Genomic DNA, 54389 nt, shown 5'->3' with positions numbered 1-54389 from the left:
CGGCCGAGGTCGAGGCGCGGGTGCGGGCGGCGCGCTGCGAGCTCGTGCTCAAGCCCCTCAAGCCGGCTCAGCTGCGGGCGCTTCTCGCCCACCTGCTCACCCGGAGCTGAGCGCCGGCGCGGCCGCGCCGCGCATGGTTCCCGAGAGTTTTTTCCAAGGGTTTCCGGCCTCGGCCGCCGCCGTTCCTCGCGACGAGGAAGCGGTGGCGCTCACCTGCGCCTAGGCCAACCGGATTACGTCCCTCTGTTTCCATTGTATTTCTCGGCCGAATTTTACACGGATGGACTAATCATAACGAGAAATAGACGGTTGCGTGCGAGCAACATACTGCATGAATACGAGTTTGGTGCCGCTGGAGTGGATTTTCCGCCCGCTCATTTGTGGCATCTCTCCTGAGTGCGGGGAGGTCCAGCGTGGCACGGATATTACTGACGGGCGCAACCGGCTTTCTGGGCGGCGCCGTCCTTCATCAAGCGTTGAGCCGGCGCGACGGCGACGAGTGGGTCTGCCTCGTGCGCTGCGCCGACGTCGAGCAGGGACATCAGAGGCTCGCGGCGCGGCTGTCCCGCTTCACGGATCTCTTCACCGCCCACCGGCTCGCCCGGACGGTGACGATCGTGCCGGGGGATTTCACCCGGGCCGACCAGGATGCCGACCCGCGGCTCGACGGCGTGACGCACATCCTCCACCTCGCGGCCGACACGTCCTATCGCGGGGAGGAGCGGGTTTTCCGCACCAATCACCTCGGCACCCTGGCGCTCGCCCGGCGCACCCGCTCCATGCCGAAGCTCCAGCGCTTCCTGCACGTGGGCACTGCCATGAGCTGCGGCGCGGACGCGCCCTCCCTGGTGCGGGAGGCGCTGCCGCACCCGGAGGATCGCCATCTGGTCGCCTACACGGCCTCGAAGGCCGCGGCCGAGACGTCGCTCGCGGCCGAGTTCGCCGACCTGCCGCTCGTCGTGGCGCGGCCCTCGATCGTCGTCGGCCACTCGACCCTCGGCGCCGCCCCGAGCTCGAGCATCCTCTGGCTGGTGCGCGCCGCCGACCGGCTCCGCCTCCTGCCGACGGAGACCCGCACGGGCATCGACATCGTGCCGGTGGACTGGGCCGCCGCCGCGCTGCTCGCGCTCCTGCGCAAGCCCGGTCTCGCGCACAGCCTCTACCACGTCTCTGCCGGGGAGGAGTCGCTGACGCGCTGGCCGGACCTGTTCCGGGCCTTCGAGGCGGCCGATCCGGAGGGTGGCCCCCGCCACGTCGACCGCTTCGACTTCGCCGACCGGGCCGCCCTGCGCGAGCGCTTCGCCGCGACCTTCGGGCTCGACACAGCCCTGAAGCACGCGATGCTGCGCGCCACCCGGGCCTACTACATGTTCTGCGCCCTGGACTTCACCTTCGCGAACGACCGCCTGCGCGCCGAGGGCATCGCGGCACCGCCCGCCCTGCCGGACTATCTCGGCACCTGCCTCGCGAGCTCCAGCGAGATCGTCGAGCAGTTCGTCGACGATCTCGAGATGTTCACGGGTTCCGCGACGGCCGAGCCGCTGCCGCTCACGGCGACCGCATGAACCCGTTCCTGACCCTCGCGGTGGCGATCGGCGCCGAGATCACCGCGACCCTCGCCCTCAAGGCCGCGGACGGGCTCACCCGCCCGGGCCCGACCCTGCTCGTCGCCCTCGGCTACGGCACCGCCCTGTGGCTGATGTCGACCAGCATGGACATGCTGCCGATCGGGGTCGTCTACGCGATCTGGGCCGGGGTGGGCATGGTCGGTGCGGCGCTCGGCGGCGCACTCCTGTTCGGCGAGCCGGTGACCCCGCTGATGATCTTCGGCATCGGCGTCATCGCGGTCGGTGTCGGCATCCTGGCGGCGCAGGCTCACGCCTGAGAGCGGGTGACGGCGGCCAGCAGCTGCACGGCGCCGTCGATCGCCTCGCGCATCGCGCCCGGGTCCCAGTGCACTCGGGCGAGCACGTAGCCGCCCTCGACGACCGCGATCAGCACGGCCGCGAGCGCGGCGGGCTCGATTCCGGGCAGCAGGCTCCCGGCGGCCCTCGCCTCCTCCAGGCTCGCGCGCAAGGACGCCTGGATGCGACCGAGATAGGCCGCGACCGGCTCGCGCAGGACCGGCTCCTCCATGGCCGCCTCGTTGGCGAGGCGCGCGAGGCGGCAGCCGCGCAGGGCCTGCCGCTCCCGGGTCAGGTAGGCCCGGACGCGGTCGAGGGGAGGGGTGTGGGATGCAAACAGCGCGTCGACCGCCGCGATCTCCTCCTCGGCCATCTCGGCCAGCGCCGCGGCCGCGACCTCCCGCTTGCCGGGGAAGTGATGGTAGAGGCTGCCCTGGCCGGCCCCGCTGCGGTCGAGCACGTCCCGCGGGCTCGTCGCCTCGTAGCCGCGCTCCCAGAGCAGCGCCTTCGTCGCCGCGACGATCGCCTCGCGCTTCGATGATCCCTGCCGCGCCACGCCCGCCTCCTGTCGTCGAAGGGCGGTATGCCGCGGCCGGGCCCGTCAGGCCAGACCGTCAGGCCGTGGCCGCGAGATGGGGCGGGGCCGCGTCGGCGTAGTGCGCGATGCCGTTGCCGAAGGACCAGTTCTCCCGGGCGATCTCGACCAGGGTGACAAACACGTCCTCGGGCCGCACCCCGGCCGCGCCGAGGTTGTCGGCGACCGCCCGGAACAGCGCCTTCTTCTGCGCGACGCTGCGCCCGGTCGAGAGCTGGATCTGCACGATCACCAGCCCGTCGCTGCGGGCGACGCCGAGGTAGCCGGGATCGTAGATCAGGTCGTCGAACCGGCTCGACACGACCTGGAAGCGGTCGTCGGCCGGCACGCCGATGCTCTGGGTGAGGGCGGCGTGGACGGCATCCGCGATGGCGCGCCGCTCCTCGGGCGGGCGCTCGCGCTTCAGGGAGATATGGACCAGTGGCATGGAGAACCTCCGCGGCCGCGATGGCAGCGTGTCCGGTGTAGTGTACCTACTAGTATGTATCAAGCGCGGACGTGCACGTTTCGGGCCTTTTGGCGGTTCACCGCTCCAACAGCGCCGCTCCCCATTCCTCGCGCGCCTGCCACCCGTGGCGCACCAGCTCCGGGTCGGCGTGCTCCTCGGCCGGGTAGCCGACGCACAGGTAGGCGATCAGGCGCCAGGCCTCCGGCACGTCGAGGGCCGCCGTCACCTCCCCGGGGCACAGGATCGAGACCCAGCCGACGCCGAGGCCGTGGGCCCGGGCGGCGAGCCAGAAGGTGTGGATGGCGGTGACGGCGGAGTAGCGCAGCATCTCCGGCATGGTGGCGCGGCCGAGGCCGTGGCCGGCGCTCGTCCCCTCGTCGCAGAACACGGCGAGGTGGACCGGGGCCTCGCGCAGGCCGGCGAGCTTAAGGCGCCGGTAGGCGGCGGCCCGGTCGTCGTCGTAGCCGGCGGCGGCCTCGGCGTTGCAGCGCTCGAAGCTCGCGATCACGCCCTGCCGCCGGGCCGGGCCCGCCACCCGCACGAAGCGCCAAGGCTGGCTGTTGCCGACCGAGGGGCTGAGGCAGGCCAGCGCCAGGCACGTCCGGAAGGCATCCTCCGGCACCGGATCGGGGCGGAAGCGCCGCACGTCGCGGCGCCAGGCGACCAGGTCCGCGAAGCGGGCCCTGAAAACCTCCCCGAATTCCGGCGCGGTCATCGCCGGGCTAGGTCCCCGAGCAGGCTCGCCGCCACCGACACCTTCGAGACCGTCAGGCCCGAGGCGGCGATGGCCGCGACCGCCGTGCGGATGCGGGCGAGCGACGCGCCGCGGGCCGCGCTCCAGGCCTCGACCGCGGCCGCGCCCTCGGCCTCGAAGGAGGCGGCCTCGGCGGTCAGCGCCCGGTGGGCGCTGGCGATGCCGGCCACCGCCCGCTCGAGGGCGATGCGGTCGAAGGTGTCGGCCACCGGAACCGCCCGGGCGGCGGTGGACAGGGCGTTGAGGCGGAAGAGGTCGGCGAGCGCGAAGTGGGTCGCGGCGATCGTCTCCGGCGGGCGCCCGGTCGCCTCGGCGACCTGGACGATGTCCGGCGCCGCGCCGAGCTCGCCCAAGGAGGCGAGGCGGCCGGCCAGGGCCTCCGGCACGCCATGGTCGACGAGGGCGCGGATGCGCCGGGCGAGCGCCTCGGCGGCGGCCGGGGGCAGGGCGCCCGGAAGGGCGGCCGACACCGCCGCGATGCCGTCGCGGTAGCGCTGGACCGCGGCCTCGATGCCGCCGGGAGCGGCCTCGCCGTTGCGGATGAACCAGACCATGCGCTGGCGCAGCAGGTCCTGCAGCTCGGCGTAGAGGCCGAGCTGCTGCTCGCCCGCGATCGCGCCGTCGAGCCCGTCGACGGCCTTGTTGAGGTCGATCAGCCCGAAGGCGTCGCGGGTCACCGCGTAGGCGGCGGCGATCGCCGGGGCCTCGGCGCCGGTCTCGTCGGCGAGCCGGCTGACGATGGTCGGCCCGCCGCGGTTGACGATGGCGTTGGCGAGGCTCGTCGCGATGATCTCCCGCCGCAGGCGATGGCCCTGCACCGCGTCGGGGTAGCGGGCGACGAGGACCGGCGGGAACGAGCGCTCGAGCTCCCGGGCGAGGTAGGGGTCGTCCGGCACCGCACTGTCGAGGAGCGCATCCTTGAGCGAGAGCTTGGCGTAGGCGAGCAGCACCGCCAGTTCCGGCCGGGTCAGGCCCTCGCCGCCCTGCGCCCGCTCGGCGAGGGCGGCGTCGGCGGGCAGGAACTCGACGCCGCGGTCGAGGCGCCCCTCGGCCTCCAGCATCTGCATCAGCCGGGCGGCAAAGCCGGTCTCGGCCGCGGCGGAGCGCTGGGCCAGCGACAGGGCGAGGGTCTGGAGCTGGTTGTTGCGCAGCACCAGGTCGGCCACCGCCTCGGTCATGCCGGAGAGAAGCGCGTTGCGGCTCTCCGGGCTCAGGCGGCCGTCGCGCTCGGGGGTCGCCAGCGCGATCTTGATGTTGACCTCGACGTCCGAGGTGTTGACCCCGGCCGAGTTGTCGATCGCGTCGGTATTGAGGCGCACGCCCCGGCGGGCGGCCTCGATCCGGCCGCTCTGGGTCAGGCCCAGATTCGCGCCCTCGCCGACGACCCGGGCGCGCAGCTCCGCGCCGGTGATGCGGATCGCGTCGTTCGCCCGGTCGCCGGCCTCGTCGTCGCTCTCGGAGGTGGCGCGCACGTAGGTGCCGATGCCGCCGAACCACAGGAGGTCGACCGGAGCGCGCAGGATCGCCTGCATCACCTCGGCCGGGGTCGCCTCGGTCCGGTCGAGTCCCAGGCGCGCGCGAACCTGCGGCGACAGCGGCACCGTCTTGGCCTGGCGGGAGAAGACCCCGCCGCCGGCCGAGATCTTCGTGCGGTCGTAATCGGCCCAGGACGAGCGGGGGAGCCCGAACAGGCGCTTGCGCTCGGCGTGCGAGGCGGCCGGGTCGGGATCGGGGTCGAGGAAGATGTCGCGGTGGTCGAAGGCGGCGACGAGCTTGAGGCAGCGCGACAGCAGCATGCCGTTGCCGAACACGTCGCCCGACATGTCGCCGACGCCCGCGACCGTGACCGGCTCGCTCTGGATGTCGACGTCGACCTCGCGGAAGTGGCGCTTGACCGCCTCCCAGGCGCCCCGGGCGGTGATGCCCATCTGCTTGTGGTCGTAGCCCTGGCTGCCGCCAGACGCGAAGGCGTCGCCGAGCCAGTGATGCGCCTCGATCGAGAGGGCGTTGGCGACGTCCGAGAAGGTGGCGGTGCCCTTGTCGGCGGCGACCACCAGGTAGGCGTCGTCCTCGTCGTGCCGCACGGTAGCGGGCGGCGGGACGATAGCGCCGTCGACGATGTTGTCGGTGAGCGCGAGCAGCGTGCGGATGAAGACCCGGTAGCTCTCGGTGCCCTCCTGCATCCAGGCGTGGCGGTCGGAGGGCGGGGGCAGGCGCTTGGGGAAGAAGCCGCCCTTGGCGCCGACCGGCACGATCACGGCGTTCTTGACCTGCTGCGCCTTGACGAGGCCGAGGATCTCGGTGCGGAAATCCTCCGGCCGGTCCGACCAGCGCAGGCCCCCGCGGGCGATGTAGCCGAAGCGTAGGTGCACGCCCTCGACGCGGGGGCTGTAGACGAAGATCTCGAACAGCGGCCGCGGCAGCGGCATGCCGTCGACCTTGGCGCAGCGGAACTTGAACGCGATGGTGTCCGGCGGCAGGCCGTTGCGGCCGATCTGGAAGAAGTTCGTGCGCTGGGCCGCCTCCACCAGGTTGACGAAGCGGCGCAGGATGCGGTCCTCGTCGAGGCTCGTCACCCCCGCGAGGTCGGCCTCGATCTCGGCCCGCACCGCCTCCTGGGCCGCGCCCCGGTCGCCCTCGCGGCGCGGGTCGAAGCGGGCGTAGAACAGCGCGACGAGGCGCCGGGCGAGGTTCGGGTGGCGCGCCAGCGTCGCCGCCAGGTAGTCCTGGCCGTAGCGGATGCGCAATTGGCGCAGGTAGCGGCCGAGCGCCCGCACCAGGGCGACGTCGCGCCAGCCGAGCCCGGCCTCGAGCACCAGGCGGTTGTAGGCGTCGGACTCGGCGAGGTCGCGGGCGAGCGCCAGGAGGGCGGCCTCGACCAGGCCCTCGGCCGCCGCCACGTCGACGGGGCCGCCGGTGGCGCGCTCCAGCACCATGTCGTGCAGCCAGACCCGGGCGCCGGTCCCCTCGGGCTTCAGCCGGTAGGAGCGCTCGTCGATCACCCGGAAGCCGAGATTCTCGAGCACCGGCACCCGCTCGGACAGCGGCAGGGCCTGACCGCGAGAGAAGAGCTTGAGGCCGACCCGCGTCTCGGGATCGCCGGGCCGGCGGAAGAGGTCGACCGCCCGGGGCTGTCCCTCCGAGATCCGCTCCAGGATGGCGATATCCGGCAGGGCCTGGGCGCCCGTGTACATCTCGCGGTAGCCCGCCGGGAAGGCGTCGGCGTAGACGGCGGCGAGCCCGCGGGCGTCGCCGCCGCGGGCCTCGGCGAGGGCCTCGCGCAACGAGTCGGCCCAGGTGCGGGCGAGGTCGACGATGCCGGCCTCGAGCCTCCCCGCGTCGATCTCCTCGGGCGGGGCGCCGGGCGTCGCCACGATGACGTGGAGGCGCGCGAGGGGCCCCTCGGGATAGTCGGGATAGACCGCCGAGAGGCGGCCCCCGAGGGCGTCCGCCAGGTAGGCGCCGATCCGGGCCTGGAGCTGCGCGTCGGTGCGATCCTTCGGCAGGTAGGCGATGAGGGAGATGAAACGGCCGAACTTGTCGGGCCGCGCCAGCACCCGCACCCGCGGCCGGTCGGCGAGGGAGACGATGGCGAGCGCGAAGCGCAGCAGCAGGCCGGGGTCGATCTGAAACAGGTCGTCGCGCGGGTAGGTCTCGAGCACGTGGACGAGGGAGCGCCCGGCATGGCTCGTCGGGTCGAGGCCGGCCCGGTTGAGCACCGCGACGATCTTGCGGCGCAGGTACGGCACCTCCTCGGCCCGGCTCGCATAGGCGCTGCCGGTGAACAGGCCGACGAGGCGCAGCTCGCCCGAGGGCCGGCCCGGATGACCGCCCTCCCGCGTGAACAGCTTGACGCTGATCAGGTCGAGATGCGCCCGCCGGCGCACCCGCGAGCGCAGGCTCGCCTTGGTGACGAGCAGCGCCTCGGGCCCCTCCAGGAAGGCGCGGATCTCCGGCGTCACCGCCACCATGGCGTCGCCGCGCCGCAGCACCTCGACGGCGGGGTCGCGCAGGAGGCCGAGCCCGCTCTCCGGCACGCCGGCGTGATCGGCGCTCCCCTCGTCCCGGTACTCGCGCAGGCCCAGGAGCACGAAGTGCCCGTCCCGCAGCCAGTCGAGGAAGGAAGCGGCCTCGGCCGTCTCCTCCCGCGAGAGCGGCGTCGGCGCGTCGTAGGCCGCGGCCGCGGCAGCGAGGCGGTCGAGCATCGCCTCGTGATCCTCAGCCGCCACGGCGACGTCGGCGTAGACCCGGGTCAGGCTCGCCACGAGCGCCGCGCGGGCCGTCTCGTCGTCGATGCGGTCGAGGTGGACGTGGATGAAGCTCTCGCGGGCCAGGCCCCCGGCCTCGCCGCCGGCTTCCTGCGCCGTGGTCTCGCCGACGACCCGCACCAGGGCGCCGTCGGCGTCGCGCTCGACGCCGAGGATCGGATGGGCGACGAGGCGGGGCTGGTAGCCGCGCTCGACCAGCTCCGCCAGGGTCGAATCGAGCAGGAAGGGCCGATTGGCGTTGACCGCCTCCAGCACCGTGAGGTCGCGCCGGCGCCCGCCCTGCATCACCTCGACGTCGCTCAGGCGCACGGCGCTCACCGTCCGGCCCGGCCGGGCGGCGGCGAGGTGTTTGCGGGCGGCGAGGGCGAGGTCGGCCAGGGCCTCGGGCGGGTAGGCGGTCAGGTCCTCCGGCGCGACCCGGCCGTAGAGGTCGCGGACGAAGCCGCCGGGTCCGCCCCGGTCTTCCGCCCTCGCCGCCGCGGCGGCGATCAGGTCGGTGCGGCTGGCCTTCGCTTCGGGGGTCGCGGTCGCGGTCGAGGGTTCCACGTCTGCTCGTCCTCTGCCGAGGTTGACGGTCGGAGCGGTGGCACAGCGGGTCGGCCCCCGCAACCCCAGCTTCGCGGAAGCCAAGTGCCCGGCCTCGCGTGGCCGGGGTAAACTGCTATAGCTGCCCCGGAAGAACTGGGAGAGCACGGGCATGGCCGGGAGCAGGAAGCGGGCGGCGGCTCAGCCGGAGGTCGGCGAGCGGCCGGCGCCCCAGGAGGCTGAGGGCGCCGTGATGGCCCTCGATCTCGCGCCGTCCCCGGACCTGTCGCCGGAGATGCGGGCCTACTTCGACAAGTGCCGCGAGAAGATCGGCTTCGTGCCGAACGTGCTGCTGGCCTACGCCCACGACAGCGCCAAGCTCGAGGCCTTCGCGGCGCTCTACAACGACCTGATGCTGGCGCCGTCCGGCCTGTCGAAGCTCGAGCGCGAGATGATCGCCGTGGCGGTCTCGAGCGTGAACCGCTGCTACTACTGCCTGACCGCGCACGGGGCGGCGGTGCGCAGCCTGTCGGGCGATCCGGTCCTCGGCGAGATCATGGCGATGAACTACCGCGCCGCCGACCTCTCACCCCGCCACCGCGCCATGCTCGACTTCGCCGTGGCCCTGACCGAGGCGCCCTGGACCATCGAGGAGGAGGACCGGGAGGCCCTGCGCGACGCCGGATTCGGCGAGCGCGACCTCTGGGACATCGCCGCGGTGGCGAGCTTCTTCAACATGTCGAACCGCATGGCCTCCGCCGTCGACATGCGCCCGAACCGGTCCTACCACGGCGACGCTCGGACCCTGCCCGACCTGTCGGAGACCTGAGGCGCCGGTCACCCGGTTGCCGCATTGTCGACCTAGAGCGTCCGCCGACGAAGCGGGGTCCGGTTCGTCGCAGCGGAAATCGGCGTGATCCGGAGAGCCGAGCGTTTGGGCCTCACGCCTGAGCGTGGCCGGAGGCGGGACGGGAGCAATCGATGGCGAACCAGGCGAAATCAGTGCTCGATGTCCAGCTGGACGTGCTCGGCGCGATGATCCTGCGCGACATCCGCACCCGGTTCGGCGGTACGATGTGGGGCTACAGCATTGCCGTCGGATGGCCCTGCGCTCACATCCTGGTCATCACCGGGTTCTACGTGATCCGGCGCATGCCTGTGCCGATCGGTGACAACATCGTGCTGTTCGCCGTCTCTGGGTTGGCTCCCTATATCATTTTCAACTACATGTCCCGAAAGATGATGGAGGGGCCGGCACAGAACAGGCAGTTGATCTATTTTCCTCAGGTCAAGTTCTTCGACGTTGTCATGTCGCGCGCGCTCGTCGAAATTTGTACGAGTGCGCTGAGCATTTCGTTGGTCTTTTTTGTTGCCGTCTGCTTCGGGGCGCAAATTGTCCCCCGAGACTCGTTCGCGTTCTGCGAGAGCATGTTGCTCGCACTCTTCTTCGCATTGTCGATGGGATTCATGAACGTGTTCATCTCTCAGATGTTCCCGCCCTGGAACCTGGGTGTCATCGTTCCTTCGCTCCTTATGTATTTTACCAGCGGAGCGTTCTTCGTCACCGAGTCGATGCCGCAAGCCCTCTACGAGTACGTGCAGTGGAATCCTCTCATGCACATCGTCAAGGTCTGCCGATCGGCCTTCTATCCGAACTACGGTGCGGACGCCTCGGTTCTGTACGTCCTCCTTGTCAGCGGAACGTTGTCGCTGATCGGGCTTCTGGGCATCCGCTTCGTGGTGCCGCGCTTCTTCTGAAAACTGACGACCATGCCAGCGCGGAGTGCCGGGCGAACGTGAGCGGTTTTCCCCGCGCCATGACACTTGCCGTTGCCTCTCGCCGTCGGCCGACCACCCGAGCGGGGGCGGCCTCGGCCGCAGGAATGCAATCGCTCGACGCGAGTTCCATGGCCTCCGCTTCCGCCGGGGCGTGCGGCCCCAAGCTGCGGCTTGTCAGCTTTCCGTGACGATCGGAGAGTGAAGGATGTCGTCCCGGTTGTCATCGACGCATCAGCGCGGTCACCGAGGCGCTGGGTGCGCGGAGGGAAGGGATGTCCTGGCCGGGTCGAGGTTCTGGTCACGCGCGGAAAACCGTAGCCGTCCGTCGCCGCGACTTCCGCTTGCTCAGGAGTGGACCGTCATGCGTGAGGAGCCGGGCGATCGGGGCAAGGCGGCGTCAGCGCCGCCAACCATCCCACGATGATCCATCGCAATAGCAGGAGTTTCGGCGGATTTCCTGCCTCAGGGAGCCTCTGGCTGCTGTACCGCGTGCCAGGGTTATTGCCGCAGTTCTTGCAGGACCATCCGGCTTTCTTCAACGGAAGTAGGATGGTGCGGCCGAGAGGACTCGAACCTCCACTGGTTGCCCAACTAGCACCTCAAGCTAGCGCGTCTACCAATTCCGCCACGGCCGCGGAGAGCGCCGGACATCGAAAACTAGTCCGGACAGATCTGAAACAAAATCAAGAACAACCACAAAGACCATCAAAGGTCCAACGCTTCGGCAACCTCGACCGGTTCGTCGTCTCGATCACCATCGAGCCGCCTTCGCCGGGTTCGGTCTCCATTCTACCCTTCGCGGAGAGAATGGTGCGGCCGAGAGGACTCGAACCTCCACTGGTTGCCCAACTAGCACCTCAAGCTAGCGCGTCTACCAATTCCGCCACGGCCGCGGAGCGCTTCGTCTCGCCGGAAACGGCGGGGCGGGGGTGAGACCCGTCCGAAGCGAGGCTGCGAATACCAGCCCCCTTCCGGGGACGCAAGCGCCCCGATGCGGATCTGGCAAACATTCTCGTCAGAGGGCATCCGACAGGGTGGTGAGCAGGGAGGCGGCGCCGTCGCCGATGCGGATGCCGGGCTCGCGCACGACCTCGGCCTTGCGGATCAGCTCGGTCACCTCCACGGAGATGCGGTTGCCCGTGACCACGATCTGGCCGCGGGCGATCGGGTGGTTGTTGGCGAGGATCTCGACCATATCGGTGTCGGTGGATTCGAGCTCGATCACCGCGCCGCGGCCCATGCGCAGCAGCATGTGGATCGGCATCCGGGTCCGCCCGAGCACGACCGCGAGGTCAACCTTGAGAATGTCGAGGACCGCCAACGGACGCACCCACCCTGACCAAGAACCGATGCGCGAAGTTTCCGATCTTATGGTGAAGCCTTGGTAAACGTCCGGCTCGAGACCGCCCCGGGTTCCCTCCTGCCCCGGCTCGGGAGCCCTCCCGTCGAGTGGGTGGTGCGCGACGCGCTCCTCGACTATCACGAGGCCGAGGCGGCGATGGAGGCGCGGGCCGCGTCCATCGCGGAGGGCCGCGCCCTCGAGCGGGTCTGGCTCGTCGAGCATCCGCCGCTCTACACCGCCGGCACCTCGGCGAAGGCGGCCGACCTCGTGGCGCCGGAGCGCTTCCCGGTCCACCGCACCGGCCGGGGCGGGCAGTACACCTATCACGGCCCCGGGCAGCGCGTGGCCTACGTGATGCTCGACCTCAACCGGCGGCGGCCGGACCTGCGCGCCTACGTGGCGGCGCTCGAGGCCTGGCTGATCGCGACCCTCGAGGCGTACACGGTGCGGGGCGAGCGCCGGGAGGATCGGGTCGGCGTCTGGGTGCGCCGGCCGGAGAAGGGGCCGGGCGTCGAGGACAAGATCGCGGCGATCGGCATCCGGGTGCGGCGCTGGGTGACGTTCCACGGCGTCAGCCTGAACGTCGAGCCGGACCTGTCGCACTTCTCCGGCATCGTGCCCTGCGGCGTGCGCGAGCACGGCGTCACCAGCCTGGTCGATCTCGGCCGCCCGGTGACCCTGCCCGAGGTCGACGCGGTTCTGCGGGCCCGCTTCGAGGCGATCTTCGGGCCGACGGTCCTCGTCGACGACGATGGCCGCGGCGTGGTTTCCACGCCGCCCGGACTTGCTCTAGAGTGACGGACCAGACCGCGGAGACAGCCCGGCCGCCGCGGGGCGAGCGGTCCTGGCCCGCCCCACCACGGAGGCCCGCCCGTGCCGGATGTCCTCGCGCCGGCGCCCGCTGCTGAGACGCCGGAGGATGCCGGAGCCCTGTGCGCCGCGCTGGCGGCCGCGCCGCTGCCGTCCCTGCTGGTCGCGTCCGGCCCCGAGGGCGACGTGCGCTTCGCCAACCCGGCCGCCGGAGCCCTCCTCGGGGACGGCCTGCCTGCCGTCGCGGCTCTCGCCGCCGATGGCGAGGCGGAGGCGACCCTGCGCGCCCTCCTGGCCTCGGGCGGGCCGGCGAGCGCCGAGGCGCTGCTGCGCCGGCCCGACGGCGCGACGCTCTGGGCGGTGCTTCACCTCTCGCCGGTGCGGGAGCCCGGGGCCGACCGCCTGGTCCAGATCGTCGAGACCTCCCGTTGCCGCGACCTCGAGGCGGCGCTCGGCCTGGCGCAGCGGCGGGAGGCCCTGGGCCAGCTCACCAACGGCGTCGCGCACGAGTTCAACAACCTGCTCCAGATCCTGGTCGGCTACGTCGACGGCCTGCGGCGGCGGCTCGGCGAGCATCCGGACGCGTTCGTCCAGCGGGCGCTGAGCCGCTCGACCGACGCGGCCGAGCGCGCCTCCTCCCTCACCCGCCACCTCCTGGCCTTCTCCCGCAAGCACCGGCCGGAGCCCCGGGCGGTCGACCTCAACGGGCTGCTGGGTGCCTTCCGGGACCGGGCGACGGGCCTGCTCGGCCCCGCGATCGCCCTCGACCTCGATCTCGCCGAGGACCTGTGGATCGCCTGCATCGATCCGGTCCAGACCGAGTTGATCCTCCAGATCCTGCTGCGCAACGCTGGCGAGGCGATGCCGGCGGGCGGGCGCGTCGCGATCGCGACCCGCAACCACGGCGGCGAGGGCGTGGCGGTCGACGGGGCCGCGGGCCGTACCGTCGAGCTCAGCGTCTCGGATACCGGCAGCGGGATGACGCCAGAGGTGCTGGCCCGGGCGCTCGAGCCGTTCTTCACCACGCGCGAGCCTGGCCGCGGCACCGGCCTCGCCATCCTCAATGCCCTGGTCAAGCGCCAGGGGGGCGCCGTCGCCCTGCGCAGCAGCCCCGGCGAGGGCACCCGCGTGCGCCTCACCTTCCCGGCGGCCGAGGCGCCGCGGGTGCGCCCGTCACGAAGTGCCGCCCTCCGATAATCCCTGTCATCTCAAAAATTTCCCGCTTGGCAGACCCTTCTCCGATCGGTGAATCTTCGCCGCGTATAGTTACGACCCGGAAGGCATCCGACGCGATGCCTCTCTTCTACTGCGCCACCCGTGCCCCCATATGTGCGTAAGGGGGGAACGGACGCCCCTCACTGGTGATTGCACGAGGCGATACGAACCGATGATGACCACCTTCACCCGCGGCCGCCGGACGGCGGTGGCCTTCGGCCTGGCGGCCTTGATGGCCGTGGCGGCGACGGCCGGCGAGGCGCGTCCCGGCAGCGGCTCCTCGATGGGATCGCGCGGCTCCCGCACCTACTCGTCGCCGGCCCCGACCACGACCGCTCCCGGTGCCCCGGCGCCGATGCAGCGCTCGATGACGCAGCCCGGCTCGCAGATGGGGGCGCCCGCGGCGCCGCAGCGCCGCTTCGGCGGCGGCTTCTTCGCTGGCCTGCTCGGTGCCGGCCTGCTCGGCGCGCTGATCGGCGGCGGCTTCTTCGGCGGCCTCGGCGGCATCGCGTCGTTCCTCGGCCTGCTGCTTCAGGTCGGCCTGTTGATCGGCGTGGTCCTGCTGGTCGTGCGCTTCTTCCGCCGCCGCCAGGCCCAGCCGGCGATGGCGGGGGCCTACAACCGCAGCGGCCCGGCCGCCGGTCCCGGCGGTCCCCTCGGTGGCCTGGGCGGCGGCCTGGGTGGTCTCGGTGCCGGCCTCGGCGGCGGCGCGGCCGCGCCCGCCCGTCCGGCCCAGCGCGACGAGGTCGGCATCGGCCCGCAGGACTTCGACGCCTTCGAGCGTACCCTGACCCAGGTCCAGCTCGCCTACGGCGCCGAGGACGTCGCCACCCTGCGCCGCCTCACTACGCCGGAGATGGCCGGCTACTTCACCGAGGAGCTGAAGGCCAACGCGTCCCGCGGCCTGGTCAACCGGATCGCCGACGTGAAGCTGCAGCAGGGCGACCTCGCCGAGTCCTGGCGCGAGGGCCCGGTCGACTACGCCACCGTGGCGATGCGCTACACCCTGCGCGACGCGCTGATCGAGCGCGCCAGCGGCCGGGTCGTCGAGACCAACCCGCCCGAGGCGACGGAGGTCTGGACCTTCCTGCGCCAGCGCGGCGGCCAGTGGGTGGTCTCGGCCATCCAGCAGAGCCGCTGACGCCCGCATCGCGGAAGAGAGACGCTCTCTCCGCACCCTTCGCGAAGCCCCCGATCCCGCCCGGATCGGGGGCTTCGTCGTTCTCATACCAACGGTCATTGGGGATGACCGTCGGTTCCGGTCTCGAATTTTCACCAAGCCCCTGGCTTGGTGTCGGAAATTACAAATGGATCAACGGCCCCGTCGATCTCGGGCACGCCCGAGATCGAAATCGATGCGTCAGCATCCTGGGCCTTGGAGTATCAGAGGGCCTGCGCCATCGCCACGAACCCCGCGACCGGCACCTCCTCGGCCCGGGCCGTCTCGGCAACGCCGGCGGCGGCGAGCAGGCGGCCCGGGTCCGGCGTCGCGGCCTTGAGGCTCTGGCGCAGCATCTTGCGCCGCTGGCCGAACGCCGCACCGGTCACCGCCTCGAGTGCGCGGACCCGGCAGGGCAGGGGCTCGGGCCGCGGCACCAGCCGCACGACGCTCGAGGTGACTTTCGGGGGCGGCACGAAGGCCGAGGGCGGAACGTCGAACAGGATCTGGCTCGTCGTGCGCCAGCCGCACAGCACGCCGAGGCGACCGTAATTCGCCCGGTCGCCCTCGTCGGCGACGATGCGCTCCGCCACCTCGCGCTGGAACATCAGGGTGAGCGAGTCCCACCAGGGCGGCCAGGCCTCCGGCGTGAGCCAGCCGGTGAGGAGCTGCGTGCCGACGTTGTAGGGGAGGTTGGCGACGATGCGGGCCGGCCCCTCGCCCACCAGCGGACGCGGGTCGAAGGAGAGGGCGTCGGCCTCCACCACCTCCAGGCGGCCGGGATAATGCGCGGCGATCTCGGCGAGCGCCGGCAGGGCGCGGGGGTCGCGCTCGATGGCGATCACCCGCGCGGCGCCGTGCATGAGGAGCGCCCGGGTCAGGCCGCCGGGGCCGGGGCCGACCTCCACCACCGTCACGCCCTCGAGCGGCCCGGCCGACCGCGCGATCCGCCCGGTGAGGTTCAGGTCGAACAGGAAGTTCTGGCCCAGCGAGCGGCGGGGCATGAGGTCGTGCGCCCGCACCACCTCCCGCAAGGGCGGCAATCCGTCCGGCGCGCTCATGCGCCCGCCCCGGCCGACGCCCGGGTCAGCCGGCCGGCGAGCTTCAGGGCGGCGATCAGGCTGTCGGGCTTGGCCAGACCCCGGCCGGCGATGTCGAAGGCGGTGCCGTGGTCCGGCGAGGTGCGCAGGAACGGCAGCCCGAGGGTCACGTTCACGCCCTCGTCGAAGGCCAGCGTCTTGATCGGGATCAGGGCCTGGTCATGGGTCGGGGCGAGCGCGACGTCGTAGGCGGCCCGGGCCCGGGCATGGAACAGCGTGTCGGCCGGGTGCGGGCCGGTGATGGCGATGCCCTCGGCCCGCAGCCGCGCCACGGCCGGGGCCAGCACGTCGCGGTCCTCGGTGCCCATGGTGCCGGCCTCGCCCGCATGCGGGTTGAGCCCGGCGAGCACGAGGCGCGGGGCGGGGAGGCCGAAGCGGGACCGCATGTCGCGGTCGACGATGCGGGCGGTCTCGATCACGAGCTCGGCGGTGAGCAGCTCCGGCACCCGGCGCAACGCCACGTGGATCGTCACCGGCACCACGGCCAGGGCCTCGGACCAGAGCAGCATCACGGGCGTCGGGGCGGGTCCGCCGGGCTCCGCCGCGAGGGCCGCCAGGTACTCGGTGTGGCCGGGATGCCGGAAGCCCGCCGCGTAGAGGACGTGCTTGGCGATCGGGTTGGTGACGAGGGCGGGCGCGCGGCCCGCCCGCACCAGCCGCACCGCCTCGTCGATCGAGGCCAGGGTGCCGGCGGCGCTCGCCGGATCGGGCCGGCCGGGCTCCGCCGCCACGGTGAGCCCGCCCGGCAGCCGCACCACCGGGAGGGCGCGTCCGAAAGCCTCCGCGGCGGCCTCCGGCGTCACCTCGGCCAGCGGCACCGCGAGGCCGAGCCGGGCCGCGATCCGCCCGAGGAAGTCCGGGTCGCCGATGACGAAGAACGGCGCCAGGCCGTGCTCTTCCCGGGCCAGCCAGGCCCGCAGGGTGATCTCCGGGCCGATCCCGGCCGGATCGCCCTGGGTCAGCGCGAGGGCTGTGGTCATCGCGGATCCCGTCCGTGGTTGCGCGTCGCCGCGCCATGGCATCCCGGCTCCCGCCGGGCAAGCGCCCGGGATCTGGAGCCCTGGTCGCCCGCGGCCCGTCACCGGGCCGTGGCGATGCCGTCCGCGGTCGTGGTGGTGCTCACGTTCTGGCGGATGTTCGCCTCGCCGAGGGTGCGCAGCTCCAGCCGGAGCAGGAAGGTCTGGTTGCGCTCGCGCAGGCCCGTCGCCGTCTCGATCGGCGAGGAGAGATAGTTCAGCGAGATCGTCGTGCACTCGTCCCGGTAGCCGAAGCCGAAGCCCGAGGCCGAGACGTAGAACTTGTCCGGCCTGTCGTAGACCGGCGCGGTGCCGACCGGGTTGAGGAAGTAGGACTGCGCCGCCGAGGCGTAGAACTCGCGCACCTGCAGGTAGTGCGAGAGGTCGAACAGCACCGAGCCGGTGACGAACCAGTTCGGCGTGATGTTGTAGAGGGCGGTGGCCTGCAGGCCCTCGCGGCGGCGCTCATAGCCGAGTTCGGGTTGCGCCTCGTAGCGGGCGTAGAGCAGCGAGGTCTCGAGCGGCAGGAACGGCGCGAACTTCGCCGTCACGCCGGTCTCCAGGCGCTTGAGCGCGAAGGTGGCGTTGTCGAAGCGGGCCCGGGTGATGAAGCTGATGTTCTGGTTCGGCGAGACCTGGAAGCGCGAGACGAAGTCCGAGCGGGTGGTCTCGAGACCCGAATCGCGGCCGACATTGGCGATGTCGCCGCGGCGGAACGAGTTGACCCCGGCGAGCGCGATCGACTCGCCGAACATCGCGTTCATGTAGAACCCGTTGCGGCCGGTGATCGAGTACTCGGCCCCGAGATTGGCGCGCACGCCGCCCTCGACCCGGTCGTAGCCGGAGAACTTGTCCCACTGGAACAGCGAGGTGTCGTCGAAGACGAGGCTCTGGGCGTCCTCGTTCGGCAGCCGGCCGATATGGGTCTCGCTCGGCCGGGCGATCACCTGGGCGACCGGCGAGATGGTGTGGACGCCGAGCGGCCCGAAATCCGCGACGAACGGGTAGCGGTACTCGAGCCCGACCGCCGGCATGATCCGGCCCGAGAAGTCGGTGTCGGGCGAGAACAGGTTGGTGATCTCGGAATTCTGGAAGCCGGTGCGGCTCGGGTCGACGTAGAAGGCGTCCCCCCGCAGGTAGGCGAAGGGCTGCCAGCGCTGGCCGAACTCGTCCGTGAAGGTGCGCCGCCACGACAGCTGCGCGGTCGCCCGGGTGTTGTAGCCAGCGAGCCCGTTGACGACGCACTGCCCGCGCTCGAACACCGTGCAGGTGCTGTAGAGCGGGAAGGTGATGCCGTTGACGCTCGGGCTCAGCAGGTAGGTGCGGGTGCGCGGGATCTCCTGATACTGGGTCGCGTCCCGGGTCAGGTTCTGGAAGTTGAACTGGAACCGCACCTCGCCGCCGAGCGGCTCCGGCCCGTCCCGGCGCTTGTCGTAGTCGATCACCGGCGCGACGATCGGCTGCTGCTTCTGCCAGTCGAAGGTCGACAGGCCCTTGAAGTAGTAGCCCCGCGCCTCGAACCACGAGCGGTCGCCCTGGCCGATCAGGTAGGCGGTGGAGATCGCCTCGCGGAAGTAGTCCGTGCTGATCGTCTGGTTGCGGATGCGGTAGTTGTCGAGGAACCACTTGTCGGTGACGCCGACGACGTCCCACCCCGCGCGCCACTGCTGGCCGAGATAGAAGTGGCCGCTGGACTCGATCGAGCCGCGGAAGTCGCGGTCGCCGGAGCCGAGGGGGCCGGGCAGGAAGACGCTCGGCGTCGACTGGAAGATGCCGCTGACCCGGACGTTGTAGAAGCCGTTGGCCAGGCGCTGGCGCCACTCGGCCTGGCCGAGCACGCCCTGCTTCGACAGGAAGGTCGGCTCCACCGTCAGGTCGTAGTCCGGCGCGATGTTCCAGAAGAACGGCGTGCCGATGCCGTAGCCGAGCACGTTCGAGGACACGAAGTGCGGCGCCAGGAAGCCGGTGTCGCGCCGCACCGTCGGGTCCGGCGAGTAGAAGTAGGGCAGGTACGCCACCGGCACGCCAGCGATCTCGAGGGTCGAATCCTCGTAGTAGATCCGGCGCTCCTCGTTGTTGTGGATGATCCGTGCCGACCTCACCTGCCAGAGCGGCGGCCGCTCCGGGTTGTCCTTGCACGGCTCGCAGGCCGTGTAGGTGCCGTACTCGAAGGTCGTGGTCTGGCCCTCGATGCGCTCCGCCCGCGGGGCGGAGAAGCGCACCCGGGCCGGGCGGCCGCGCTGCTCGATGGTCTGCTGGATCCGCAGCGAGTCGATGAAGCCGGACTTGAAGTCGTCGGTCAGCTCCATCCGGTCGCCGGTCACCACCGCGCCGGTCTCGTCGGTCAGGCGGACGTTGCCCTCGGCGAAGACCCGGCCGGTGTTGCGGTCGTAGCGCACGCGGTCGGCCAACAGGGTGCGCGGGCCGTAATGCAGCTCGGCGTTGCCCACGGCCGAGACCGTGTTGCGGTCGTTGTCGTAGACGAGCTCCTTGGCCTCGACGAGCAGCCGCTCGTTGCCGCCGCCCTTCGACGAGCCGGCCGCCAGGCGGTCGTTGAGGGTGCCCTGCGCGTGCGCCGGCAGGCTCGCGCCTGCCGTGACGGCAGCGGCCAGCAGGACCGTCAGGGACCCGGTGACCGCGACGCCCGCGGCCCTACGCACGACTCGACCCATCCCCGCACCCACTGTGCCCGCGTCGTTCCGCCGGAGGTCGGGCATCAGCCGTCCTCCAGGTGCAGAAGCGCGAGCGTTCCGAGGAGACTCCCTACCACGGCCGGGAACCAGGCCGCCACCGGAGCCGCAACTAATCCAGAGGCGCCGAGGCCCTCCATCACCTGCCGCGCCACATAGAGGACGAAGCCCGCCGCGACGCCGCCGAGCACCATCTTGCCGATCCCACCAAAGCGGAAGAACCTTAATGAAACCGATGCGGCCACCAGCACCATCGCCAGGAACAGCACCGGCCGCGCCATCAGCACGTCGTACTGCAGCCGGTAGCGCGTGGCGTCGAGTCCCGCCCGCTCGGTCCGGGCGATCGTCTCGGTGAGTTGCCAGAATGGCACGGATTCCGGCGGGGTGAAGCGCTGACGCACCTGCGAGGGGTCGAGGGTCGAGGCAATCAGGTAGGTGTCGTAGCTCTGCGGCTCGGAATCCATCGCCTGGACCCGCACGTCCTGCAGCTCCCAGTAGCCGTCGTGCAGGGTGGCCCGGGCGGCCTGCATCTCCTGGGTGAAGGCACCGGACTCGTCGAAGGTGAAGACCGCGACGCCCGCGAGGGTGGTGGTGCCCTCCACCGCGGTCTCGGCCCGGATGATCGCCTGGCCGTCGATGCTGCGCTGGCGGATCCACAGGTCCTTGCCGGAGGCGGCCTTGGTCGAGCGGGCGAAGATCTTGGCTTCGATCTCGGTGGAGCGCTGCTTCAGCTCGGCCGAGACCGGGTTGTAGACCCCGACCGTGAAGGCGCCGATGCCCAGCGCCACCAGGGCGCCGGGCTGCAGGAACTGCCAGGCCGAGATGCCGGCGGCCCGCGCCACCACCAGCTCAAGCTTGCGGCTGAGCTGGAGCAGCGCCGCCATGGCGCCGAACAGGATCGCGAAGGGCAGCACCTGCTCGGCCACCGCCGGGGTGCGGAAGAGGGCGAGGCGCGCCATCACGGCGGCCGAGGCGCCCTCGGCGTCGCCGGCCCGGCGCATCAGCTCGACGAAGTCGAGGGTGTAGACGAGGGCGAAGACCGTGAGGAAGACCCCCAGGATCATGCGCAGGAAGCGGGCCGCCAGGTAGCGGCCGAGGGTGGCGCCGATCAGCATCAGGCTCAACCCGCCCGCATCCGGAACGACCGGAGCGGGAGCGCGGCCGAGAGGCGGCGCAGCCGCAAGCCCACGCCGGCGTTGAAGGCCCGCACCCGGTTGCCCTGATAGGCGACGAGGAGCGACAGCCCGATGGCGATGAGCGGGGCGGCGTAGACCGCCGTCACGGCGGCCTGGCTGCGCACGGTCGCGCTCGCGGCGGCGAAGCCCGCGATGCGCAAGCCCACCACGGCGGCGATCGCGCCCGCGACGGCGAGGCCCCGGCCCTGGCGGGTGGTGCGGGGGTCGCCGAGGGCCGCGAAGGCGATGAGGCCCAAGGCCAGCGGGTAGAGCCAGGAGGACAGCCGGTCGTGCAGCTCGGCCCGGAAGCGGCCCTTGGTGAGCTTGTAGTAGGTCTCGTCCGGGTTCGGGAACATCAGCTGCACGGTCGAGCGCTCCCGCGGCTTGTAGACCGTGTCGGCGTCCGGCGGCGTGAAGGCCGCGAGGTCGACGGCGTAGCGCTGGAAGGTGATGATCGAGGCGTCGCGGCTGTTCGGCTGCTGGCGGTGGATGCTGCCCTTCTCGAGCACCAGGTAGGTCTGGCCGTCGAGGTCGACCGCCTGGCCGCGCTCGGCGAGGTAGACCACCGTGCGCCCGGCCTCGCGCCGGTCCTGCATGAAGATGCCGAGCAGCGCCCCGTTCGGCGCCCGCTCGCGGAAGTGGAAGGTGATGCCGCTGTCGAGGCTGGTGAACTGCCCCTCCTTGACCACGTTGGCGATGAAGTCGCCGCGCACGCGGGTGAGCACGTCGCGCAGCTCCTGGAAGCTCGACGGCATCACCTGGATGGTCAGGAAGGCGATGGCGGCGCTGACGACGAGGGCGAGCGTCAGGAAAGGCCGCATCAGGTGGCGCGGCGACATCCCGGCGGCGCTCATCACGATCAGCTCGGAATCGCCGTTGAGCTTGTTGAGGGCGTAGACCACCGCGATGAACAGGGCGACCGGCGCGATCACCGTGATCAGCGTCGGCAGCGACAGGCCGGTGATCAGGAAGAAGATCAGCAGCGTCTGGCCCTTGGCGGTGATCAGGTCGAGCTCGCGCAGGGCCTGCGTCACCCAGATCACGCCCGTCAGCCCGATCAGGCACGACAGGAAGGCCCCGAGGGCGATGCGGAAGATGTATCGTTCGATCTGCTTCATCGGACGGATGCGGTCGGGCCCCCTTCCGCTCGATGCTGGTTAGGCGCCCCCCGCCGGCCGCACAAGCACCGCACGTCCTCAAGCGCCCGAAGTGCGGCCTTTTGCGGGCGGCCGCGCCTCTGCGGCAACAGCGGCCCGGCCGCGGCGGCGCGAGCCCCCCGCCGCCGCAGCGCGCAGCCGTGGCGGCGCGGTCCTGCGGCCACACCCGGTCGCGTTGCGTTCTGCGGTCCGGCCGCTACACAGGAACGACGCGGCGCCGAGAAGACGCGCGATCAATCAACGGACGGGACGAAAGCAGCGCCATGGCGGACGGCATCAGCATCGAGATCGAATCCCTCGCCACGGGCGGCGCGCCGGCGAAGCCCGGCGGGAGCGGCGGCGACCTCGTGCTGTTCGTCGGCGAGGATCTCGCCCTGTCGCCCCGGGCCGCCGAGATCGCCGGCCCTGGCGCCGCCGATCTCGTCGCCCGCGCCGCCGGCGTCGAGCGCTTCAAGGGCAAGGCCTTGAGCGCCCTCGTCCTCACCGCGCCGTCGGGTCTCTCGGCCGAGCGCCTGGTGGTGATCGGGACCGGCGCGGATGAGGCGGCCGGGCGCGACTGGGCGACGCTCGGCGGCTTCACCGCCGGCAAGCTCGGCAGCCGGTCGGCCACGGTGGTGCTCGAATGGCCCGGCACCGCGCCGGGTCCCGACGAGGTCGCGGCCTTCTCCCTCGGCGCGCGGCTGCGCGCCTACAAGTTCGACCGCTACAAGAGCAAGAAGGCGGCCGAGGGCGAGGAGAGCGGCGGGGGAGGGCGCCTGACCCTGCTGGTGCCGGAGAATGCCGGGCTGAAGAAGGCCGTGCGCGGCGCGGAAGGGCTGGCCGAGGGCGTGATCCTCGCCCGCGAGCTCGTCAACGAGCCGCCGAACGTCCTCGATCCGGAGGAGTTCGCCCGCCGCGCCGAGGCGCTGGAGAAGCTCGGCGTCGAGATCGAGGTCCTCGACGAGAAGGACATGAAGAAGCTCGGCATGCGGGCGCTCCTCGCCGTCGCGCAGGGCTCGGCCAAGGAGGCCCGGGTCGTCATCATGCGCTGGAACGGCGGCGAGGACCCGGCCGAGGCGCCGGTGGCCTTCATCGGCAAGGGCGTGTGCTTCGATTCCGGCGGCATCTCCATCAAGGGGAGCGGCGGCATGGAGGACATGAAGGGCGACATGGCGGGCGCCGCCTGCGTGGTCGGCCTGATGCACGCGCTGGCCAGCCGCAAGGCCAAGGTGAACGCGCTCGGCGCCATCGGCCTCGTCGAGAACATGCCCGACGGCAAGGCCCAGCGCCCCGGCGACATCGTGACCTCGCTGTCGGGGCAGACGATCGAGATCATCAACACCGACGCCGAGGGGCGCCTGGTGCTCGCCGACGTGCTCTGGCACGTGCAGCAGACCTACAAGCCGCGGTTCATGATCGACCTCGCGACCCTGACGGGCGCGATCCTGGTGGCGCTCGGCCAGGAATTCGCCGGCATGTTCTCGAACAACGACGAGCTGGCGCAGCGGCTCTCGGCCGCCGGCGAGGCCACCGGCGAGCGGGTCTGGCGGATGCCGCTCACCCCCGGCTTCGACAAGCTGATCGAATCGAAGTTCGCCGACATGAAGAACACCGGCGGCCGCCACGGCGGCTCGGCCACGGCGGCGCAGTTCCTCAAGCGCTACGTCAACGACGTGCCGTGGATCCACCTCGACATCGCCGGCGTCGGGATGAGCGCGCCGGCGACCGAGGTCAACCGCTCCTGGGGCTCGGGCTGGGGCGTGCGGCTCCTCGACCGGCTCGTGCGCGACCACTACGAGGCGTGAGCACGACGGCCGGCGCCCTCGTCGGCGCCGCTCCCGTGGCCCCCGGCCGATCCGGGCGCCTCGCCGCCCTGGTGCCCCTCGGGGCGGCGGTCGCCGTGGTGGCCCTCGCTGCCGCCGCGGGCACGACGCAGGCGACGCTCGCCGCGGCGGGGCTCGACGCGTGGTCCTACGGCTTCTTCGCCGACCGCTACCCGCTGTTCTTCGCCGCCATTGCCTACGGGGTCGCGCGGGCGGCGCTGCTGCCGCTCGCCGCGCGGCGCTGGCGCGGCTGGCTCGGTGCGGTCCTCGGCATCGCCCTGGTGCTCGCCCTGTCGCTGCACCCGACCTATGGCGGTCTCGTGCTGCGGGCCGGCTTCTCGGTCGGCGGCGTCGCCTTCCTGTCCGGCCAGCCGATGGGGGTGGCGCAGGTTCTCGGGGCGGCGGCGGCGGCATTCCTGCTCGGCGGTGCCCTCGGCCTTTCCGCCCTCGTCGCCCGCGGCCTGCCGCACCGGGGTGACCGATGGCGTGCCCTCGGCCCGGCGGTCCTGCGCTACCTCGCGCTCGCCTGGGCCCTCTTCGTGCTCGCGGCGGCGCGGGATCTCGGGCTGTCGGGCTTCCCGCGTCTGCCGCTCTCCGGCGAGCAGGCGGCCCTGGCGCTCGGCCTCGTCCTCGCGGCTTTCCTGCCCCATGCGGCCTTCAGCCTGGCTGGCTCCCGCGCGTCGGTTGAAACGGCCCGGGCGAGACGCTAACCGGAAGGAAAGCCGGAGCCCGACGAGGCATCCGGCACCGGGGAGGGTGTGAGGTAATGGGCGAGGGGTCGAGCGCGATGGAACCGAACACCCCGCCGCGGCCCTGGCTCGCCGCCTACCCGGCCGGCGTCCCGGCGGAGATCGAAGCCGACCGCCTCGGTACCCTGGTCGAGCTGATCGAGACCAGCACCCGCCGCTTCGCCGACCGCCCGGCAGTGACCTGCTTCGGCGTGTCCCTGACCTTCGCGGACCTGCGCCGCGAGGGCGAGGCGGTGGCGGCCTGGCTGCGGGGGCAGGGCATCGCCAAGGGCGACCGGGTCGCCATCATGATGCCCAACGTGCCGGCCTTCCCCATCGTGCTCGTCGGCGCGCTGCTCGCCGGCGCCACGGTCGTCAACGTCAACCCGCTCTACACCCCCCGCGAGCTGATCCATCAGCTGCGCGACGCCGGGGCCCGGGTGCTGTTCGTGCTGGAGAATTTCGGCCGCACGGTCGCGGACGCCCTGCCAGAGCTGCCCGGCCTCGAGCGGGTGGTGGTGGCCGGCGCCGGCGACGGGCTCGGGCTGAAAGGGTCCCTCGTCACCCTGGCGGCGCGCCACCTCAAGAAGGCGGTGCCGCCCTTCGCCCTGCCGCCCGAGCGCCGGACGGCCTTCAAGGCGGTGCTCGCGGCCGGGCGGCGGGCGACCTTCCGGCCGGTCGCGGTCGGTCCCGACGACCTCGCCTTCCTGCAATATACCGGCGGCACCACCGGCGTGTCGAAGGGGGCGATGCTCACCCACCGCAACGTCGCGGCCAATGTCGAGCAGAGCCGGGTGTGGTTCGGCATGCGCGACGACGAGGGGCCCGGCCGGGTGATGGTGACGGCCCTGCCGCTCTACCACATCTTCGCGCTGACCTGCTGCTTCTTCTTCATGCTGCGCCTCGGCGCCTGCTGCCTGCTGGTGCCGAACCCGCGCGACATCGCCGGCTTCGTGGCCCTGCTGCGCAAGCACCGCTTCACCAACCTGTCGGGCGTCAACACCCTGTTCAACGCCCTGCTCAACCACCCCGACATCGGCAAGGTCGACTGGTCGCGGCTCGACTACGCCATCGCCGGCGGTATGGCGATGCAGGCGCCGGTGGCCCGGCGCTGGAAGGCCGTCACCGGCCGGCCGGTGATCGAGGGCTACGGCCTGTCCGAGACCGCCCCGGTCGTGGCCGTGAACCCGCCGACCCTGCACGACTGGTCCGGCACCATCGGCTACCCGGTGCCCTCGACGGAGGTCTGCATCCGCGACGACGCCGGCGCGATCCTGCCGCCGGGCCAGCCCGGCGAGCTCTGCGTCCGCGGCCCGCAGGTGATGGCCGGCTACTGGGGCCGGCCCGACGAGACCGAGCGGGCGATGACCCCGGACGGCTTCTTCCGCACCGGCGACGTGGCGCTGATCGAGCCTGACGGGCAGGTCCGCATCGTCGACCGGATGAAGGACATGATCCTGGTCTCCGGCTTCAACGTCTATCCGAACGAGGTCGAGGACGTGCTCGCCGCGCATCCGGGGGTGCTCGAGGTGGCGGTGGTCGGCGAGCCCTCGGGGGAGACCGGCGAGAGCGTCGTCGCCCACGTGGTCCGCCGCGATCCCGACCTGACCGCGGAGGCGCTGCGCACCCACGCCCGCGCCGCGCTCACCGCCTACAAGGTCCCCCGCCGCTACGTATTCCGCGACAGCCTGCCGAAGACCAATGTCGGCAAGGTGCTGCGCCGGGCGCTGCGGGAGGGGGAGACGATCGGATAGCGTGCCGCTCCTGAACCCTCCCCCGCAGAGGGGGGAGGGGTGATCCGAGCCTCACCTTGAGCCGGTCGTCGGGATTCTCACACCACCGTGATTCCCATCTCCTCCGTCTGCGAGAACCCGTTGTCCCCCGTCCAGGTGAAGCGCAGGGTCCCGGTCTTCGTCGCCACGGTGGTGAAGGTGAGGTACGGGTTGGCGGCGCTCGCCGGCGACAGCTCGGCGCGAAACACCTCCTCGCCGTCGTAAGTACAGACGAAGTCGGTGATGATGTTGCGCGGGATCAGGCGGCCGTCCGGGCCGGGGCGATAGCCGGTCTCCATCGGGTGCGAGATCAGGGTCTTGATCTCGATCACCGCGCCGGCCTTGGCGGTCTTCGGCAGGTTGATGAGGGCGCGGGCCACGGCTATCCCTCCACGCAGGCGGCGAGGGTCACGATCGCGTCGGCGGTGGCGGACCAGAAGGTGCCGTCGCGCATCTCCGCGATGGCGGTGATGGTCTGGGAATCGGCGAGCCGGATCCGGGTGCTGACCGCTGCGCGCCCGGCCCGGGGACCGAGATGCAGCGTCACCACGTGGGGCTGCGGGTTCTTGTCGTTGAACACCGCGATGCGGCGGACGTGGTCGGCCTCTGTCATCGGGCTCTCGACGGTGATCGCGAGCGGCACCGTGTTGCCGTTCTCGACCAGCGGCGGCATGTCGAGCCGGATCCGGCCGGTCTCGACCGGGGCGCCCCCGGTGAAGCGCCGGATCGCCTCCACGGTCGCCTCCCGGGTCGGCCGGACGATCGCGGCGGCGCCCGGGCGCGCGAACGCGACGGCGAGCAGGCCGGCGCCCCCGGCGAGGATCGTGCGGCGTTCCGTCAGGGTCCGCATGGCCAAGGTCCTCATGGCGTCGCGCGCCCTCCCTTCAGCGTGACGAGGTAGGCGATCACGTCCTCGATCTCCCCCGCCTCCAGCACCGGCCGGTCGCGCCAGGCGCCGCCGACCCGCTCGGTGCCGTCGATGCGGTAGTAGGAGGGCATCAGGGTCGCGGGATTCAAGGCGCGCCCGTCGACGAGGCGCAGGCGCAGCTGCGCTGCCGACAGCCGCGCGCCGACGTCGGCGAGGTCTGGTCCGAGGTCCCCTGCCGGCGCGGATCCGCCGAGGCCGGTATGGCAGAGCGGGCACAGGCCCTTGCGGGTGTCGAGGGCGACGGCCCGGCCCCGGTCCGCATCCCCGGTCCGGCCGTCGAGCGGCAGCGGGATCGCGTCGCCGACAACGTGCACCGGGGCCAGCGCGGCCTGCGTGAGGGCAACCAGGGTGGCGGCTCTCCGCCTCACCCGAACACCGCGGCGGTGATGGTGCGGTACCAGTCCTCGGCGTAGGCCGCCTCCTGCCGCCGCACCGTGTCGGGCGCGTCGACGGGGCTGGTGCCGCCGGCGCCCTCGATATCGGCGAGCACTCCGTTCGCCGGGTGATAGACCCCCGCCACCGAGATGCCGTAGCCCGGAGCGACCAGGCTGTAGCAGGTGTTGATGAGCTTCGGCGCCGCCGGGGCGCGCCCGGCCAGGAGGTCGATCACCGCGTCGGCGCAGACCTTTCCCTGCGCGTTGGCCGCGAAGGCGGATTTCGGCATCGCCCCGGCGATGGCGGCGTCGCCGATCACGTGGATCCGCGGGACCAGGCGCGACTCGAAGGTGACCGGGTCGATCGGGCACCAGCCGCTGCGGTCGGCCACCGCGGCCGCGGCGGCGATCGGTGCCGCGCGCTGGGGCGGGATGATGCAGGCGACGTCGGCCTTGTGAGTCGCGAAGTCGGTGGCGACGCTCATCGCGCCGGCATCGACGGAGGCGACCTGCCCGCCGGCCGCGAGCGGCACGTATTCGAGGTGATCGGGGTAGAGCGCCCGCCACGCCTGCTCGAACAGGCGCTGCTTGGAGAACGTGTCCTTGGCGTCCAGCACGATCAGCTTGGCGCGGGGCTTGCGCGTCTTGAGGTGGTACGCGATCAGGCTCGCCCGCTCGTAGGGGCCGGGCGGGCAGCGATAGGGGTTGCCCGGCACCGACAGCACCACGGTGCCGCCCTCCGGCATCGCGGCGAGCTGGCGGGCGAGCAGCTCGGTCTGGGCTCCCGCCTTCCAGGCATGCGGCATCGCCTCGGCGGCGGCCTCGTCGTAGCCCGGCAGGGCGTCGAACCGCAGGGCGATCCCCGGCGAGAGGATCAGCCGGTCGTAGTCGAGGGTGGTGCCGTCGGAGAGCCGCACCTGCCGGGCGGCGCCGTCGATCGCCTCGGCGCTCGTCCGCGTCAGGGTCACGCCGGCCGCCCGCAGGCCCTCGTAACCGAGGGCCTGCGCCGACATCGGGCGCAGGCCCGCGATCACCTCGTTGCTGAACGGGCAGGCGTAGTAGGTCTCCACCGGCTCGACCAGGGTGACAGCGAGGCCGGCCCGGTGCAGGACCCGCGCCGCGGTGGCCCCGCCGAAGCCGCCGCCGACCACGACCACGCGCCCGCGCGCGCCCTGCGCGACGGCGGGGCGCGGAAGGGCGGCGGCGGCGAGCCCCGCCAGCACCGCCCGGCGGCCGATCTCCGTCACGGGCCGCCTCTCGCGATCCAGTCCGCGATCGCCCGGCTCTCCGGCTCCGAGAACCCCTTGGCGATGCGGTTCATCACCGTGGCGGGCCGGGCGCCCGTCCGGAAGGCGGCGAGCGACGCCGCGATGTCCTCGGCCGAGTGGCCGGCGAGGCTCGGCACCGCCCCGCCCGGGGCGCCGTGGCACCCCGAGCAGGAGGAGGCGCCCGGCGGCGACGCGGCCGCCGCCGGTCCCGCCAGCACCAGGAGCAGGAGACCGAGCCTCACGCGCGCTTCAGGTCCGTGCGGCTCGCCGGGATCTGCCGCACCCGCTTGCCGGTGGCGGCGAAGACCGCGTTGAGGACCGCGGGCGCCGCCACCGCGATCGTCGGCTCGCCGACGCCGCCGATGAAGCCGCCCGACGGGATCAGGATCGTCTCCACCGCCGGCATCTCGTCGAGGCGCAGCACCGGGTAGGTGTCGAAGTTGGTCTGCTCGATGCGGCCGTCCTTCACCGTGCACTCGCCGTACAGCGCCGCCGACAGGCCGTAGACGAACGAGCCGGCGACCTGGGCGTCGATCTGCTGCGGGTTGATCGCGACGCCCGGATCGGTGGCGGCGACGATGCGGTGAACCTTGATCTTGCCGTCGTCCCCGACGGAGACTTCCGCAGCGGCCGCGACGTAGCTGCCGAAGCCCATGATCTGGGCCAGCCCCCGGTGCACGCCCGCCGGCGGCTTGGCGGTCTCCCAGCCGATGCGCTCGGCCACCGCGTTCAGCACCGCGAGGTGCTTGGGGTGCTTGCTCATCAGCTTGCGCCGGAAGGCCAGCGGGTCCTGGCCGGCGGCGTGCGCCACCTCGTCGAGGAAGCACTCGAGGTAGATCGCGTTCGGGTTGGTGTTCACCCCGCGCCAGAAGCCCGGGATGATCGGCGGGTTGCGCATGGCGTGGTCGATGAGCAGGTTCGGGATCGTGTAGCCGATCGCCGCCTCCGCCCCGCCGGGGTTGAGGCCCTGGAACGTCACCGGGTCCTTGCCGTCCGCGCCGAGCCGGCCCGGGATGATGCCGGCCAGGATCGACTGGCCGGAGATCCGCATGTGCAGGCCGGTGAGGTTGCCGGCCTCGTCGAGGGCCGCCCGCATCCGGCACTGGGTGACCGGGTGGTAGCGGCCGTGGGTCATGTCCTCCTCGCGGGTCCAGATCAGCTTGACCGGGGTGCCGGGGAGCTCCTTCGCGATGAGCACCGCCTGGCGCACCCAGTCGTGCGTGGCGCCGCGGCGCCCGAAGCCGCCGCCGAGGTGGATCTTGGTGACGTCGCACTGGCGGGCCGGGAGCCCGGCGGCCTCCGCGGTGGCGGCCAGCGCCGCCTCGCCGTTCTGGGTCGGGGTCCAGACCTCGCAGCGCTCGGGCGTCCAGCGCGCCGTCGCGTTCATCGGCTCCATCGTGGCGTGGTTCTGGAACGGGTAGGAGTAGGTCGCCTCCACCACCTTGGCGGCGCCCTTGAGCGCGGCCGCCGCGTCGCCGGCCTTGTTGCCGACGAAGGCCTCCGGTGCGTCGAGCCCTTCCCGCAGGGTCGCGGCGATCGTCTCGCTCGAGACCTTGGCGTTCGGGCCCTCGTCCCACACGATCGGCAGCGCCTCGACGGCGGTCTTGGCGCGCCAGAACGTGTCGGCCACCACCGCCACGGCGCTGTCGCCGACCCGCACCACCTTGCGCACGCCCGGCATCTTTTCCACCGCCGACGCGTCGACGCTCTTCACCGTGCCGCCGACCACCGGGCAGTCGCGGATCGCGGCGTTCAGCATCCCCGGCAGCGTCAGGTCGATGCCGTAGACCTGCGAGCCGTCGGTCTTCTCGAGCGTGTCGAGGCGCTTCACCGGCTTGCCGGCGATGATCCAGTCCTTCGGATCCTTGAGGGCGATGTCCTTCGGCGGCTCCATCCGCCCGGCCGCGCCCGCGACCTTGCCGAAGGTGGTCGAGCGGCCCGAAGGGGGATGGCTGATGACGCCCTTCTCGACCCGGCACTCGGCGGGCGCGACACCCCATTCCGCTGCTGCGGCCGCGACCAGCATGGTGCGGGCGGCGGCCCCGCCCTGGCGCACCGCGACGTAGGATTCGCGGATGCCGCGGCTGCCGCCGGTGGAGAAGTCGCCCCAGACCCGGCTGCGGGCGAGGTTCTGGCCCGGCGTCGGGTACTCGGTCGTCACGCGGGCCCAGTCGCAGCCGAGCTCCTCGGCCACGAGCTGAGCGAGACCGGTCAGGGTGCCCTGGCCCATCTCCGAGCGGGCGATGCGGATCACCACGGTCTCGTCCGGGCGCACCACCACCCAGGCATTGACCTCGGGGGGCGCGCCGGCGGGGGCGGCTTCCGCCCCGGGCAGGTCGAAGCCCAGCGCCAGGCCGCCCGCGGCGGCGGCGGAACCGGCGAGGAAGAAGCGGCGCGACAGGGCGGGGGAGGCGGTCATGGTCATCGTAGCCTCTCCTCAGCCGCGGCCGGTCTCGCCGCCCTCGGCGGCGAGGGTGATGCCGGCGAGCACCCGGTTGTAGGTGCCGCAGCGGCAGATGTTGGTGATCTCCTGGCGGATCTCCGCCTCGCTGGGCTTCGGGTTCTGCGCCAGCAGGGCGGCCGCGGCCATGATCATGCCGGACTGGCAGAAGCCGCATTGCGGCACGTCGAGGGCGGCCCAGGCCTTCTGCACCGGGTGCGAGCGGTCCGGGCTCAGGCCCTCGATGGTGACGATCTTCTGCCCCGGCTCGACCGAGGAGACCGGCATCGAGCAGGACCGCACCGCCTGGCCGTCGATGTGGACCGTGCAGGCGCCGCACTGGGCGATGCCGCAGCCGTACTTCGTGCCGGTGAGGCCGACCTGCTCCCGGATCACCCAGAGCAGCGGCGTGTCGGGCTCCGCCTCGACCTCGCGCACGGACCCGTTCACGTTCAGGCGTATCATGGGCGCTTCCGTTTGATTGGCCGGCGCCGGGCGCCGTGAGGGTTGGGCGGCCGCGTGGGGCGCCGCCTTCGGGCAGTTGGTTCGCACCTTGTAGCCATAACAACTTCAAGGCGGCCGGCGACGTCTGTCAATTGACGGATGCGCGAGCAGGCGCCGGCAGCCGTGGACGGCGTGCCTTCATGCACGTCGCCTGATAGGCTCGGGGCCGTTCCAACACTGCGAGCCGCGATGACCGTCCACGTCACGCCTGACAGTCCGCTCCCCCGCCGCTTCACGGCCGGCGATCTGCGGCTGATGCTGGCTGCCGGGGTCCTGCGCGAGGACGAGCGGATCGAATTCCTGGACGGCGAGCTGGTCCAGATGGCGGCGAAGGGCTTCGCGCACGACGTCGTGAAGAATGCTTTGGTGCGCCGCCTCGTCCCGCGGCTTCCCGAGGCTGTCTATCTCGGCGTCGAGAGCACGCTTCAGCTCGGGCCGGGCCTGCTCCTCGAACCCGACCTCCTCCTTGCTCCGGTGAGCGCCCGCTGCGCCTCGCTGGACGGCTTCTGCACCATTCCGTGACCGGAGATCCTGCTGGTGATCGAGGTCGCGGCCTCGAGCCTCGCCTACGACCGGGGTCGCAAGGCGACGTTCTACGCGCGGCACGGGGTGCGGGAGTACTGGGTGATCGACGCGCAGGAGCGCGGGGCCTGGGTGCACCGGGTGCCGATGGAGGACGTCTACCGCGATGTGGCGGAGCTATCCCGGGACGCCACCTTGCGGCCGGAGGCGGCTGTGCTGGCCGCGGTCACAGTGCCGATCGCGGAACTCGGCTGAGCCTGTGCTTGATCGGCCTCAACAGATATCGCACTCACCGCGTCATTCCGGAGCCCGGAACGCCGCAGGCGCGCTCAGACACTCAGGTGGATGCAAAGCAAGCGGAAAGCTGTCCGCCATATCCTGAACCATCCGCGGTTCTGGATTCCGGGCTCCGCTGCGCGGCCCCGGAATGACGCGGTGATGTTCATGCTGTTAGAGCGAGTCAAACAGCTTCTGACACTTCACCGCAATCGGCGCGGGTTTTCCTCTTCTCCCGCGGGCGAGGAGAGGAGCATTCCAGCGCCGTTTCTCTCTTCGGACAACCATACGCTCGCGGGCGACGGGACGATCCGCTCAGTCCCGAAGCATCGCCCCCTCACGTCCGCTCCGCCACCGTCTTCCCTCCGTGACGCTGGCGCAGGGCGTCGATCTGCTCCTCGGCCTGGCGGAAGGCGGCGAGGCTCGGGCCGGCGAGCTCGCGGGCGCTCGGCAGGCGGATCTTCATCGGGTCGACGAAGCGGCCGTTGATCGCGACCTCGTAGTGCACGTGCGGGCCGGTCGAGAGGCCGGTGGTGCCGACCGCCCCGATCACCTGGCCGAGGCGCACCCGGGCGCCGGGTGCGACGCCGCGGGCGATCCGGGCCATGTGGTTGTAGGCGGTGGTGTAGCCGTTGGCGTGCTGGATCTCGACCCGGTTGCCGTAGCCCGAGCGGGCCCCCGCCGAGACCACGGTGCCATCGCCAGTCGCCATGATCGGGGTGCCCCGGGTCGCCGCCCAGTCGACGCCGTTGTGGGGCCGGTAATAGCCGAGGATCGGGTGCAGGCGGGCGCCGAAGGGCGAGCTGATCCGCCCCTCCGGCACCGGCCGGCGCATCAGGAACTTCTGGCTCGAGCGGCCGGACGGGTCGAGATAGTCGACCTCGCCCGTGCCCGGCACGCGGTAACGGTACAGGCCGAGGGTCTCCTCGTGGACGCGAAGCCCGACATAGAGCAGCTCCGGCCGGGCATCCTCGTCCTCGGTGAAGAACAACTCGACCCGGTCGCCCGAGGCGGTGCGCTGCTGCAGGTCGGTGGAGGTCGCGAGCGCCATGACCATCTCCTCGATGATCGGGCGCGGCACGCCGTTCTTGAGCGCGGTGCCGTAGAGGCTCTCGTAGAGGGTGACGCCGGATTCCTCGTCGTCGTCCTGCGTGGTGCCCGGCCGGGGCGGCGCCACCGAGACGAAGCCGCCGCGGTCGTTCGCCGCCACGATCTCCTGGATGCCGTCCTCGCCGTAGAGGGTGACCCGGGCGATGCCGCGGCGCTCGCCGCTGCGACCGTCTCCCTCGGGCGCGATGAGAAGGCGGACGTGCTGGCCCTCGGACAGGTCGCCCTTCGCCCGGGCGCTGAGGCTCGCCAGCATGGCGGCGAGGCGTGCCGGCTCGGCGCCGTTGCGCCTGAGCAGGTCTTCCAGGCTCTGGTCCTTGGCGAGCACGAGATCGCGCTCCTCGAACAGGGCCTGGTCCGTACCCTGGCCGGTGCTGGTCTCGGGGATCCGGGTCAGGTTCTCGGGAAGGATCCGGACCTCGATGTTGCGGAAGCGGGCCTCCACCGCGGGATCGTCAGGGATGGCGGCCGGCCGCAGGGCGCGGGAGAGCAGGCGCTCGGCCGGGAAGGCCGGCGGCAGCGGCCCGTCGGGCAGCGCCTGGGTCTCGGCCACCAGGGCATCGACCTCGCCGTCGGTGAGGGCGGGTGCGCCGTCCTCCAGCTCAGCCTCGGAGAGAGGGCTGCGCACCAGGGTCACGGCGGTCTCGGCCGGGTCCGAATCGCCCTCCGTCGCCGCCGGCGCCTCGATCCGGGCGCTGCGCAGGGGATCGAAGGGCGGCACCGGCACGTCGGGCGAGCGCAGGGGCAGGTCGGTCGCGATCTGCACGTAGGCGTGGACGCGGATCACCTCGCGCTCGCCGGCGCGCTCGGTCATCGGCGCCTTGAAGGCGGTCTTGGCCGCCACGATCATCTCGTCGCGCACCAGCCGGTCGCCCTTGCGGGCGACGTCGCCGGAACCGCCGTCGCCGTGCGGCGGCAGCGCCCGCTCGGGCGGCGCCGCCACGATGCCGTCGGCGGCGGCGAGGTAGAGCGCCACCCCGATCAGCCCGGCGCCGGTGAAGCCGGTGAGCAGGCTGCCGGCGAGCCAGCGCAGGTTGAGGGCCTGGCGGGGCGCCGCGGACACGGCGGGGCCGGAGAGGGAGGGCGCGTCGGCGAACACGGACAGGGTATCGGGCTTCCGGCGGGAGGGGCCCGCCCTTGGCGCCGAAACCTTGACGGTTTTGAGACGGGCGCGCCGCTACTCCGCCGCCGCCCGGGGCGCGTAGCCGAGGCGCGCGTTCAGCTCGGCGATCAGCTCGGCCGCGGCCTCCGCGATGACGGTGCCGGGCGGGAAGATCGCCGAGGCGCCGGCCTGGCGCAGGGCCGCGAAGTCGCCCGGCGGGATCACGCCGCCGACCACGATCATCACGTCGGGCCGGCCGGCCTCGTCGAGCGCCCGCTTCAGCTCCGGCACCAGGGTGAGGTGGCCGGCCGCCAGCGACGAGACGCCGACGATGTGGACGTCGTTCTCCACCGCCTGGCGCGCCGCCTCCTCGGGGGTGGCGAAGAGCGGGCCGATATCGACGTCGAAGCCGAGATCGGCGAAGGCGGAGGCGATCACCTTCTGGCCGCGGTCGTGCCCGTCCTGGCCCATCTTGGCGACCAGGATGCGGGGGCGCCGCCCGTCCGCCTCCTCGAACGTCTCGACCAGCCCGCGCACCCGCTCGACCGCCGCCGACATGCCGCCCATCTCCCGCTTGTAGACGCCCGAGATCGCCCGGATCTCCGCCCGGTGCCGGCCCCAGGCCCGCTCCAGCGCCTCCGAGATCTCGCCGACCGTGGCCTTGGCGCGCGCCGCCTCGACGGCGAGGCCCAGCAGGTTGCCGGTGCCGCGCGCGGCCTCGGTCAGCGCCGCGAGCCGGGCCGCCACCGCGTCGCCGTCGCGCTCGGCCCGCAGGCGCTTGAGCTTGTCGATCTGCAGGGTGCGCACGTTGCCGTTGTCGACCCGCAGCAGCTCGATCGGCCGGTCGCCATCCGGCTTGTAGCGGTTGACGCCGACGATGACCTGCTGGCCCGAATCGATCCGCGCCTGGGTGCGGGCCGCCGCCTCCTCGATGCGCAGCTTCGGGATGCCGGCCTCGATCGCCTTGGCCATGCCGCCGAGCGCTTCGACCTCGCGGATATGGGCCGAGGCCCGGGCGACGAGGTCCTGGGTCAGCCGCTCGACGTAGTAGGAGCCGCCCCAGGGGTCGATGATCCGGGTGGTGCCGCTCTCCTGCTGCAGGAAAAGCTGGGTGTTGCGGGCGATGCGGGCTGAGAAGTCGGTCGGCAGCGCCAGCGCCTCGTCCAGCGCGTTGGTGTGCAGCGACTGGGTGCCCCCTTGCGTCGCCGCCATCGCCTCGACGCAGGTGCGGGTGACGTTGTTGAACACGTCCTGGGCGGTGAGCGACCATCCGCTCGTCTGCGAGTGGGTGCGCAGGGCCAGGGACTTGTCGGATGCCGGGGAGAAATCCTTGACCAGGGAGGCCCAGAGCAGGCGCGCCGCCCGCATCTTGGCCACCTCCATGAAGAAGTTCATTCCGATCGCCCAGAAGAACGACAGGCGCGGGGCGAACTTGTCGATGCCGAGGCCCGCCGCCATGCCGGCCCGGATGTACTCGACACCGTCGGCGAGCGTGTAGGCGAGTTCGAGGTCCTGCGTGGCCCCGGCCTCCTGCATGTGGTAGCCGGAGATCGAGATCGAGTTGAACTTCGGCATGTGGGCCGAGGTGTAGGCGAAGATGTCCGAGATGATCCGCATCGACCCGGCCGGCGGGTAGATGTAGGTGTTGCGGACCATGAACTCCTTGAGGATGTCGTTCTGGATCGTGCCGGCGAGCTTCTCCGGCGGCACGCCCTGCTCCTCGGCGGCGACGATGTAGAGCGCCAGCACCGGCAGAACCGCGCCGTTCATCGTCATCGACACGGTCATCTGGTCGAGGGGGATCCCCGAGAACAGCGTCCGCATGTCGTAGATCGAGTCGATCGCCACCCCCGCCATGCCGACGTCGCCCGAGACCCGGGGATGGTCGGAATCGTAGCCGCGGTGGGTGGCGAGATCGAAGGCGACCGACAGGCCCTTCTGCCCGGCCGCGAGGTTGCGGCGGTAGAAGGCGTTCGAGTCCTCGGCCGTGGAGAAGCCGGCATATTGCCGGATCGTCCAGGGCTGGGTCGCGTACATGGTGGGGTAGGGGCCGCGCAGGAACGGCGCGATGCCCGGATAGGACCCGGCGAGATCGAGCCCGTCCCGGTCCTGCGGGCCGTAAGCGGCTTTGACCGGGATGCCCTCGGGGGTCATCCAGGGCTCGGCCGTGGCCGGCGCGGCGGCGGCGCGGCTGGCCGCCGCGAAGGCGATTTCCGAGAAATCCGGGATGCGGGTCATCGGCCTGCGGCTCTCGTTGCTGGCGTTCCTTGCCGATGACTTATAGGCGCGGGTGCCGCGGCGGCCAATGGGTGGAAGGTGGCAGGCCCGCCGGCGCGGTTCCCTCCGTCTCAGTGCGCGCCGTCGGCCACCCGGCCGCGGGCGCGCGCCCGGACCCAGTCGCGCCGCCGCTGGTCGGCCTTGGATTCCGTCGCCTCCCGCTCCGCCGGCACGGTGGCGTAGAACTCCGCGACCGCGGCGCCGCCGTGGATGCGCTGGCCGCGTCCGTCCTCGGTCCGCAGCCGCCAGCAGCCGAGCGCCTGGCGTTCGCCGTCGCTCCGGGCGCGGGTGCAGGCCTCCGTCCGACGCTCGCGGGGCGAGGCCTCGGCGCTGCCCGCGAGCGCGGCGAGGGCGAGGGAGCCGAGGAGGGCGAGACGGGAGAGCGGCGGCGTGCGGAGCATTCCGGACCTTTCGTGGGGAAGAGGCGCCGAACCTAGAGTCCCAGTTCCGGGCTCGCAACCTCTCCGTGTCTCCGGCCGCGACCCCGCCCGGCAGCGCTGCCGCGACCGCCTCGCGGTTCGCCTGGGACCATCGTGCCCTGCGCGTCGGCGGCCCCGCGGGCTCGCCGGACTCCTCTGCCGGTCCCGGCGCATCGATTGACCCTGGGACAGCCATTGACGCGGCGCTGGGCCGGCCCACTTCGTCGCCAGCCGTACCAAGTTTTCCCGGAGTGACCAGAACGGTGCCGGATCGCTTCCTGCGGATCGCCCTCGCCGCCGCCCTGGTGCTGCTCGCGCTGTTCGTGGCGCAGCCCTACGTCACGAGCCTGCTTTTCTCCGCCGACACGCCCAGGACGGTGACGCCGCGGGGCGACCTCGCTCCCGCCGAGGCCTCGACCGTGGCGTTGTTCGAGCGCGCGGCGCCCTCCGTGGTCTACGTCTTCGCCAGGCCCCGGCAGGGCGCGCTGTCCTTCGATCCTGAGACCGGCGAGCGCCGGCAGGGCGGGGGCGAGCAGACCGGCTCGGGCTTCGTCTGGGACGCCGCCGGCCACGTCGTCACCAACAACCACGTCATCCAGGGCGGCGGCGAGATCCAGGTGCGGCTCTCCACCGGCGAGGTGGTGCCCGCGACGGTCGCCGGCACAGCCCCGAACTACGACCTCGCGGTGCTGCGTCTCGGGTGGGTCAGCGCCGCGCCGCCGCCGCTGGCCATCGGCACCTCCGCCGACCTGAAGGTCGGGCAGTTCGTCTACGCCATCGGCAACCCGTTCGGCCTCGACCACACCCTGACGACCGGGGTGGTCAGCGCGCTCCAGCGCCGCCTGCCGACCGCCGAGGGACGGGAGCTCTCCGGCGTGATCCAGACCGACGCGGCGATCAACCCGGGCAACTCGGGCGGGCCGCTGCTCGATTCCGCCGGGCGGCTGATCGGGGTCAACACCGCGATCTTCTCGCCCTCCGGCGCCAGCGCCGGCATCGGGTTCGCGATCCCCGTCGACGTGGTCAACCGGGTGGTGCCGAACCTGATCCGCACCGGCCGCACCCCGACGCCGGGCATCGGCATCGTGGCGGCGAGCGAGGATGCGGCGGCGCGCCTCGGCATCGACGGCATCGTGGTGGTGCGGGTGCTGCCGGGCTCGCCGGCGGCCGCGGCCGGGCTGCACGGCGTCGATCCGGTGACGGGCGACCTCGGCGACATCATCATGGGGGTCAACGGCCGCCCGGTGCGCCGCCTCGCCGAACTGACGGCGGCGCTGGAGGCCTCCGGCCTCGGCCGGAGCGTGTCGCTCCAGGTCGAGCGGGACGGTCGTGCGGTGACCATCCCGGTGACCCCGGCGGATATGGGCCAGGGCCGGCGCTGAGAACCCGGTCGCGCCGGCGCGACCGGGGCGCTATCCTGGCCCTCCGACCCGCCGCGGACCTGAGACGCCTCCCGTGACCGCACGCCTCCTCGCCGCCCTCGCTCTCGCCGCGCTCGCGCTGCCTGCGGAGGCGGGGGAGCGCGGCCCACGCCGGCCGCGCCTGTGTCCCCAGGACGCGCCGCCCGGCATCCGGCTGCCCGACCGGCCGGAGTGCCGCGAGGCGCCCCCGTCCGCCGCCCGCACGACGGCTCCCGGCTTCATCGATCTCGGCAACGGCACATCGCTCCGGGTCAGCGGACGCGCCGCCTACGAGGTCGGGATCAGCGGGCGCTAAGGCCTCACCGTCCGTCGGAGCCGGCCTCCGCCCTTCGTCGAGGATCGGGCCGAATCGCGCCCCTGCCGCCGGCCGAATCGGAACCCTCCAGGCCGCCGCCGCATTCGCTTCCAGGGCGAGACGGAGGGCGCGATGATCCTTGCAGCCTGTGAGGGCCGGCACTGGCAGTACGAGATCGTCGAGCACGCCGACGGCTACGTCGTGCGGATGCGCGACCTCGATACCGGCGACATCGACGAGGATTGCGCCACCGTGTTCCGCACCATGCCGGTCGCCTTCGCGTTCGCCGAGATGTCGGCCGCCTTCGACCGCTTCACCGCCGCTGCCGACGAGGAGGCCGATGACGCCGAGATGGCGACGGATTTCGCGATGAGCGAGCGCGTCTTCTGCGACCTCAGCAGCCGTCTGTGCGACGGCGGCGTGGCCGGCACCCTGGTGCAGGCCTGGGAGCGCCTGCCGGCGGAGGGACCGCGGCTGACGCTGCACTGAGCCTCGGGAACCCCGGTCCCAGGAACCCTGGCCTCACGACCCCAGCCGCCTGAGCACCGCCGCCGCGGCCCGCTCGCCGTCGAGCGTGGCCCCGCCGACCGTCATCGCGCCGCCGCCGGCCGCCGCCTCGCCGGCGAAGAAGACCCGCTCGCCGACCGGCACCCGCAGGGCCTCCCGGGCGGCGAGGTGGCCGGGACGGGCGATGGAGTAGCTGCCCCGGGCGAACGGGTCGGTCCACCACCCCGCGAGGCGGCCCGCCGAGACGGCCGCCCGGATGCCGGTCCCGAACACGTTCGCGAGGTGGTCGGTCGCTGCGGCGACCGCGGCGGCCTCCCCGGCCTCGCACAGGGCGCGGGCGCCGTCCCCGCCGCAATGGAGCACCGCCAGCGGCTTCCCGAACGGCTGCATCTCCAGGTAGGCGGTCAGGCCGGGCGTGCCGCTGCGCAGGATCACGGCGTCGCGCAGGTCCTGGTTGCGAAGGTCCGGCCCCGGCAGCCGGTCCGGGTCGAGGGCGAGCCCGATCTTGGTGTAGGCCCCCATCCCGAGGCCCGCCACCGCGTCGGCCGTCGCCGCCGGCAGCGCCGGGGTGATGCGCAGCATGCCGGCCGCCAGCACGCCGACCGGCACCGTGACGACTGCGCAGGCCGCCCGCAGGATGCCGCGGGCCGTCTCCACCGCCACGCCCGGCCCGCTCCAGTCGAGCGCCGTAACGGGCGTCGTCAGGTGCACCGGCAGGTCCGCGTAGTGGCCGGCGACGAGGGCGCCGTAGCCGTCGACCCAGATGTCGTCGCCGGACCAGAGCTGGTCGTAATCGGCGCAGGAGACCCGGTCCGGCTCCTCGCCGAGGGTGAGCCGGGTCAGCCCCGTGGCGGCGGCCCGCGCCGCCTCGTCCTCGCCCGCCACGGCCTGCGCGACCGAGCGGTCCGGCAGAGCCGGATGGTCGAGGAGGGCGCTGACCCGGCCGAAGCCGGCCCGGCGCTGGCGCCGCTCGGCCTCGCTTGCCCGGGTGCCGTCCTTCACCAGGACCGGCCAGGCGCTGGTGGCGTCGTCGGTGGTGCGCACGCCCGCCCCCTGCGCGATCGCCCGCCAGGGGTTGCGCTCGGCCCAGTGGACGTACTGCCCGCCGGCATCGAAGCTGCGCCCCGCCCCCAGGGCGGTGTCGGTGAAGGCCCGTCCGCCGATGCGGTCGCGGGCTTCCAGCACCACGACGCTGTGCCCGCCCCGGCGGATCGCGGCGGCCGCGGCGAGGCCCGCAGCGCCCGCGCCGATCACCACGACATCGGCATCGGCCGCGGCGCGGGCCCGGCTCGACGCGGCCAGGACCGCCGCCCCGGCCAGGAGGGAGCGACGCGACAGCGTCATTCCGGTTCTCCGTATGGGTTTCTCAGGCGGCTTCAAGTCGGTGGCCGGGGGGCGTCGGCAAGCCCGCGCGGCGAAATATCGCCCGGGCGTCCAGCCCCGGGCGCTTCCCGGAGTGGCGGATTCGGAATGCGATCACCCAGTCTTCGGACTATGCGGATAAAGTTGAGGGCGGCCCAGCTGCGATTGCGCCGAGTGATGACTAATTCTTTTCCGTCGCGAGGACGTGCGCCACTATTGCGTTCGCATGCCCGTGGCCCATGCCATGGTCCGCCTTCAACATCGCGACCAGGTCCATGTGCTTGGCCGGGAGCCTCTGTCGGACGAGTTCCTGCCACTCTCCGATGGGGCGTCCATATTTCTTCTCTATTGATGGGAAGTATGAAGCCGGGCCTTTGATCGATTCAGCAGACACTGAGGGACGTGCTCCGGGCGATTTTGGCTGAGCGCAATCTGGTCGCGGACCGGCCACACCGCAAAGCACTGTACGATGCGAGGCAGGTCACGCGTCAATGACCGTTCGGGAGCGGTGACAGACCGTGAGCCGACGCGACCTCAGACGGTCGCAACGAACGCCATCCGCCCCTGGTTATGTCCGAGGTTGCGCGGCATCCGCTCCGCCGCGAAGCCGGCATCCGTGAGCTTGGCCAGGATCTTCGCCTCGCCGTAGCGGGTGAGGCCGAGGTGCTGGCGCAAGGAGCGGTAATCCGAGACGACGGTGCGGGCGAGGCCGAGGAGGGCCGCCAGCAGGAAGCCGTCCCGCCGGGCGAAGGCGAGGAGGGCTGCGGCGTCCGCCGCGGCGCCGAGCTGTGGCGGGATCACGTCGGCGAGGATCAGGCGTCCGCCGGGCCTGAGCGTGCGCCGCCACGTCGCCAGGCAGGCATCGAGCTCAAGCGGCGTGAGGTACTGCGCCAGGGAGTTCGCCACGACGAGGTCGAGGCTGGCCTCCGGCAGGGCGGCGACCTCGTCCGGGGCCAGGACGGCGATCCCGGGACGGTCGGCGTAGCGAGCGGCGAGGGCCGCGCGCTGGCGCGGGGAGGCCTCGCAGAGATGGAGACGGCCGCAGGCCGCCGCGATCCGGTCGGCGGACAGGGCCTCGCCGCAGCCGTGATCGAGCACCGCGGCGCCCGGATGCGGCACCAGGGCGGCAATCTCCTCGGCGAGCCCGGCATAGTGCCGGGCCTTGTGCCGGTCGTTGACGTAGATCGGGTTGTCCCGATCCCAGAACTCGCGCCAGGAGGAGACCACGTTCCTTCCTCCGGCTCGTCCGCCGTGCTGGGCTCAGCCGCCGATCAGCAGGACCGAGATGGCCCGGTCGATCGAGAGATAGAACACCGCGAAGGCGACGACGGCCGCCAGGGCGAACTCGGCGGCGTCGTTCGGCAGGGCGCGCAGCTCGCGCAGCATCTCGCGGCCGTACACGGCGCCGAGCCAGGCCAGCGTCAGCACCACCGGCATCGCGAACAGGAACGACCAGGTGCTCTCGACGCGGCTCGTCATCGGGTCGATCAGCGCGCGGATGTTGCGCACCCACGGCGCCTGAATCGCGGCCGCCAGGGTCGTCACCCAGGCGAGGCCCACGGCGATGCCGAGATGCGTCGTGAAGGTGCGGTGCAGGCGCGAGAAGCTGTCGGTCGCGGCGTGGTCGGTCACTGGGCAAGCCCCGAATCGCGGCCCCGCGACGATCGTTCGAACCGTCGTCGCTCCAGGGCGGTGTACGGCCGGGAGAATCGGCCGCGAGTTCGGGTTTTTTGTGGCTGCGGCCGAAGCTGGCCGCAACCTTTTTTCGTGTCAGGCGTTGTCGATCTTCGTCTCGCGCATCAGGCTGACAAACCGGTCGAACAGGTAGTGGCTGTCCTGCGGGCCCGGCGAGGCCTCCGGGTGGTGCTGCACCGAGAAGGCCGGGCGGTCGGTGAGGGTGAGGCCGCAATTCGAGCCGTCGAAGAGCGAGACGTGGGTCTCGACCGCGTTCTCCGGCAGGCTGTTCGGATCGACCGCGAAGCCGTGGTTCATCGAGACGATCTCGACCTTGCCGGTGGTGCGGTCCTTCACCGGGTGGTTGGCGCCGTGGTGGCCCTGGCTCATCTTCACCGTGCGGCCGCCGAGGGCGAGGCCCATCAGCTGGTGGCCGAGGCAGATGCCGAAGGTCGGCACCTTCTTGTCGAGGAGCGCGCGGATCACCGGCACGGCGTACTCGCCCGTCGCCGCCGGGTCGCCGGGGCCGTTTGACAGGAACACGCCGTCGGGCTTGAGCGCCAGCACCTCTTCCGCCGTGGCGGTGGCCGGCACGACGGTCACGTCGCAGCCGGCCCGGGCCAGGAGCCGCAGGATGTTGCGCTTCACGCCGTAGTCGATCGCCACGACCTTGAGGCCCTCGCCCGGAGCCCGGCTGCCGTAGCCGGCCGGGTGCTGCCACACGGTCTGCCCCCAGGTCTGGGACGCCTTGCTCGTCACCGGCGGCACGAGGTCGAGGCCCTCCATCGGCGGAAGCGCCGCGGCCTTGGCCTTCAGGGCCTCGCGGTCGAAGCGCCCGGCCGGGTCGTTGGCCAGGATCGCGTTCGGCATGCCGCGGTCGCGGATGAGCGCGGTGAGCGCGCGGGTGTCCACCCCCGTGATGCCGACGATGCCGCGGGCCTTCAGCCAGCCGTCGAGGTGGCGCGAGGAGCGCCAGTTCGAGGGGTTCGTCACCGCGGAGGCGATCACCGCGCCGCGCACGCCGGAGGCTGGGGCGTCGTCCAGGCTCTCCAGGTCCTCGTCGTTGGTGCCGACGTTGCCGATATGCGGGAAGGTGAAGGTGACGATCTGCCCGGCGTAGGACGGATCGGTCAGGATCTCCTGGTAGCCGGTCATCGCGGTGTTGAAGCAGACCTCACCGGCGGCCTCGCCGGTGGCGCCGATGCCGAAACCCTCCAGAACCGTGCCGTCGGCGAGCACCAGGAGGGCGGTCGCGACGGGCTCGGCCCAGCCTTCGGGTTGCGCGGGGGCGGCCGCGTCGTCTTGCAGCATGATCGTGAACTCGCTTATGTCGCGGCCGGGCACGGCCGACGGGCGCGGCCGGCTGTTTAAGGGGCCGGCGGCAGCCCGGTCAATCTGGGGATGCCGCATTATCCCCTCAAGTGCCTCGCGCCACAATGGAACAACTGGAGACCAGCATGCTGCGGCAGCGCCTCACCGCCGAGATGAAGGAGGCCATGAAGGCCGGCGACAAGGCGAAGCTCGCCACTGTCCGCCTGATCCAGGCCGCCCTCAAGGACAAGGACATCGAAGCCCGCGGCCTCGGCAAGGAGCCCCTCGCCGACGAGGAGATCTTCGCGCTCCTGCAGAAGATGATCAAGCAGCGCAACGAGTCGGCGGGCGTCTACGAGCAGGGCGGCCGCCCGGAGCTCGCCGAGGCTGAGCGCGGCGAGGCGGCGATCATCGCCCAGTTCCTGCCGCAGCAGATGGACGAGGACGAGACCCGCGCGGCGATCCAGGCCGCCATCGCCGAGACCGGTGCCGCGTCACCGAAGGACATGGGCAAGGTCATCGCCGCGCTCAAAGGGGCCTATGCGGGCCGGATGGATTTCGGCAAGGCGAGCGCCCTGGTGAAGTCGATGCTGGCCTGAACTCGGGCCCGGGCCCCGGAGGCGGTGCCCGGACGCGACGACGCTGCACCTCGACGCGATGCAGGCCGTCCGGGCGCGGCGATACCGCCGCGACGGTGAGTGCGTCGGGCGAGCCAGTCCCCGCGATGCGAGAGGTCATCGACGACCCCTACGGTCTCGGGACCGGTTCGTTAGGACTCCGCTGACCAAGACGCGCTACAAGGCAGATCCCCTGAACCGGACCCCGCCGTGCGCTATCCGCCCCACCTGCTCGAAGAGATCCGCTCCCGCCTGCCGGCCTCCGAGGTCGTCGGCCGGCGCGTGCGCCTCAAGAAGGCGGGGCGGGAATGGCGCGGCCTGTCGCCGTTCAACGCCGAGAAGTCGCCCTCGTTCTACGTGAACGACCAGAAGCAGTTCTATCACTGCTTCTCGTCGGGCAAGCACGGCGACATCTTCACCTTCCTGATGGAGACCGAAGGCGTCTCGTTCCCGGAGGCGGTGGAGCGGCTCGCCAGCGAGGCCGGCGTGGCGCTGCCGGCCCCCAGCGAGGCCTCGCGCGAGAGCGAGACGCGGCGGCGCGGCGCCCTCGAGGTGATGGAGCTCGCCTGCGCCTTCTTCGAGGAGCAGCTCGCCGGCCGGGCGGGCGCCCGGGCCCGCGACTACCTCGCCGGCCGCGGCCTCGACGGCGAGGTCCGCCGCACCTTCCGCCTCGGCTACGCGCCGCCGGAGCGCTACGCACTCCGCGACCACCTCGCCGCCCGGGACGTGCCGGCCGAGCTGATGGTGGAGCTGAACCTGCTGACCACCGGCGACGACATCAAGGTGCCGTTCGACCGCTTCCGCGACCGGGTCATCTTCCCGATCCGCGACGTGCGCGGCCGGGTGGTGGCCTTCGGCGGCCGCGGCATGAGCCCGGACGCCAAGCCGAAATACCTCAATTCCTCGGAGACGCCGCTCTTCCACAAGGGGCGGATGCTCTACAACCACCACGCGGCGCGAAAGCCCGCCCACGATACCGGCCGGGTGATCGCGGTCGAGGGCTACGTCGACGCCATCGCGATGACGCTCGCCGGCCACCCCGAGGTGGTGGCCTCCCTGGGCACGGCGCTGACCGAGGATCAGCTCGCCCTGCTCTGGCGCATGGCCGACGAGCCGATCCTGTGCTTCGACGGCGACGGGGCCGGAAGGCGCGCCGCCTACCGCGCCCTCGACGTCGCCCTGCCGGCGCTCCAGCCGGGCAAATCCCTGCGCTTCGCCCTGATGCCCGAGGGCCAGGATCCGGACGACCTCCTGCGCACCGGCGGTCCCGGTGCCATCGACCGGGTGCTCGACGGAGCCCGCCCCCTCGTCGACGTGCTGTGGTCGCGCGAGACCGAGCTGAGCCCGGTCGACACGCCGGAGCGCCGGGCCGGCCTCGCCCAGCGCCTGCGCGAGATCGTCGGCGGCATCCGCGACGAGACCCTGAAGCGCTACTACCGCGACGAGATCGAGGCCCGCCTGCGGGGGTTGAGCCCCAACGGCGCCCGCGCCCAGCAGGGGAGGGAGCGCGCGCCCTTCGTGCCGCGGCCCCGGGGGGCGCCAGCGCAGCCGGTCTCTCCGCGGCTCACCGCCCGGGCAAGCCCCCTGCTTGCCCGCTCGTCGCTGTTCTCCGGCGGCTCGTCCTCCCGCGAGGCCCTGATCGTCGCGGCTCTCCTCGTCCATCCCGAGCTCCTCGCCCGCGGGGCCGAGGAACTGGCCGAGGTCGAGTTCGAGGGGGCGGACGCCCGGACCCTGCGCGGCGCGCTCCTCGATTTCGCCGCCGAGGGTGGCGCCGGCGACACGACGCTCCTCGACGCGCGGCTGGAACGGGCCGGGCTCGCCGCGGCGGCCGGGCGAATCGCCGGCCTGGTGCGGCCCGGCGACCGCTGGGTGCTCGATCCCCACGCCGATCCGGTGCGGCTGGAGGACGCGCTGAGGCAGGCCGTGATCTTGCACCGCAAGGCCGGAACGCTACATAGCGAACTCCGGGCCGCCGAGCGCGCCCTGGCGGAAGAGGAGACGGAGGCCAATTTCGCCTGGCTGCGCGACGTGAAGACTCGTCTCTCCGTGGTGGCAGGCGCCGAGGTCGAGGCGGAGACGGCCGAGGAGACGGAACCGTCCTGACGCCACGCGCGACTTGCGGCTTCCGTCCGGACTAGTTAACGGCAAGTCGATCGAATGGCTTGCACATTTGCGTGAGATCCTGGGGCGGCTCGCGCGCCGCCCGACGAGACATCACGGTGCCGGCACGGCGGGAGCCTCCCCCGCCCGGGCACTGCCGACACCGGGAAGCATAGGCTGAGCATGGCGACGAAGGCAACGGAACGAGACGAGACCGAGGCGGCCCCCGAGCAGCAGACCGACGGCCCGCTCCTCGACCTGACGGATGCCTCCGTCAAGCGGATGATCAAGCTCGCCAAGAAGCGCGGCTACGTCACCTACGACGAGCTGAACGAGGTGCTGCCTCAGGAGGAGTTCACCTCCGAGCAGATCGAGGACGTGCTGGGCCAGCTGTCCGAGCTCGGCGTCAACGTGGTCGAGGCCGAGGAGGCCGACGACCAGCAGGCCGAGGGCGCCCCCCAGGAGGGGGCCGAGGAGGAGGAGGCCAGCGAGGGCGGCGAGGTGGCCGAGGTCGCCGCCGCGCGCCCGGTGGCGCTCAGGACCGAGACCGCCAAGGAGCCGACCGACCGCACCGACGACCCGGTCCGGATGTACCTGCGCGAGATGGGCTCGGTCGAGCTCCTCTCCCGCGAGGGCGAGATCGCGATCGCCAAGCGCATCGAGGCCGGTCGCGAGGCGATGATCGCCGGCCTGTGCGAGAGCCCGCTCACCTTCCAGGCGATCATCATCTGGCGCGACGAGCTCGTCGACGGCCGGGTGCTCCTGCGCGACATCATCGACCTCGAGGCGACCTATGCGGGCCCCGACGGCCGCGCCGGCCCCGCCGAGGGCGAGGCCGAATCCGAGGAGGAGGGCGACGCGGAGGGCGAGACCCCGCCGGAGGGGGAGGGCGACGAGGACGACCTCGAGAACAACGTCTCGCTCTCGGCCATGGAGGCCGAGCTCAAGCCGCGCGTGCTCGAGACCTTCGACGCCATCGCCGACAACTACCGCAAGCTGCGCAAGGTGCAGGCCGAGCAGGCCGAGACGCGGCTGAAGGGCGCGGCGGCCTCCGAGTCGCAGGGCCAGCGCTACTCCGAGCTGAAGAACCGCGTCGTCGCCGACGTGAAGTCGCTGTCGCTGAACGCCAACCGCATCGAGGCGCTGGTCGAGCAGCTCTACGACATCAACAAGCGGCTGATCTCGCACGAGGGCCGCCTGATGCGGCTCGCCGAGAACCACGGCGTCGCCCGCGACGAGTTCCTGCGCCACTACCAGGGCTACGAGCTCGACCCGCACTGGGTCGAGCGGGTGGCCAAGCTCGGCGGCAAGGGCTGGAAGAACTTCACCGAGCGCGGCGCCGACAACATCGGCACCCTGCGCGAGCAGATCATCTCGCTCGCCTCCGAGACCGGCCTGGAGATCCAGGAGTACCGGAAGATCGTCCACATGGTCCAGAAGGGCGAGCGCGAAGCCCGCCAGGCCAAGAAGGAGATGATCGAGGCGAACCTGCGGCTGGTGATCTCGATCGCCAAGAAGTACACCAACCGCGGCCTGCAGTTCCTGGACCTGATCCAGGAGGGCAACATCGGCCTGATGAAGGCGGTCGACAAGTTCGAGTACCGCCGCGGCTACAAATTCTCGACCTACGCCACGTGGTGGATCCGGCAGGCGATCACCCGCTCGATCGCCGACCAGGCCCGCACGATCCGTATCCCGGTGCACATGATCGAGACGATCAACAAGATCGTCCGGACCTCGCGCCAGATGCTGCACGAGATCGGCCGCGAGCCGACCCCGGAGGAGCTGGCCGAGAAGCTGGCGATGCCGCTCGAGAAGGTGCGCAAGGTCCTCAAGATCGCCAAGGAGCCGATCTCCCTTGAGACCCCGATCGGCGACGAGGAGGATTCCCATCTCGGCGACTTCATCGAGGATAAGAACGTCGTCCTGCCGATCGACGCGGCTATCCAGTCGAACCTGCGCGAGACCACCACCCGGGTGCTGGCCTCGCTCACCCCCCGCGAGGAGCGGGTGCTGCGCATGCGCTTCGGCATCGGGATGAACACCGACCACACCCTCGAGGAGGTCGGCCAGCAATTCTCGGTCACCCGCGAGCGCATCCGCCAGATCGAAGCCAAGGCTCTGCGCAAGCTCAAGCACCCGAGCCGGTCGCGCAAGCTGCGGAGCTTCCTCGACAACTGAGGCCGGGAATTCAACAGTTCGGGCCCGGGAGGCAACCGCCTCCCGGGCCTCTTCGTTACAGCGGGGAGTCGACGATCCGCGCCACCGCGCGCCGCACCAGCGGCAGCACGAGCAGCAGCGTCGGGAAGGCGACGAGCCAGGAGAAGCCCCAGGCCCGCGGCCAGTGCCGCAGCGCCTCGGGCGTCGCCCCGAGGCTGAGCAGGGTCGCGATGGCCGAGACGATGCAGGTCATCATGACCGAGAGCAGGAACGCGGTCACCAGCGGGGCCGAGGAGGCCGGCAGGCGTCGCGGGACTCTGAGAAAAGGCATGACACGTCTTTCGGAGCGGGCGGATCCGCCCGGACGAGGCTGCACGCACCCGCCCGGTGTGAATACCACCCAAGGGAGCGCGTTGCCTGACGTGAGACGCTTACGGCCGGCCGGGACGCGGTTCCGGCGACACTGCAGCCCCTAGCAGACGCTAGGTCAAATGCCAAGCTGACGGGCCATTTGCCCACTGCCAAGCCTTGCCGTTCCACGGCGCAGCGCCCATGTCAGAGCCATGTACGAATCGCCTCGCCCCAACTCCGTCCCGACGCCCACGGCCGCGGCGGACGGGTCGGAGGCGAGCGACATCCCGATCGGCCTGTTTCGCGAGTGCGTGGCGCTCCGCGACTGGCTCTTGAGCGAGGGGGCGCGACTGCCGGAATCCGGCGACCTCCTCGCCGGCATGGCCGAGCGGCTGAACGACCTCGGCGTGCCGGTCGACCGCGCCACCACTGCCATCGACGCGCTGCACTCCGACTATTCCGGCGTCGGCCGGTTCTGGACCCGGGAGGACGGTGTCAGCTTCCGCCTCTTCCCGCACGGCGAGGCCAGCGAGCAGGCGCTCGCCCGCAGCCCCTTCGCCCACGTCTTCGCCACCGGCCAGTGGCTGATCCTCGACCTGCGCGAGACGCCGGACGACCGCTTCAGCATCGTCCCGGAGCTGAAGGCGGCGGGCTACACCCATTACATCACCGTGCCCTTGTTCTTCACCAACGGCACCAAGAACGGCGTCACCTTCGCGACCCGTGATCCGCGCGGCTTCGCCGACGACGACCTGGCGATCCTGCGCTTCATCGTGCCGACCCTGTCGGCTGTGATGGAGATGCGCGGCCTCAACGCCCGCCTCGACCACGTGCTGCGGGTCTATGTCGGCGACGGGCCGCACCAGGCGATCCTCGCCGGCTTCATCCGTCGCGGCCAGGTCGAGCGGATCCGCTCGGCGATCCTGTTCGCCGACATGCGCGGCTACACCCACCTCACCGACGCGCTCACGCCCGAGGCCTCAGTGGAGCTCCTGAACACCTACTTCGACTGCCTGGTGCCGCCGATCGAGAGCGAGGGCGGCGAGGTGCTGAAATATATGGGCGACGGCCTGCTGGCGATCTTCCGCGAGAGCGGCGACGACCTCGGCGGCGCCGCGCAGGGGGCGCTCACCGCCGCACAGACGGCGCTCCGCCGCGTCGAGGAGGCCAATCGCGCCGGGCGCTTCCCGACCCGGATCGAGATCGGCATCGCGCTCCACCACGGCGAGGCGGCCTACGGCAATGTCGGCTCGGGCGCGCGGCTCGACTTCACGGTGATCGGCCGCGACGTGAACCTGGCGAGCCGGCTTGCCAAGCTCAACAAGGTGCTGTCCGAGCCGCTGCTGATGTCGAAGCCTTTCGTTGACTTCCTGTGGGGCGACCCCGAGCTGCTGGGCACCCACCCCCTCGACGGCTTCGCCGAGGAGATGGCGATCTATCGTCCCGGCAAGGGCGGCTGAGAGCGGCTGACGGCGGTCGCGCGGAGATAGGCAGGAGGCCGGATGCGCGTTCTCCTCACGGGATCGTCGGGCTGGCTCGGGCGCTTCCTCGCGCCGCAGCTGCGGGCCGCCGGCCACACCGTCGTGGGGCTCGACGTTGCGGCGGGGGCGGAGACGCAGGTGCTCGGCTCCGTGGTCGATCGCGGCCTCGTCGAGCGGACCTTCGCCGCGCACGGGATCGAGGCCGTGATCCACGCCGGCGCCGTGCACAAGCCGGACATCGCCCGCCACCCGGCCCGGCACTTCGTCGACGTCAACGTGACCGGCACGCTGAACCTGCTCGAGGCGGCGGTGGCCGCCGGGCACGACCGCTTCGTCATGACCTCGACGACGTCGCTGATGATCAGCCGGGAGATCCGCGCCGAGGCCGGCAGGGCCGCGATCTGGCTCGACGAGACCTCCGGCCCGCTCGCGCCCCGCAACATCTACGGCGTGACGAAGCTCGCGGCGGAAGGCCTGTGCCGGATCGCCCGGGAGGAGCAGGGCCTCGCCTGCCTCGTCCTGCGCACCGCCCGCTTCTTTCCCGAGGAGGACGACACCGACCGCCGGCTCTCCGGCGAGAACCTGAAGGCCAACGAGTTCCTGCACCGGCGCCTGACCGTGGAGGACGCCGCCCGCGCGCACGTGCTGGCGCTGGAGCGGGCACCGGATCTCGGCTTCGAGACCCTCGTGATCGCGGCGCCGACGCCGTTCCGGCGCGACGAGGCCGAGGCGCTGCACAGCGACGCCGCCGCGGTGATCCGCGCGCGGTTCCCCGACGCCGAGGAACTCTACCGCCGGCGCGGCTGGCGCCTGCCGGAGCGCATCGGGCGCGTCTACGACGCGGGGCGCGCCGCGCGGGTGCTCGGCTTCACCGCCGCGACGGATTTCGCGGTCGTGCTGCGGGCGCTGCGCGAGGGGACGGCGCTGCCCTTCGCGCACGACCCGGCCTACACCTCGCCCGCCGCGCAGCTTCCCTGAGCCGCGTGATGTCCTGACGGCGTCGCGGCGCGCAGGCACGCCCCGCGCGGCGGCCATGGCGGGGGTGGTTGACGAAGGGCGCGACGCTCGCCAAATTCCGGCCGTTCCAGGGAGATCCCCGACAAGGGGCTGAGACACCGCTGGACCCGGCCCCCCACGGCCCCGGTCAGCGCGGAAATCCTTCGAACCTGATCCGGCTCATACCGGCGTAGGGATTGGACAGGGTCCATCAGGACCCACGCGCATCATCCGGCAATCGGGCGCAGTCCATTCTCTCCGGGCCACCGTGGAGACGAGGGTGCACGCGCAGACGATCGGACGGCGGGGCGGACCGGAGAAGGATCCGGAGAGCGACCGGCTGCCGGAGCGGGCGGACGTGGCGGTGATCGGCGCCGGGCTGATCGGCCTGTCGGTGGCCTGGCGCCTGGCGCGGGCCGGCCTCGCGGTCGCGGTGATCGAGCGCGGGCGGGCCGGCGACGGCGCGAGCCTCGCCGCCACCGGCATGCTGGCGGCGGCGGCCGAGCACGAGCCCGGGGGCGAGGTCCTGTCGCCGTTCTGCCTCGAGAGCCAGCGCCTCTGGCACCCGTTTCGCGATGAGCTCGAGGCGGAATCCGGCCTTGCCATCGATTACCGCCGCGAGGGCACGCTCGTCATCGCGCTCGGCCGCGACGAGGTCGAGCGCCTGCGCTTCCGCCACGAGCTGCAGCGCCGCGAGGGCCTTCGGGTCGAGTGGCTGTCCGGCCCCGCCATCCGGGCCCGCGAGCCGGGCCTTCGCCCCACCGTCACCGCCGGCCTGTTCTGCCCCGACGACCATCAGGTCGATCCGGCGCGGGTGATGGCGGCCCTGCGCCGGGCCCTCCGCGCCGCCGGCGGGCGGCTCGTCGAGAGCTGCACCGTCACCGCGCTCACCCGCGAGGGCGGCCGGGTCACCGGCGTCGAGACCAGCTCGGGCGTGTTGCGCGCCGGCACCGTGGTGCTCGCCTCCGGGGCCTGGGCCGGAGAGGGGGGGCTGGTGCCCGACCTCGCCCTGCCGGTGCGCCCGCTCAAGGGTCAGTCGATGGCCCTGCAGATGACGCCCCGCAGCGGCGGCCTCGCCCACGTGGTCTGGACCGAGCAGGTCCACATGGCGCCGAAGGGCGACGGCTCGCTCATCGTCGGTGCCACCGTCGAGGAGACCGGCTTCGACCCGCACCTCACCGCCGGTGGCCTCTACGCCCTGCTCGAGGGGGCCCGTCGCGCCCTGCCGGGGGTGGAGGAGATGCGGGTGGTGGGCGTGTGGAGCGGCTTTCGCCCGACCTCCGACGACGATGCCCCGATCCTCGGCGAGGCCTTGCCCGGCCTGGTCCTCGCCGCCGGCCACCACCGCAACGGCTACCTCCTCGCCCCGGTCACCGCCGAGGCCGTGGCCGCCCTGATCCTGCGCGGCGAGACGCTGCCGGTAGCCGCCCCCTTCGGCCTCGCCCGGTTCGCCGCGCGCAGCCTCGAACACACCCCACCCAGCGAGACCCCATGAAGCTCCTCGTCAACGGCGAGCCCCGCGACAGCGAGGCCGCCACCCTCGATGCCCTCTGGCGCCAGGAGACCGCCGACCTGGACCTGCCCGGCCCGCAAGGATTCGCCATCGCGCTGAACGGCGCGGTGGTGCGCCAGCGCGACTGGGCGGCGACGGCGCTCAGCGAGGGCGACCGCGTCGAGATCGTCCGCGCCATGCAGGGCGGCTAGTGACAGACAATCCTCGGAGGAACCCCATGACCGACTCCCACGACGACCCACTGGTGATCGCCGGCACGTCCCTCTCCTCACGCCTGCTCATCGGCACCGCCGGCTACCCGACGCAGGCCATCATGAGCGAGGCGGTGCGGGCGAGCTGCGCCGACGTGGTCACCGTCTCGATCCGCCGCATCTCGCTCCACGGCCACGGCTCGGACACCGTCGCGCGCCTCAAGGGCTCCCGCTTCCTGCCCAACACCGCCGGCTGCGAGACCGCCCGCGACGCGGTGATGACGGCGGAGCTGGCCCGCGAGGCGCTCGGCACCAACTGGATCAAGGTCGAGGTGATCGGCGACCGCGAGACGCTCTATCCCGACGTCGCCGAGACGATCGAGGCCACCCGCCAGTTGGTCGAATCCGGCTTCGTGGTGCTGCCCTACTGCAACGACGATCCGGTCGTGTGCAGCCGCCTCGCCGATCTCGGCGCCGCCGCCGTGATGCCGATGGGCTCGCTGATCGGCTCCGGCATGGGCGTGGCCAACCCGGCCAATCTCGAGCTGATCTGCCGTCGCTCGCCGGTGCCGGTGATCGTGGATGCCGGCATCGGCACCGCCTCCGACGCGGTGATCGCGATGGAGCTCGGCGCCGCCGCGGTGCTCCTCAACACCGCTGTCGCCAAGGCCGACGATCCGGTCCGGATGGCCCGCGCCATGCGCCACGCCGTCGAGGCCGGCCGCCTCGCCTATCTCGCGGGTCGCATCCCGCGCCGCGCCCGGGCCGAGCCGTCGAGCCCCCAGCTCGGCCTCGTCGGCTCGTGAGCCTGCCCGCCCGCCTGCTGATCGTCACCGACCGGCACGGCTGCCCGGAACCCTTGGAGACCCGCGTCGCCGCCTGCCTGGAGGCCGGTGCCCGCTGGATCTGGCTGCGCGACCGCGACATGCCCGCGCCGGAGCGCGCCGCTCTGGC

Annotated in this window: 47 protein-coding genes, 2 tRNA genes, 1 pseudogene and 1 riboswitch; of the genes and pseudogenes, 22 read left to right on the top strand and 28 right to left on the bottom strand. The window is 72.1% G+C overall.

Features of this window, described 5'->3' with window-relative positions:
* Positions 1-413 precede the first annotated feature (413 nt).
* A complete protein-coding gene (locus VQ02_RS12960; RefSeq protein ID WP_245239717.1) occupies positions 414-1565 on the top strand; it encodes an SDR family oxidoreductase in 1152 nt (383 codons plus the stop codon).
* Entirely contained in the window at positions 1562-1885 is a 324-nt protein-coding gene (locus VQ02_RS12955; protein WP_048444609.1) for a DMT family transporter, read from the top strand. The genes VQ02_RS12960 and VQ02_RS12955 overlap by 4 nt, the downstream gene beginning before the upstream one ends.
* On the opposite strand, the gene VQ02_RS12950 is transcribed toward VQ02_RS12955, so the two are convergent.
* The 4 genes from VQ02_RS12950 to VQ02_RS12935 all read right to left on the bottom strand — a co-directional run bounded on the left by VQ02_RS12950 (position 1876) and on the right by VQ02_RS12935 (position 8515).
* Positions 1876-2460, bottom strand: coding sequence for a TetR/AcrR family transcriptional regulator (locus VQ02_RS12950; protein ID WP_048444608.1), 585 nt, complete (start codon positions 2458-2460; stop codon positions 1876-1878). The genes VQ02_RS12955 and VQ02_RS12950 overlap by 10 nt on opposite strands.
* Positions 2461-2518: 58 nt before the next feature.
* The gene (locus tag VQ02_RS12945; RefSeq protein WP_048444607.1) at positions 2519-2926 is read right to left on the bottom strand and encodes a tautomerase family protein; all 408 of its coding nucleotides are present in this window, start codon (positions 2924-2926) and stop codon (positions 2519-2521) included.
* A gap of 97 nt (positions 2927-3023) precedes the next feature.
* Entirely contained in the window at positions 3024-3662 is a 639-nt protein-coding gene (gene bluB / locus VQ02_RS12940) for a 5,6-dimethylbenzimidazole synthase (RefSeq protein WP_048444606.1), read from the bottom strand.
* Complete coding sequence (locus VQ02_RS12935) at positions 3659-8515, bottom strand: NAD-glutamate dehydrogenase (RefSeq protein WP_048444605.1); 4857 nt, start codon at positions 8513-8515, stop codon at positions 3659-3661. Before VQ02_RS12935 ends, bluB begins: the two co-directional genes overlap by 4 nt.
* Positions 8516-8666: 151 nt before the next feature.
* Between VQ02_RS12935 and VQ02_RS12930 the strand changes: the two genes are divergently transcribed.
* Together VQ02_RS12930 and VQ02_RS12925 are read left to right on the top strand one after the other, a co-directional pair.
* The gene (locus VQ02_RS12930) at positions 8667-9323 is read left to right on the top strand and encodes a peroxidase-related enzyme (RefSeq protein WP_048444604.1); all 657 of its coding nucleotides are present in this window, start codon (positions 8667-8669) and stop codon (positions 9321-9323) included.
* Positions 9324-9475: 152 nt separating this feature from the next.
* Positions 9476-10252 (top strand): ABC transporter permease, encoded by a 777-nt coding sequence (locus VQ02_RS12925; protein WP_048444603.1) that lies wholly within the window; start codon positions 9476-9478, stop codon positions 10250-10252.
* Positions 10253-10823: 571 nt separating this feature from the next.
* Here the strand turns inward: VQ02_RS12925 and VQ02_RS12920 are convergent.
* The 3 genes from VQ02_RS12920 to VQ02_RS12910 all read right to left on the bottom strand — a co-directional run bounded on the left by VQ02_RS12920 (position 10824) and on the right by VQ02_RS12910 (position 11594).
* Positions 10824-10908 (bottom strand) — tRNA-Leu (locus VQ02_RS12920).
* 173 nt (positions 10909-11081) lie between these two features.
* Positions 11082-11166: transfer RNA gene (locus VQ02_RS12915), tRNA-Leu, on the bottom strand.
* Between the two features lie 122 nt (positions 11167-11288).
* Positions 11289-11594, bottom strand: coding sequence for a FliM/FliN family flagellar motor switch protein (locus VQ02_RS12910; protein ID WP_048444616.1), 306 nt, complete (start codon positions 11592-11594; stop codon positions 11289-11291).
* A gap of 60 nt (positions 11595-11654) precedes the next feature.
* Here VQ02_RS12910 and lipB point away from each other — a divergent pair, with 60 nt between their 5' ends.
* From lipB to VQ02_RS12895, 3 genes are all read left to right on the top strand, one after another.
* Entirely contained in the window at positions 11655-12413 is a 759-nt protein-coding gene (gene lipB / locus VQ02_RS12905) for a lipoyl(octanoyl) transferase LipB (protein WP_048444602.1), read from the top strand.
* 75 nt (positions 12414-12488) lie between these two features.
* The gene (locus VQ02_RS12900; protein ID WP_053080354.1) at positions 12489-13622 is read left to right on the top strand and encodes an ATP-binding protein; all 1134 of its coding nucleotides are present in this window, start codon (positions 12489-12491) and stop codon (positions 13620-13622) included.
* Between the two features lie 190 nt (positions 13623-13812).
* Positions 13813-14781, top strand: coding sequence for a TIM44-like domain-containing protein (locus tag VQ02_RS12895; RefSeq protein ID WP_048444601.1), 969 nt, complete (start codon positions 13813-13815; stop codon positions 14779-14781).
* Between the two features lie 242 nt (positions 14782-15023).
* On the opposite strand, the gene rsmA is transcribed toward VQ02_RS12895, so the two are convergent.
* The 5 genes from rsmA to lptF form a co-directional block, all read right to left on the bottom strand.
* On the bottom strand, positions 15024-15860 hold the full coding sequence (gene rsmA / locus VQ02_RS12890; protein WP_048444600.1) for a 16S rRNA (adenine(1518)-N(6)/adenine(1519)-N(6))-dimethyltransferase RsmA: 837 nt from the start codon (positions 15858-15860) through the stop codon (positions 15024-15026).
* Complete coding sequence (gene pdxA, locus VQ02_RS12885; protein ID WP_048444599.1) at positions 15857-16879, bottom strand: 4-hydroxythreonine-4-phosphate dehydrogenase PdxA; 1023 nt, start codon at positions 16877-16879, stop codon at positions 15857-15859. Before pdxA ends, rsmA begins: the two co-directional genes overlap by 4 nt.
* A gap of 98 nt (positions 16880-16977) precedes the next feature.
* Positions 16978-19632 (bottom strand): LPS-assembly protein LptD, encoded by a 2655-nt coding sequence (locus VQ02_RS12880; protein WP_083469189.1) that lies wholly within the window; start codon positions 19630-19632, stop codon positions 16978-16980.
* Positions 19632-20720, bottom strand: coding sequence for an LPS export ABC transporter permease LptG (lptG, locus tag VQ02_RS12875; RefSeq protein ID WP_048444613.1), 1089 nt, complete (start codon positions 20718-20720; stop codon positions 19632-19634). Before lptG ends, VQ02_RS12880 begins: the two co-directional genes overlap by 1 nt.
* 5 nt (positions 20721-20725) lie before the next feature.
* Positions 20726-21898, bottom strand: a complete 1173-nt coding sequence (lptF, locus tag VQ02_RS12870) for an LPS export ABC transporter permease LptF (RefSeq protein ID WP_048444598.1) — start codon at positions 21896-21898, stop codon at positions 20726-20728.
* Positions 21899-22200: 302 nt separating this feature from the next.
* Between lptF and VQ02_RS12865 the strand changes: the two genes are divergently transcribed.
* From VQ02_RS12865 to VQ02_RS12855, 3 genes are all read left to right on the top strand, one after another.
* On the top strand, positions 22201-23721 hold the full coding sequence (locus VQ02_RS12865) for a leucyl aminopeptidase (protein ID WP_048444597.1): 1521 nt from the start codon (positions 22201-22203) through the stop codon (positions 23719-23721).
* A complete protein-coding gene (locus VQ02_RS12860; protein ID WP_245239716.1) occupies positions 23718-24449 on the top strand; it encodes a hypothetical protein in 732 nt (243 codons plus the stop codon). The genes VQ02_RS12865 and VQ02_RS12860 overlap by 4 nt, the downstream gene beginning before the upstream one ends.
* A gap of 77 nt (positions 24450-24526) precedes the next feature.
* Positions 24527-26221, top strand: a complete 1695-nt coding sequence (locus VQ02_RS12855) for an AMP-binding protein (protein WP_048444611.1) — start codon at positions 24527-24529, stop codon at positions 26219-26221.
* Between the two features lie 77 nt (positions 26222-26298).
* On the opposite strand, the gene soxZ is transcribed toward VQ02_RS12855, so the two are convergent.
* The 7 genes from soxZ to VQ02_RS12820 are packed head-to-tail and all read right to left on the bottom strand — an operon-like array spanning position 26299 to position 31714.
* Positions 26299-26619 carry a thiosulfate oxidation carrier complex protein SoxZ gene (soxZ, locus tag VQ02_RS12850; RefSeq protein ID WP_048444596.1) on the bottom strand — a complete coding sequence of 107 codons (321 nt, stop codon included), beginning with the start codon at positions 26617-26619 and terminating at the stop codon, positions 26299-26301.
* Between the two features lie 2 nt (positions 26620-26621).
* Complete coding sequence (locus tag VQ02_RS12845; RefSeq protein WP_157080611.1) at positions 26622-27089, bottom strand: SoxY-related AACIE arm protein; 468 nt, start codon at positions 27087-27089, stop codon at positions 26622-26624.
* Between the two features lie 11 nt (positions 27090-27100).
* A complete protein-coding gene (soxX, locus tag VQ02_RS12840) occupies positions 27101-27535 on the bottom strand; it encodes a sulfur oxidation c-type cytochrome SoxX (RefSeq protein WP_048444594.1) in 435 nt (144 codons plus the stop codon).
* Positions 27532-28788, bottom strand: coding sequence for an NAD(P)/FAD-dependent oxidoreductase (locus VQ02_RS12835; protein ID WP_083469187.1), 1257 nt, complete (start codon positions 28786-28788; stop codon positions 27532-27534). The genes soxX and VQ02_RS12835 overlap by 4 nt, the downstream gene beginning before the upstream one ends.
* A complete protein-coding gene (locus tag VQ02_RS12830) occupies positions 28785-29051 on the bottom strand; it encodes a c-type cytochrome (protein WP_048444593.1) in 267 nt (88 codons plus the stop codon). Before VQ02_RS12830 ends, VQ02_RS12835 begins: the two co-directional genes overlap by 4 nt.
* On the bottom strand, positions 29048-31228 hold the full coding sequence (locus VQ02_RS12825; RefSeq protein ID WP_425339899.1) for a xanthine dehydrogenase family protein molybdopterin-binding subunit: 2181 nt from the start codon (positions 31226-31228) through the stop codon (positions 29048-29050). The genes VQ02_RS12830 and VQ02_RS12825 overlap by 4 nt, the downstream gene beginning before the upstream one ends.
* Positions 31229-31246: 18 nt before the next feature.
* Positions 31247-31714 carry a (2Fe-2S)-binding protein gene (locus VQ02_RS12820; protein ID WP_048444591.1) on the bottom strand — a complete coding sequence of 156 codons (468 nt, stop codon included), beginning with the start codon at positions 31712-31714 and terminating at the stop codon, positions 31247-31249.
* 138 nt (positions 31715-31852) lie between these two features.
* On the opposite strand from VQ02_RS12820, the pseudogene VQ02_RS12815 reads away from it, so the two are divergent.
* A pseudogene (locus tag VQ02_RS12815) lies at positions 31853-32530 on the top strand (Uma2 family endonuclease).
* Positions 32531-32888: 358 nt separating this feature from the next.
* On the opposite strand, the gene VQ02_RS12810 reads toward VQ02_RS12815, so the two are convergent.
* From VQ02_RS12810 to VQ02_RS12800, 3 genes are all read right to left on the bottom strand, one after another.
* Positions 32889-34757: a M23 family metallopeptidase gene (locus tag VQ02_RS12810; RefSeq protein ID WP_048444590.1), complete on the bottom strand. Its 1869-nt coding sequence runs from the start codon at positions 34755-34757 to the stop codon at positions 32889-32891.
* A 78-nt stretch (positions 34758-34835) separates the two neighbouring features.
* Positions 34836-36998 carry a methylmalonyl-CoA mutase gene (scpA, locus tag VQ02_RS12805; RefSeq protein ID WP_048444589.1) on the bottom strand — a complete coding sequence of 721 codons (2163 nt, stop codon included), beginning with the start codon at positions 36996-36998 and terminating at the stop codon, positions 34836-34838.
* Between the two features lie 110 nt (positions 36999-37108).
* Positions 37109-37438, bottom strand: coding sequence for a hypothetical protein (locus VQ02_RS12800; RefSeq protein WP_048444588.1), 330 nt, complete (start codon positions 37436-37438; stop codon positions 37109-37111).
* 281 nt (positions 37439-37719) lie between these two features.
* On the opposite strand from VQ02_RS12800, the gene VQ02_RS12795 reads away from it, so the two are divergent.
* The 3 genes from VQ02_RS12795 to VQ02_RS12785 all read left to right on the top strand — a co-directional run bounded on the left by VQ02_RS12795 (position 37720) and on the right by VQ02_RS12785 (position 39661).
* A complete protein-coding gene (locus tag VQ02_RS12795) occupies positions 37720-38838 on the top strand; it encodes a S1C family serine protease (protein WP_048444587.1) in 1119 nt (372 codons plus the stop codon).
* Between the two features lie 73 nt (positions 38839-38911).
* Positions 38912-39172: a hypothetical protein gene (locus VQ02_RS12790; protein ID WP_048444586.1), complete on the top strand. Its 261-nt coding sequence runs from the start codon at positions 38912-38914 to the stop codon at positions 39170-39172.
* Between the two features lie 132 nt (positions 39173-39304).
* On the top strand, positions 39305-39661 hold the full coding sequence (locus VQ02_RS12785; protein ID WP_048444585.1) for a hypothetical protein: 357 nt from the start codon (positions 39305-39307) through the stop codon (positions 39659-39661).
* 33 nt (positions 39662-39694) lie between these two features.
* On the opposite strand, the gene VQ02_RS12780 is transcribed toward VQ02_RS12785, so the two are convergent.
* The 5 genes from VQ02_RS12780 to carA all read right to left on the bottom strand — a co-directional run bounded on the left by VQ02_RS12780 (position 39695) and on the right by carA (position 44026).
* Positions 39695-41023, bottom strand: coding sequence for a flavin monoamine oxidase family protein (locus tag VQ02_RS12780; RefSeq protein ID WP_048444584.1), 1329 nt, complete (start codon positions 41021-41023; stop codon positions 39695-39697).
* A gap of 199 nt (positions 41024-41222) precedes the next feature.
* Entirely contained in the window at positions 41223-41435 is a 213-nt protein-coding gene (locus tag VQ02_RS12775; RefSeq protein WP_048444583.1) for a DUF4287 domain-containing protein, read from the bottom strand.
* A 140-nt stretch (positions 41436-41575) separates the two neighbouring features.
* Positions 41576-42268, bottom strand: coding sequence for a class I SAM-dependent methyltransferase (locus tag VQ02_RS12770; protein WP_048444582.1), 693 nt, complete (start codon positions 42266-42268; stop codon positions 41576-41578).
* A gap of 33 nt (positions 42269-42301) precedes the next feature.
* On the bottom strand, positions 42302-42673 hold the full coding sequence (locus tag VQ02_RS12765; RefSeq protein ID WP_048444581.1) for a hypothetical protein: 372 nt from the start codon (positions 42671-42673) through the stop codon (positions 42302-42304).
* A gap of 138 nt (positions 42674-42811) precedes the next feature.
* A complete protein-coding gene (carA, locus tag VQ02_RS12760; protein WP_048444580.1) occupies positions 42812-44026 on the bottom strand; it encodes a glutamine-hydrolyzing carbamoyl-phosphate synthase small subunit in 1215 nt (404 codons plus the stop codon).
* Positions 44027-44172: 146 nt separating this feature from the next.
* On the opposite strand from carA, the gene VQ02_RS12755 reads away from it, so the two are divergent.
* The 3 genes from VQ02_RS12755 (at position 44173) to rpoD (ending at position 48924) form a co-directional block, all read left to right on the top strand.
* Positions 44173-44625, top strand: a complete 453-nt coding sequence (locus VQ02_RS12755; RefSeq protein ID WP_048444579.1) for a GatB/YqeY domain-containing protein — start codon at positions 44173-44175, stop codon at positions 44623-44625.
* 228 nt (positions 44626-44853) lie between these two features.
* Complete coding sequence (gene dnaG, locus VQ02_RS12750) at positions 44854-46746, top strand: DNA primase (protein ID WP_048444578.1); 1893 nt, start codon at positions 44854-44856, stop codon at positions 46744-46746.
* Between the two features lie 180 nt (positions 46747-46926).
* Positions 46927-48924, top strand: coding sequence for an RNA polymerase sigma factor RpoD (gene rpoD / locus VQ02_RS12745; RefSeq protein WP_048444577.1), 1998 nt, complete (start codon positions 46927-46929; stop codon positions 48922-48924).
* 55 nt (positions 48925-48979) lie between these two features.
* Here the strand turns inward: rpoD and VQ02_RS12740 are convergent, their stop codons facing one another.
* Entirely contained in the window at positions 48980-49234 is a 255-nt protein-coding gene (locus tag VQ02_RS12740; RefSeq protein WP_048444576.1) for a DUF2798 domain-containing protein, read from the bottom strand.
* A gap of 232 nt (positions 49235-49466) precedes the next feature.
* Between VQ02_RS12740 and VQ02_RS12735 the strand changes: the two genes are divergently transcribed.
* The 5 genes from VQ02_RS12735 (at position 49467) to thiG (ending at position 54241) form a co-directional block, all read left to right on the top strand.
* On the top strand, positions 49467-50714 hold the full coding sequence (locus VQ02_RS12735; protein ID WP_048444575.1) for an adenylate/guanylate cyclase domain-containing protein: 1248 nt from the start codon (positions 49467-49469) through the stop codon (positions 50712-50714).
* A gap of 42 nt (positions 50715-50756) precedes the next feature.
* A complete protein-coding gene (locus VQ02_RS12730) occupies positions 50757-51713 on the top strand; it encodes an NAD-dependent epimerase/dehydratase family protein (protein ID WP_048444574.1) in 957 nt (318 codons plus the stop codon).
* Positions 51714-51812: 99 nt separating this feature from the next.
* Positions 51813-51946, top strand: a riboswitch (TPP riboswitch).
* A 65-nt stretch (positions 51947-52011) separates the two neighbouring features.
* Positions 52012-53226, top strand: coding sequence for a glycine oxidase ThiO (thiO, locus tag VQ02_RS12725; protein WP_048444573.1), 1215 nt, complete (start codon positions 52012-52014; stop codon positions 53224-53226).
* Positions 53223-53435, top strand: coding sequence for a sulfur carrier protein ThiS (thiS, locus tag VQ02_RS12720; RefSeq protein WP_048444572.1), 213 nt, complete (start codon positions 53223-53225; stop codon positions 53433-53435). Before thiO ends, thiS begins: the two co-directional genes overlap by 4 nt.
* Positions 53436-53461: 26 nt before the next feature.
* The gene (gene thiG / locus VQ02_RS12715) at positions 53462-54241 is read left to right on the top strand and encodes a thiazole synthase (RefSeq protein WP_048444571.1); all 780 of its coding nucleotides are present in this window, start codon (positions 53462-53464) and stop codon (positions 54239-54241) included.
* The last annotated feature ends 148 nt before the right edge of the window (positions 54242-54389 follow it).

The sequence above is a fragment of the Methylobacterium variabile genome (assembly GCF_001043975.1).
In the GTDB taxonomy this organism is placed as follows: domain Bacteria; phylum Pseudomonadota; class Alphaproteobacteria; order Rhizobiales; family Beijerinckiaceae; genus Methylobacterium; species Methylobacterium variabile.
This window is presented reverse-complemented; position numbering and strand designations above follow the sequence as displayed.

What these genes read in the sequence shown, in the direction of transcription:
- VQ02_RS12895 (WP_048444601.1), top strand. Translation starts at nt 13,813, where the DNA reads ATGATGACCACCTTCACCCGCGGCCGCCGGACGGCGGTGGCCTTCGGC.
- rpoD (WP_048444577.1), top strand. Translation starts at nt 46,927, where the DNA reads ATGGCGACGAAGGCAACGGAACGAGACGAGACCGAGGCGGCCCCCGAG.
- VQ02_RS12820 (WP_048444591.1), bottom strand. Translation starts at nt 31,714, where the DNA reads ATGATACGCCTGAACGTGAACGGGTCCGTGCGCGAGGTCGAGGCGGAG.
- pdxA (WP_048444599.1), bottom strand. Translation starts at nt 16,879, where the DNA reads ATGACCACAGCCCTCGCGCTGACCCAGGGCGATCCGGCCGGGATCGGC.
- VQ02_RS12735 (WP_048444575.1), top strand. Translation starts at nt 49,467, where the DNA reads ATGTACGAATCGCCTCGCCCCAACTCCGTCCCGACGCCCACGGCCGCG.
- VQ02_RS12855 (WP_048444611.1), top strand. Translation starts at nt 24,527, where the DNA reads ATGGAACCGAACACCCCGCCGCGGCCCTGGCTCGCCGCCTACCCGGCC.
- thiG (WP_048444571.1), top strand. Translation starts at nt 53,462, where the DNA reads ATGACCGACTCCCACGACGACCCACTGGTGATCGCCGGCACGTCCCTC.
- VQ02_RS12930 (WP_048444604.1), top strand. Translation starts at nt 8,667, where the DNA reads ATGGCCGGGAGCAGGAAGCGGGCGGCGGCTCAGCCGGAGGTCGGCGAG.
- VQ02_RS12955 (WP_048444609.1), top strand. Translation starts at nt 1,562, where the DNA reads ATGAACCCGTTCCTGACCCTCGCGGTGGCGATCGGCGCCGAGATCACC.
- VQ02_RS12755 (WP_048444579.1), top strand. Translation starts at nt 44,173, where the DNA reads ATGCTGCGGCAGCGCCTCACCGCCGAGATGAAGGAGGCCATGAAGGCC.
- VQ02_RS12825 (WP_425339899.1), bottom strand. Translation starts at nt 31,228, where the DNA reads ATGACCGCCTCCCCCGCCCTGTCGCGCCGCTTCTTCCTCGCCGGTTCC.
- VQ02_RS12880 (WP_083469189.1), bottom strand. Translation starts at nt 19,632, where the DNA reads ATGCCCGACCTCCGGCGGAACGACGCGGGCACAGTGGGTGCGGGGATG.
- VQ02_RS12845 (WP_157080611.1), bottom strand. Translation starts at nt 27,089, where the DNA reads ATGCGGACCCTGACGGAACGCCGCACGATCCTCGCCGGGGGCGCCGGC.
- VQ02_RS12945 (WP_048444607.1), bottom strand. Translation starts at nt 2,926, where the DNA reads ATGCCACTGGTCCATATCTCCCTGAAGCGCGAGCGCCCGCCCGAGGAG.
- VQ02_RS12865 (WP_048444597.1), top strand. Translation starts at nt 22,201, where the DNA reads ATGGCGGACGGCATCAGCATCGAGATCGAATCCCTCGCCACGGGCGGC.
- bluB (WP_048444606.1), bottom strand. Translation starts at nt 3,662, where the DNA reads ATGACCGCGCCGGAATTCGGGGAGGTTTTCAGGGCCCGCTTCGCGGAC.
- lptF (WP_048444598.1), bottom strand. Translation starts at nt 21,898, where the DNA reads ATGAAGCAGATCGAACGATACATCTTCCGCATCGCCCTCGGGGCCTTC.
- VQ02_RS12800 (WP_048444588.1), bottom strand. Translation starts at nt 37,438, where the DNA reads ATGCTCCGCACGCCGCCGCTCTCCCGTCTCGCCCTCCTCGGCTCCCTC.
- VQ02_RS12780 (WP_048444584.1), bottom strand. Translation starts at nt 41,023, where the DNA reads ATGACGCTGTCGCGTCGCTCCCTCCTGGCCGGGGCGGCGGTCCTGGCC.
- thiS (WP_048444572.1), top strand. Translation starts at nt 53,223, where the DNA reads ATGAAGCTCCTCGTCAACGGCGAGCCCCGCGACAGCGAGGCCGCCACC.
- VQ02_RS12730 (WP_048444574.1), top strand. Translation starts at nt 50,757, where the DNA reads ATGCGCGTTCTCCTCACGGGATCGTCGGGCTGGCTCGGGCGCTTCCTC.
- scpA (WP_048444589.1), bottom strand. Translation starts at nt 36,998, where the DNA reads ATGACCCGCATCCCGGATTTCTCGGAAATCGCCTTCGCGGCGGCCAGC.
- carA (WP_048444580.1), bottom strand. Translation starts at nt 44,026, where the DNA reads ATGCTGCAAGACGACGCGGCCGCCCCCGCGCAACCCGAAGGCTGGGCC.
- lptG (WP_048444613.1), bottom strand. Translation starts at nt 20,720, where the DNA reads ATGCTGATCGGCGCCACCCTCGGCCGCTACCTGGCGGCCCGCTTCCTG.
- VQ02_RS12785 (WP_048444585.1), top strand. Translation starts at nt 39,305, where the DNA reads ATGATCCTTGCAGCCTGTGAGGGCCGGCACTGGCAGTACGAGATCGTC.
- rsmA (WP_048444600.1), bottom strand. Translation starts at nt 15,860, where the DNA reads ATGAGCGCGCCGGACGGATTGCCGCCCTTGCGGGAGGTGGTGCGGGCG.
- VQ02_RS12925 (WP_048444603.1), top strand. Translation starts at nt 9,476, where the DNA reads ATGGCGAACCAGGCGAAATCAGTGCTCGATGTCCAGCTGGACGTGCTC.
- VQ02_RS12740 (WP_048444576.1), bottom strand. Translation starts at nt 49,234, where the DNA reads ATGCCTTTTCTCAGAGTCCCGCGACGCCTGCCGGCCTCCTCGGCCCCG.